The sequence below is a fragment of the Verrucomicrobiota bacterium genome (assembly GCA_016200005.1).
Classification (GTDB): Bacteria; Verrucomicrobiota; Verrucomicrobiia; order Limisphaerales; family PALSA-1396; genus PALSA-1396.
The window spans coordinates 1-57,671 of record JACQFP010000024.1; the positions used below are offsets into that span (position 1 = coordinate 1).

43 protein-coding genes and 1 pseudogene (1 of these 44 running past the window's edge) are annotated in these 57,671 nt (G+C 56.4%); 13 read left to right on the forward strand and 31 right to left on the reverse strand.

Features of this window, described 5'->3' with window-relative positions:
* The 4 genes from HY298_08870 to HY298_08885 form a co-directional block, all read left to right on the forward strand.
* The coding region (locus HY298_08870) for a discoidin domain-containing protein (protein MBI3850386.1) at positions 1-2,794 on the forward strand (2,794 nt) is incomplete at its 5' end.
* A 30-nt stretch (positions 2,795-2,824) separates the two neighbouring features.
* On the forward strand, positions 2,825-4,648 hold the full coding sequence (locus HY298_08875; protein ID MBI3850387.1) for a glycoside hydrolase family 127 protein: 1,824 nt from the start codon (positions 2,825-2,827) through the stop codon (positions 4,646-4,648).
* 94 nt (positions 4,649-4,742) lie between these two features.
* Complete coding sequence (locus HY298_08880) at positions 4,743-7,178, forward strand: hypothetical protein (GenBank protein ID MBI3850388.1); 2,436 nt, start codon at positions 4,743-4,745, stop codon at positions 7,176-7,178.
* Between the two features lie 431 nt (positions 7,179-7,609).
* Entirely contained in the window at positions 7,610-8,599 is a 990-nt protein-coding gene (locus tag HY298_08885) for an NAD(P)-dependent oxidoreductase (GenBank protein MBI3850389.1), read from the forward strand.
* Between the two features lie 71 nt (positions 8,600-8,670).
* Here the strand turns inward: HY298_08885 and HY298_08890 are convergent, their stop codons facing one another.
* From HY298_08890 to HY298_08955, 14 genes are all read right to left on the reverse strand, one after another.
* On the reverse strand, positions 8,671-8,850 hold the full coding sequence (locus HY298_08890) for a hypothetical protein (protein MBI3850390.1): 180 nt from the start codon (positions 8,848-8,850) through the stop codon (positions 8,671-8,673).
* A gap of 82 nt (positions 8,851-8,932) precedes the next feature.
* A complete protein-coding gene (locus HY298_08895; GenBank protein MBI3850391.1) occupies positions 8,933-9,280 on the reverse strand; it encodes a DEAD/DEAH box helicase family protein in 348 nt (115 codons plus the stop codon).
* Positions 9,281-9,678: 398 nt separating this feature from the next.
* A complete protein-coding gene (locus HY298_08900; protein MBI3850392.1) occupies positions 9,679-10,266 on the reverse strand; it encodes a hypothetical protein in 588 nt (195 codons plus the stop codon).
* Positions 10,199-11,089 (reverse strand): hypothetical protein, encoded by an 891-nt coding sequence (locus tag HY298_08905; protein MBI3850393.1) that lies wholly within the window; start codon positions 11,087-11,089, stop codon positions 10,199-10,201. The genes HY298_08900 and HY298_08905 overlap by 68 nt, the downstream gene beginning before the upstream one ends.
* A 322-nt stretch (positions 11,090-11,411) precedes the next feature.
* Positions 11,412-11,726, reverse strand: coding sequence for a transposase (locus HY298_08910; protein MBI3850394.1), 315 nt, complete (start codon positions 11,724-11,726; stop codon positions 11,412-11,414).
* Between the two features lie 333 nt (positions 11,727-12,059).
* Positions 12,060-12,695, reverse strand: a complete 636-nt coding sequence (locus HY298_08915) for a hypothetical protein (protein MBI3850395.1) — start codon at positions 12,693-12,695, stop codon at positions 12,060-12,062.
* Positions 12,692-13,627 (reverse strand): helix-turn-helix transcriptional regulator, encoded by a 936-nt coding sequence (locus HY298_08920; GenBank protein MBI3850396.1) that lies wholly within the window; start codon positions 13,625-13,627, stop codon positions 12,692-12,694. The genes HY298_08915 and HY298_08920 overlap by 4 nt, the downstream gene beginning before the upstream one ends.
* Before the next feature lie 74 nt (positions 13,628-13,701).
* Positions 13,702-14,505: an MBL fold metallo-hydrolase gene (locus tag HY298_08925; GenBank protein MBI3850397.1), complete on the reverse strand. Its 804-nt coding sequence runs from the start codon at positions 14,503-14,505 to the stop codon at positions 13,702-13,704.
* Between the two features lie 29 nt (positions 14,506-14,534).
* The gene (locus HY298_08930; GenBank protein MBI3850398.1) at positions 14,535-15,320 is read right to left on the reverse strand and encodes an SDR family oxidoreductase; all 786 of its coding nucleotides are present in this window, start codon (positions 15,318-15,320) and stop codon (positions 14,535-14,537) included.
* A gap of 144 nt (positions 15,321-15,464) precedes the next feature.
* On the reverse strand, positions 15,465-16,538 hold the full coding sequence (locus HY298_08935) for a hypothetical protein (protein MBI3850399.1): 1,074 nt from the start codon (positions 16,536-16,538) through the stop codon (positions 15,465-15,467).
* Positions 16,539-16,560: 22 nt separating this feature from the next.
* The gene (locus tag HY298_08940) at positions 16,561-18,108 is read right to left on the reverse strand and encodes a sugar ABC transporter ATP-binding protein (GenBank protein ID MBI3850400.1); all 1,548 of its coding nucleotides are present in this window, start codon (positions 18,106-18,108) and stop codon (positions 16,561-16,563) included.
* 56 nt (positions 18,109-18,164) lie between these two features.
* A complete protein-coding gene (locus HY298_08945) occupies positions 18,165-19,223 on the reverse strand; it encodes a sugar ABC transporter substrate-binding protein (protein ID MBI3850401.1) in 1,059 nt (352 codons plus the stop codon).
* The gene (locus HY298_08950) at positions 19,189-20,139 is read right to left on the reverse strand and encodes an ABC transporter permease (protein MBI3850402.1); all 951 of its coding nucleotides are present in this window, start codon (positions 20,137-20,139) and stop codon (positions 19,189-19,191) included. Before HY298_08950 ends, HY298_08945 begins: the two co-directional genes overlap by 35 nt.
* 9 nt (positions 20,140-20,148) lie before the next feature.
* Positions 20,149-20,985: a glucose 1-dehydrogenase gene (locus tag HY298_08955; GenBank protein ID MBI3850403.1), complete on the reverse strand. Its 837-nt coding sequence runs from the start codon at positions 20,983-20,985 to the stop codon at positions 20,149-20,151.
* Between the two features lie 278 nt (positions 20,986-21,263).
* Here HY298_08955 and HY298_08960 point away from each other — a divergent pair, with 278 nt between their 5' ends.
* From HY298_08960 to HY298_09000, 9 genes and pseudogenes are all read left to right on the forward strand, one after another.
* Positions 21,264-22,250 carry a C-terminal binding protein gene (locus tag HY298_08960; GenBank protein MBI3850404.1) on the forward strand — a complete coding sequence of 329 codons (987 nt, stop codon included), beginning with the start codon at positions 21,264-21,266 and terminating at the stop codon, positions 22,248-22,250.
* A 239-nt stretch (positions 22,251-22,489) separates the two neighbouring features.
* The gene (locus tag HY298_08965; GenBank protein ID MBI3850405.1) at positions 22,490-23,584 is read left to right on the forward strand and encodes an Ldh family oxidoreductase; all 1,095 of its coding nucleotides are present in this window, start codon (positions 22,490-22,492) and stop codon (positions 23,582-23,584) included.
* A 44-nt stretch (positions 23,585-23,628) separates the two neighbouring features.
* Positions 23,629-24,432 carry a C-terminal binding protein gene (locus HY298_08970; protein MBI3850406.1) on the forward strand — a complete coding sequence of 268 codons (804 nt, stop codon included), beginning with the start codon at positions 23,629-23,631 and terminating at the stop codon, positions 24,430-24,432.
* 14 nt (positions 24,433-24,446) lie between these two features.
* Positions 24,447-25,217, forward strand: coding sequence for a glucose 1-dehydrogenase (locus HY298_08975; GenBank protein MBI3850407.1), 771 nt, complete (start codon positions 24,447-24,449; stop codon positions 25,215-25,217).
* A 29-nt stretch (positions 25,218-25,246) separates the two neighbouring features.
* Positions 25,247-26,053: a fumarylacetoacetate hydrolase family protein gene (locus HY298_08980; GenBank protein MBI3850408.1), complete on the forward strand. Its 807-nt coding sequence runs from the start codon at positions 25,247-25,249 to the stop codon at positions 26,051-26,053.
* Position 26,054: 1 nt separating this feature from the next.
* On the forward strand, positions 26,055-27,005 hold the full coding sequence (locus HY298_08985) for an NAD-dependent epimerase/dehydratase family protein (protein MBI3850409.1): 951 nt from the start codon (positions 26,055-26,057) through the stop codon (positions 27,003-27,005).
* 57 nt (positions 27,006-27,062) lie between these two features.
* Positions 27,063-28,271 (forward strand): hypothetical protein, encoded by a 1,209-nt coding sequence (locus tag HY298_08990; GenBank protein ID MBI3850410.1) that lies wholly within the window; start codon positions 27,063-27,065, stop codon positions 28,269-28,271.
* Between the two features lie 460 nt (positions 28,272-28,731).
* A complete protein-coding gene (locus HY298_08995) occupies positions 28,732-29,766 on the forward strand; it encodes an FAD-dependent oxidoreductase (protein ID MBI3850411.1) in 1,035 nt (344 codons plus the stop codon).
* Between the two features lie 386 nt (positions 29,767-30,152).
* A pseudogene (locus tag HY298_09000) lies at positions 30,153-30,371 on the forward strand (transposase domain-containing protein).
* Positions 30,372-30,629: 258 nt separating this feature from the next.
* On the opposite strand, the gene HY298_09005 reads toward HY298_09000, so the two are convergent.
* The 17 genes from HY298_09005 to HY298_09085 all read right to left on the reverse strand — a co-directional run.
* The gene (locus HY298_09005; GenBank protein MBI3850412.1) at positions 30,630-31,052 is read right to left on the reverse strand and encodes a hypothetical protein; all 423 of its coding nucleotides are present in this window, start codon (positions 31,050-31,052) and stop codon (positions 30,630-30,632) included.
* Entirely contained in the window at positions 31,049-31,963 is a 915-nt protein-coding gene (locus HY298_09010; protein MBI3850413.1) for an alpha/beta hydrolase, read from the reverse strand. Before HY298_09010 ends, HY298_09005 begins: the two co-directional genes overlap by 4 nt.
* Before the next feature lie 288 nt (positions 31,964-32,251).
* Positions 32,252-32,401 carry a hypothetical protein gene (locus HY298_09015; GenBank protein MBI3850414.1) on the reverse strand — a complete coding sequence of 50 codons (150 nt, stop codon included), beginning with the start codon at positions 32,399-32,401 and terminating at the stop codon, positions 32,252-32,254.
* A 43-nt stretch (positions 32,402-32,444) separates the two neighbouring features.
* Positions 32,445-33,707 carry a 2-oxo acid dehydrogenase subunit E2 gene (locus HY298_09020; protein ID MBI3850415.1) on the reverse strand — a complete coding sequence of 421 codons (1,263 nt, stop codon included), beginning with the start codon at positions 33,705-33,707 and terminating at the stop codon, positions 32,445-32,447.
* A gap of 18 nt (positions 33,708-33,725) precedes the next feature.
* On the reverse strand, positions 33,726-35,747 hold the full coding sequence (locus HY298_09025) for a dehydrogenase E1 component subunit alpha/beta (GenBank protein ID MBI3850416.1): 2,022 nt from the start codon (positions 35,745-35,747) through the stop codon (positions 33,726-33,728).
* Between the two features lie 1,008 nt (positions 35,748-36,755).
* Positions 36,756-38,567, reverse strand: coding sequence for an IS1634 family transposase (locus tag HY298_09030; GenBank protein ID MBI3850417.1), 1,812 nt, complete (start codon positions 38,565-38,567; stop codon positions 36,756-36,758).
* 454 nt (positions 38,568-39,021) lie between these two features.
* Complete coding sequence (locus HY298_09035; GenBank protein MBI3850418.1) at positions 39,022-40,341, reverse strand: MFS transporter; 1,320 nt, start codon at positions 40,339-40,341, stop codon at positions 39,022-39,024.
* Between the two features lie 178 nt (positions 40,342-40,519).
* The gene (locus HY298_09040) at positions 40,520-40,957 is read right to left on the reverse strand and encodes a hypothetical protein (GenBank protein MBI3850419.1); all 438 of its coding nucleotides are present in this window, start codon (positions 40,955-40,957) and stop codon (positions 40,520-40,522) included.
* Positions 40,958-40,977: 20 nt separating this feature from the next.
* Entirely contained in the window at positions 40,978-43,968 is a 2,991-nt protein-coding gene (locus tag HY298_09045) for a glycoside hydrolase family 2 (GenBank protein ID MBI3850420.1), read from the reverse strand.
* On the reverse strand, positions 43,965-46,034 hold the full coding sequence (locus HY298_09050) for an alpha-galactosidase (GenBank protein MBI3850421.1): 2,070 nt from the start codon (positions 46,032-46,034) through the stop codon (positions 43,965-43,967). The genes HY298_09045 and HY298_09050 overlap by 4 nt, the downstream gene beginning before the upstream one ends.
* A gap of 13 nt (positions 46,035-46,047) precedes the next feature.
* A complete protein-coding gene (locus tag HY298_09055; GenBank protein ID MBI3850422.1) occupies positions 46,048-46,299 on the reverse strand; it encodes a GH36 C-terminal domain-containing protein in 252 nt (83 codons plus the stop codon).
* Positions 46,300-46,650, reverse strand: coding sequence for a hypothetical protein (locus HY298_09060; GenBank protein MBI3850423.1), 351 nt, complete (start codon positions 46,648-46,650; stop codon positions 46,300-46,302).
* A gap of 172 nt (positions 46,651-46,822) precedes the next feature.
* Positions 46,823-49,669, reverse strand: a complete 2,847-nt coding sequence (locus HY298_09065) for an alpha-galactosidase (protein ID MBI3850424.1) — start codon at positions 49,667-49,669, stop codon at positions 46,823-46,825.
* Positions 49,670-49,690: 21 nt separating this feature from the next.
* On the reverse strand, positions 49,691-52,537 hold the full coding sequence (locus HY298_09070) for an alpha-galactosidase (GenBank protein MBI3850425.1): 2,847 nt from the start codon (positions 52,535-52,537) through the stop codon (positions 49,691-49,693).
* A 14-nt stretch (positions 52,538-52,551) separates the two neighbouring features.
* On the reverse strand, positions 52,552-54,585 hold the full coding sequence (locus HY298_09075) for an alpha-galactosidase (protein ID MBI3850426.1): 2,034 nt from the start codon (positions 54,583-54,585) through the stop codon (positions 52,552-52,554).
* Positions 54,586-54,913: 328 nt separating this feature from the next.
* The gene (locus HY298_09080; protein MBI3850427.1) at positions 54,914-55,765 is read right to left on the reverse strand and encodes a type II secretion system protein; all 852 of its coding nucleotides are present in this window, start codon (positions 55,763-55,765) and stop codon (positions 54,914-54,916) included.
* 132 nt (positions 55,766-55,897) lie between these two features.
* Positions 55,898-57,671, reverse strand: partial view of a hypothetical protein gene (locus HY298_09085; protein MBI3850428.1) — the 3' portion only. It continues 530 nt past the right edge of the window; 1,774 of the gene's 2,304 nt are visible here — the last part of the coding sequence; its start codon lies off the right edge, out of view; the stop codon is at positions 55,898-55,900.

Sequence of the window (57,671 nt, forward strand, 5' to 3'; positions counted from 1 at the left end):
CACTCCTGCGTCGTGGGGAGAGGAAGAAACAGCGCCAAGGTTTTGCAACAGCCTCACGGGTCTGGCGTTTGGTGATCTGGGTCAGGACGGTCAAATAGAACTGGTGTTGCCGAGTGACATTTCTGGTGCAACTGGAAGCAAAATCGGTACTGCGAATGTGATAATGTTAAAGACTATGACTAAAATGATCGACCAAAGGCCTCTTTTTATCCTCGTGCTGTGCCAAATGCTCTGGCAGCCCACATCATGGGCAGCCGATCAACCTTCGATTGAGGATTATGCCACCGTTGAGGCTTATGTTGGGGATGTCCCTGTCTACGCCTTTGGCTACACCTATGTTTATGGTGTCAGCCCTGACTTAATGCCAGGGGCTGTGTTTCAGGAAGCCAACACGAACCTCGTCTTGAAAATGGCACCCAAGAAATCTTGGGAAATAAAGCACAGCCTGTTTGGAACTACTCCGGCGCGTGAACCAAAAACTATGTGGAATGATGATCAACCGCTGTTGCCGCTTCATTTAATCGATGGCGATCCAGAAACAGCGTGGTCGAGCAGAGGGGGTAACGCCGCCGATGCCAATCCGGAATGGATTCGGATTGACTTGCCGGCCGAGAGCACGGTGGCGTCAGTTGTGCTGGTATGCAGCCGGATTGGTCCTTCGGGGTTCGGGCGCGTGGGAAAGGTTCTACCCAAGAAGTTGACTATCCGGTTAAGCAGAGACGCCCAGCAGTGGAATACAGTCTATACGAATGAGAACTTTACCGGACCAGATACTGGTCCGTCAGTAATTAACTTTGATCCGCAGCGTGCGAAACAAATCTGGATCATAGCCGGCAACCTCCAGCAAGTTGGAAACTGGGGAAAGGGCCTTTCCATTGGAGAGGTGGAGGTGAGGGATCCGGCAGGCAACAATCTGGCGCTAGTCTCGCGTGGCTCAGGCGTGCAGGTCTCGTCCACTTACTATGGTTACGGCATGGACCGGTTCACGCAGGACATGTTGTGGCCGATCCAGTATGACCTGGGGGTCAAGTGGCTGCGGGTTGGTTACGATATGGGGATGTATTTATGGTCCTATGTGGAACGGGAGAAAGGCAAGCTGGAGATTGACCGGCGGGCGGACGAGGTGATCACGGAGGCGGTGCGCAACGGGGTCAACGTGATCATGTGTTTAGACAAAGGGAACTGGTTGTATCGGAATCCGCCCCGGAAGGTGGAATGGAAGAAAGCGCGTACTCGGGAGATGATGGAAACGTACTACGACCATCAGGGGTGGCCGACGGACAACCCGGAGATGATGGCGGGCTATTTGAGGTATGTGGATTACATGGTTCGGCATTTCAAGGGCAGGGTGGCCTATTTTGAGATCTGTAATGAATGGCAGGCCGGGCCGGCAATTGGTGGAATAACGAATTACGTTAAGCTAGTTAAGGCCACAATCCCGGTGATCAAGAAAGCTGACCCAAACGCCCGAATCATGTTGGGTTCCGTTGGAGGTTTCGATCAGGGAGCGATACTCGCGTGCCTGGGTGATGGGTCGGAGATCAAGAACGGAAACTTTGTAACCTTAGGTCGAACCATCGCGGTGGCAGAAGGCGCAAAAGAAAAAGACGTAACCGTGGGCGTAACCGCGCGAAGCAACGCAGAAGCAGGGATTATCCTTCGTTTCAAGGACGACAAGAACTTCCTCCTGGCCAACTATGCTCCCCAGAACAATGGCATGTATTTCCATGAAGTTATAGACGGCAATTACGGTCCGTTCCTCGCCCGCAAGGAGTTGGAAGGATTTGGTCCTAACATTCATTTGACTGCCGCAGTTGAGGGGGTTAAAGCCACCTTGTCAGTATCTGATGGGAATAAAACTTTGACCACGAGTTACTCGATTCAGCGCCTTCAGGATGCCGGTGGCGTAGGTCTTTTCCACAACTTGGGCGCACGCCAGACCTTTGCTAAATTCCATGTGGCCGCCCCAGACGGTCGCACAATTTTGTCAGAGCAGTTCAACAGCGCTGGTGGCAAGCTTTCCGGATGGAAACTCGTAGAGGGCTCTTGGAAGAACGCCTCAGAGAAAATCGTCGCGTCGCAGCTAGATGCGATTGGCTGGCATCCATTTTATCAAGCTGACCCAGGCGACCGAGGCAACTCCATTTTCTCCGACTACCGGAAAACGCTCGAACAGTTCAAACAGGAGTGTGATCTACTGGGCTTCAAGGGACAGTATGCGGCAACCGAATGGACGTGGGCAGCGCCCTATCCTCCTCCCACCTCCGGATTGGTTGTCTCCGAGATGCAGAAGGCTAAATACTCGGCTCAACTGATGACAGCTCATTCCGGAATGGACGTGATCTCGCTCTACAACGAGACTTTTCAGAGCGGCAAGTTAGACTGGGACTGTAACCTTCTTCGCAATGCCTTCCAGTCCGACCCGATCAGCTCTACCCAGCCTCAGCCAATTTATTATGTATTCAGAAACCTTTTTACTGCGTTGGATGATTTCCGGGCGGTTAACTTCCCTGTCAGATTCGGCACTCGAAAGGTATACGAATGCTACACTTTCAAGCGGGGAAGTGAGTCCCTTGTGGCGGCCTGGATTCCAGGACGGACCGGCGACGGCATAGTTGAGGAGAAAACGGAAGTCACTTTGCCAGGACTCGAATGCAAGCGTGCTTGGGGTATTGACCCTATGAACGGAACCGAGCAAGAACTTAATATCACTCATCGGGACAACGACACGGTGATCGAGGGGGTGCTGATCAAAGACTATCCGGTTTTCATTGAGGTCCAACCTAAAGATTAAATTCGAATCAAACCTGAAAGTAAACTGAGAATGACTACACTAAAATTAACTCGACGGGATTTGCTGAAGACAGCCGGAGTATCGGCGGCGGCGATTGCCTTTGGTGGCTTGCCGAATGTTGGCAGCCGTGTCTGTCTGGCCGCGGAATCGAGGAAATTGAAAGGGAATGGAATTAGAAGTGCGTTCTACCAGGCCACGGTACCTGACACGCTCGACCTTGCGCATAGGGCAAAGTGGGCAGAGAACGCGCTCACAGAGATGCTCGACCCGTCCGCGAACTGGGAGATTTATTTTGGCGGACATCTCGGCTCGCACGAATCGACCGGGTTACCGACCAACAACCCGAAGTATGCAGAGTCACTTCCGATGATGCGAGTGATCACGGGTGACGATTATAACCGAAATGTTGAACAAGGAATGACCGAGGCACTCGTTTCCTTGATCCAAAACGATGGGCTTTACTATGCGCCATACACCCCGAAGCGACCGTGGCATGGTGCAAACGAAGACTTCGCCAACGTTTACGGTCAGGCCAGATGCCTTCTGGCGATGATGGCCCGATACCAGGTGGACAAAGACAGACAGAAAGAATGGGACCAGCGGATCCGCAAAATGGTGGACCGGCTTGCCGAGATTGCTATCTACAAAGACGATTATGCCTACTTCCCAAAGTCAGGGTCGGATGGAATCGGGCTCGGAGAAGATTTCAGCTACCTCAAGAAATCAGGCTGGAGAAACACGGAAGAACCTCCAGCCGATATGTGGATGGCGATTTATACCGGAGGTGAAATCCGCGCTCTGTCCCGCTGGTACATTATGAGCGGTGACAAGAAGGCGCTCGATCTGGCCGGTAAGCTCACCAAGTTCATTATGCACAGGCCGAGCTTCTGGACAGCCGAGGCAGGCCCATCATTGATAGTCCAGAGCGATCATGGCTGGTGGAAAAGCCATTTCCACGGCTACACACTCACACTTCGCGGACTGCTGGAATACGCGACAGCCACGAGCAACATTCGGTTGAAGGAGTTCGTTCGCGACGGATATGAGTTTTCCCGCCTCTACGGCATTGCTAAGGTCGGGTATTTCCCGGAATTCAGCAACGTTAAGAAAAACGAGGCATGCGAACCCTGCTGCATAGCCAATATGATCGCTCTGGCGATCAAACTGAGCGACCTGGGGCTTGGAGACTACTGGGATCACGTGGATCAGATTGTCCGGAATCATTTCATCGAGGCCCAGACCTGGTCGGATCAGTGCAACAAGATGTCCCCGTCAAAATATCCGAGGGATTCTGCCAAGAAGCAGGAATGGATGACACTGGGAGGATGGGGTGCGGGCTGCTGCACCGGTAACTCGAGCCAGGCGCTTTACTATGCGTGGTCCAGCATCGTTCGTTACAGGGACGGGGTCGCACAGGCGAATCTGCTTCTCAATCGAGCGTCAGAATGGCTGGACGTAAACAGCTATCTGCCGTACGAGGGCAAGGTCGAGATTCAGAATAAGAAGGCAGACAGAATCCAGGTTCGGATCCCGGCCTGGGTGGACAGGAAGATGGTCAAGTGCTCTGTACAAGGGAAACCCGTCTCTGCGGAATGGGCGGGCAACTACCTCATCTTCTCCAAAGTGGGCAGGGATCAGAGAATCACGGTAGAGTTCCCGATGTCGGAATCCGTTGAAACTCTAAAGTATACGAATGCGGAATACACGTGTCGGTTCCGAGGCAACACTCTGATATCGGCGACTAAGAAAGGTGAAGGCGCGTGGAACCCGCCCGACCGGAGTTCATACATGGGCGACAAGGCGCCGTTGAAGATGGTGACCAGATACGTTGCGCCGGTGCTAATCGAATGGTAGGTGGATTAACGTGCAAGTTAAGAGATGGATAATGTGTTTTTTTAATAACCAAAGTAAAGATTAGATTCGAATCAAACCTGAAATTAAATTGATAATGACTAAACTAAAATTAACTCGACGGGATTTGCTGAAGATCGCCGGAGTATCGGTGATTGCGATTGCCCTCGGGCCTGCCGCGCTGGGCGTTGAACTCGGAGCATGGAAAGCCGAGATTGCCAAGAAGGAGCAGGCAATAGCCAAGCGACTCGTGCAGCCACCGGAGGGCAAGTTCTACGAGGCGGCCGTGCCGGACACGCTGGACCTGGCGGATCGCGCGGCGCTGGCCGCCAACTGCCTGACCGGGGCGCTTGATCCGGATTATGGCTACGAGTTATACTTCTCGGTCGATTTCGCCAAGAACCCGCCCTACATGAACCACGATGCGACCGGCCTGCCGACCAACAATCCCAAGTTCGCCGAATCGCTGGCAATGATGCGCCTGATGAGCGGGAGCAAGCAAAGCCTCGATATCCAGCGCGGAATGATGGTCAGAACGCTGGCCCTGATCGCGGATGATGGCCTGTACTACGCCCCGCTTCTTGGCCGACCCTGGCACCAGACCTGGGCTCGTGCCGATGATGACTTTGCCAACGTGTATGGAAATGGTCGACTGGTGCTCGCACTCCTGGCTTGGCACCAATACGACGGCAACCCTCTCTGGATGGAGTATGCGAAGAAGGTGGTGGCGGGGCTCCGCGGGATCGTCCGGGCGAAAGGCGACATAGCCTACTTCCCGGACCCCGGGATAGGCGAGTCGTTCAGCTATCCGAAGTCCGGTTACCCGGCGAACCTCCCGGAGCCGACCGAAGCCGGGTTTGGCATTCATATGTACCATTCCGGAGTGATCCGGGCCTTGGCGAAATATGCGGCGATGACCGGCGATAAGGATGCTTTGGAACTGACGCGGAAGCTCGTCAATTTCGTGCGCCAGCCAAAGATGTGGGGCGCAAGCGCTGAGCCTAGCGGCGTGACCGGAGCCGAAAAGGCGCATTTCGGGGGTCATTTCCACGCGCACGTGGCGTCCCTGCGCGGTTTGCTCGAATACGCGATCGTGGCCAACGACGCCGATCTGAAGGAGTTCGTGAGAAATGGCTACGAGTTCGCTCGAAACTTCGGTATCGCTCAGGTCGGCTGGTTCCCGGAAAACGCCGGAACCGGCCAGTATTGCGAGTCCTGCGCCATCGCGGATATGGTCGCGTTGGCCGTAAAACTGACGGATGCCGGGGTTGGCGACTATTGGGACGACGTCGATCGCTACGTCCGCAATCAACTGGTCGAACAGCAGCTCACGAGCAGGGATCTCCTTGAGAAGCTCGCCGCCGCCTCGCCGCCGCACAAAGCCGTTCCACCTGCCGAGACTGACGACCGGGTGATCGAGCGGAACATCGGAGGTTGGGTCGGCCATGGAGCCATGCACACGCTGCCCAACACCTGGATCATGCACTGCTGCACCGGCAACGGGTCACAGGCCCTCTACTACGCCTGGGAGGGGATCGTCAGGGAGACGAGCGATGGAGTCGTGCAGGTCAATCTGTTGCTTAACCGGGCTTCGAAATGGCTGGACGTCGATTCATACCTGCCACACGAGGGCAGAGTAGTCATTAAGAACAAGACAGCAAAGAGGATATCGGTCCGTATGCCGGCGTGGGTAACTCGCCGGGATGTCCGATGTGCGGTCGCGTCCAAATCAGTCAGTGCTTCCTGGGTCGGCAGCTACCTTGTCTTCGACGGCCTAAAGCGAGGCTCCGATATCGAGATCGACTTTCCGGTGGTCGAGACGACTACCAAGGCCTCCCTGGATGGCGTAACTTACACGCTGAACTTCTGCGGCAACACTCTCGTTGGCTTCCCCTCACCGGATCAGCCGGCAGGAAAAATAGGAATCCAGGACGGCAGGTTGGGTCTCGCTGACAATGGCAGAGTTGTTGCCAAGGGTGTGCAGGCTGCGGACGTCAGAGTAAGCGCAGACGCGAACAGCAACACGGAAGCCGGCATCATGCTCCGATACCAGAATCCCGGCACTTTCCTCCTCGCCATATATGCTAACAAAGGTGTTTATTTCCACGAGGTCGTTAACGGCAGCTATGGCCCGCTGCTCGACTTTGTACCCGCCGACGGGTTTGGGTCGAGGATCAGTGTCGTTGCGGAGGTCACTGGATCTGACGCGACCCTGACGGTTACTGACGGGCAGAAGACGATAGCGACCAAACACAAGATCACCCGCAGTAACAATGCGGGGGCAGTCGGGCTTTTCAACAACCGGACGCCTGCCCAGATGTTCGACAACTTCCGCGTGTCCGATCCGAGCGGAAAGCTGGTATTCGAGGACATGTTCGACGATCCAAACGCCTCGTCGTCCCGCTGGGAAATCGCGATTCGCCGCGCGGGCAGCACGAATGACTATCCCATCTATCGGCGGAGCTATTTGCGCGGCAAAGCGCCGCTGGTGAAGAAGACGCGTTACGTGCTGGAACGCCACATTGATGGATAGGCGGAACGGAAGAGTTGCGACACGTCGGACCGCGGCTTCCCCACGGCGAATAACTGTATCATGGAGCAAGTTCGATTTACAAATAGCGGTGGCGCTTTAAAAGCACAGACGGAGGCACTTACTAATCGTGTGGAACATAATTATTTGTGACACAATGTTACAAGCAAAAGCCGGACAGTCTTTATTGGAGTGGTAAACGGCCCTTTAAGTCCTTACACGCTCTCACCCTCGGCGGCCCGTGCGTTACGCAGCCTAGCCCGATGAGCTTGAGGAACTCCGCGCCGGCCGAGTCACCACACAAAAGCGACCGGGAAGAACTTCCCGGTCGCCTTCTGGAGTTCGAGATCGAGAGATCGCGCCGCGCAAAGAAAAGAGTTCGAATCCGCCTGGCAAGAATCACTTTAATTTAACACAGACGGTGAAAGCAAAATATGGCACAAAAAACACTCGTAATCGGTGGTTCAGGTTATGTTGGTTTGGAACTCTGTCGGCAACTGAAGGAAAGAGGCGATCAGGTGGCTACGCTGAATCGGTCCCGCGGTTCAGAGCGGCTCCCGGTTGAGACTATCCAGGCTGACATAACCGATCGAGACGAACTGAACCACGCGTTGAAAGACCGTCGTTTTGATGTGATTTATCACGTTGCGTCCTTGCCCGGCGACACTGGCGATCCCGTTCAGATGATGAGTGTCAACATCATGGGTCTCACGCATGTGCTTGATTATGCAAGGCTGACCGGCATCAAACATTTCGTTCTCTCCAGCAGCATCTCCGCCTACGAATGGTATCCGGCGACCAAGTTTAACGCACCGGATCTTATGCCCGTGAATGAAGAGCACCCCTGCCGCCCGAAAGACCTGTACTCGTCCAGTAAGCGGATGCAGGAGATTTTGGCCCTGACGTTTTATCACCAGTATCAAGTGCCGGTTGTCGTGTTGCGCCTAACGGCTGTAGTCGGACCGGGTGGCCGAGGTGGGGGACGCGGCTGGCGCGAGTTTGCGCAGCAGCTCCACGAGGGCAAGTCGGTGCAGATTCCGCATTTCTCCCTCGATGAAGTTTGTCATTATGTTGACCTGCGCGATGTGGGCAGGATGCACATTATCGCCTCGGAACATCCGAATGCCGTTGGCCAGATTTTTAACTGTTGCGGCTCCAAGTCCACTTTGGGTCACGCGTTTGCCTCCATTTTGAAGCGTCATTTTCCCGGCATTCAAATTAAGACCGGATTTCCATGGAGCATGGCACAAGGACACAAGATCGAGTTTGACATGTCGAAGGCCAAGCGACTTCTGAATTTCATACCAAGATACTCAATTGAAGATTCGATTTTAGCAATCAAGCTATGGATCGAAAGCGGTGGGCTGGAAGAGGAAGCTACAGCCTTAGACAACACATTTGGCGCCGGTGTGCAAGCCGCTTGAAAATTTTTATGACGAGAAAAACACAAATCCACAGATTCGTTGTATGCACGACCGCGGTCTTTCTTTTGCCGTTAATTGACCCGGTTGATTTGTCGGCTGCGCAAATCAACCGCTCCGTAGCGGGTTGTTGTGAAATCCACGTTGTCCCTATTGTGGACAATGAGCGTATCCTGCCCGAGAAAACCTGCGTGCAGGGGCTTGGTCTTGAACCCCACCCCGTAGCCGCTGAAGAGAATGCGGCTGCCAATCATATCCACGGTTCCAACGATGACCGCTGGTCGGCACGGGTCAGCCGACCATTCGCGGTTATCTGCAAATTAACCACGAAGCGTGCTAACTGCCAGGACAACCGCACTCGATGGCGCACAGATTCCTCAGTGTGGCATCCAACCCGGCGGCGGCAAAATTACGCCGGAGTTTCTCCACCTCCTCGGTTGTTTGATCGACGACGGTTCGTCGATTCACGACATAAACCAAGCGTCGCGGAACTTTGCCTGGATGCTTGGCTACAGCAATAAACCAGAGGGCGACAACGGAAGTTTTTCCCAAACCAGTTGGAAGATCGCAGCACAGTGGAATATCACCTTTCTCAAACCGCAAAAAGAGCTCCCTCTGCCAAGGGAATGGCTCCTCAACACCTGTGAGAGTTGTGAAGAGGTGTTGAAATTCCTTGGAGTTCATATTCAAAGCAGGCGCGCTGTTCAGCGACAATGCGGGCGAACGGAAGTCGGCTCACGATTCACCGCCTTCTCGACGTGTTGGTGCAAGGTGCCTGGTCATTGACTGCCTTTGTTAATTTGGCGTCGCACAAAGGCCAAATCCGCACTGCATCTTCCCCGGCGGGTTTCATGTTTGTATCAAACCCCGCTCCCTACGGCGAGCATGAAAAGTGCGCTGCGCCATGATTGTTCAGGTGCTTCGGTTGGGATGTTGGCTGCCAGAGAACGGCGCGTTTCCTCCATGAAGCGTCTAGCGGAATGGTGGAAGAGGCGGAGAGACCGGAGCCAAGCTCCCAACGGAAGCGTCGCGCGACTGCGCGCCAACCAAACCGTGACGAGCGCGCGTTGGTCACGGCGGTTTCAGATGTGAACGCGGTTTTTTCGCTTTGAAGCTCGCTCCGGTTTCTCCCGTTGGATATTCGACTCCTCTTGAACCTCGTTCGCTTCGGCGGCAGTCGCTTCAAGTTGGTTGGATGCTTGGTTCTTATTGAGGTCGAGCTTGCCAAGGATTTCCTGTTGCCGCTTCTGCAACGACGTGAGTTGGCTGGCATATTCAAAGGGAGCGCCGATTTTCGGTTCGAGGTCGCGCAGACGTTTTTCCGAATCTTTGATATTGGCGGACACGTTGTTGGCGGTTTCCTCGAAGGTTTGAACCGTGTGTTCCAACGAACGAATCGTGCCGTGCGGCGAATCGGTCACGCTCGCCTGATGAGTCGCCGCTCCCTTCACAAGCAGTGCTGGGAGTTGCAATCCCCAAGCGATCCACAAATCAAAACCCGCGAAGCGCCCGACGCGCTCGTCCACGCCAGTCCGTCGAACACGTTCGCCGTGTCGAATGAGCAATTCACCGGCGATGCCACGGTCGCGGATTTCCTGGCCGTCAATTTCGATGACAAAGGCATCGCCCTGTGTTCTGTCGCGTGGCGATGTCGGTTTGAACGGCGGCAAGACGTTTTTGATAAACGGGGATTTCCTCCGTCGTCCGCCGCAGCGTCGAACGCAGCCGATACTGCGTGTCGTTGTGTTGGGATTGCAGCCGCGTGAGACGTAAAACCTCCGTATCCACTTTGGCCTTCTCCATGACGAGTGGGTTGCCAGAAGCAATCGCTTTCACCTCGGCGTAGGTCAGCGCGGCGGAATCAACGTCCTCGATGCGCCGGACGCTGGTGTCGCCGGACATGACTTGATGAATGAACTTCGCCTTCGTCTCCAGCGTTTGCCACATGTAGGCGTCGAAGCTGCCTTCGGTGACGTAGCGGAAGATTTGCACGCTCGCGTTGGTGTTGCCTTGACGAAGGATGCGGCCTTCGCGTTGCTCCACGTCGGCGGGCCGCCAAGGGGCGTCAAGATGATGCAACGCGACGAGCCGCTCTTGCACGTTTGTGCCCGAACCCATTTTCTGCGTGCTGCCAAAGAGAACGCGCACTTTTCCCGCGCGCACGTCTTTGAAAAGAGCAAGTTTCGCGGCGTCGCTGTCGTAATCCTGGATGAACGCGATTTCGTGATCGGGAATTCCTTTCACTACGAGCTTCTCGCGCATTTCATTGTAAACGGAGAACCCTCGTTCCTTGGGTGTCGAGAGGTCGCAGAAGACCAGTTGCGCCGAACGCTTTTCCGCTGTGTCGAGCCAGATTTCGTAAATCTGCGACACGGCCATGTTGCCCTTGCTGTCGGGATGGTCGCGCGCAGTTAGGTCAATCAACCGCAAATCGAGCGCGGCCTTGCGACCCTCCGACGTGATCTTGGGGGCGATGATTTTCAACCAGCGCATCCCCAGGCCATGTAGCGCGCACACATGGCTCTGGCTTTTTTTCCTGTGGGCGTAGTAGTAAATTCGCGCCCAGTCGCAGTAATGACGGCTCAGATCAACCCACAGGTGGATGGTGTGTCACAGGAAGGGGTTGAATTGGGGGCGCAGACATGCGACGGATACTTTGCCCGATCGATAGCTTACTGGCGCCACGCCGGGGCTTGCGGTTGGTGCGCCAGCGATTGCGGGGCGACGAGTTCGCCCATAGAAGGGGAAGCCAGTTTCGGGCCGGCGCCGGGCAGTGATTGAAAAAGCGTGCGCGCGATGCGCGCGGAAACACTCATCAATCAAAACGCGATACCTGACTGGGCAGTTTGAGGGTGCGATACGACTTGGAACTGCAGGGATGTACTGCATAAACGCGATAGCCCAGCATCACCAACAGCTTGATGCCCGCGTTGTGGCCGGATTCAATCGCGACGGCCAACTGCGGAAACCCCACCAGCTTTTGGCGGCATAACGCCCAGCCTTTCGAGGTGTGTTCAAACCGAAACTCGGTGGCGACTTTTCCAGTGCCGTTCAAAACGAGCACATCGTGATGATCTTTGGCCCAATCGAATCCAGCGAAATGAGTGACTTCAGCCCAGGTTGTCTGCATACGGAATGTCGGCTGTTGGAAGTTTTGCAGACAATGTCCGTCGATAATATTCAATAACCTCACTTCATGCGTTTGCAGCGAAATACCGCATCTGGTGGTCTTGAAGGGGATGCATGTTGAACCAATACATGTCAGCGAGAATATCGCATCTGTGCAATGTCGAACCGTCGCTTTTCGACATAATTTCTTTCACTTTTCCAAAAGGCTCCCCTGAGAAAGTGAGTATTACTCTTGGTCGTTGTGTTATGGACATCGCCCTTGAAAGAGCGGCGATCCAGCACGGAAACTTTTTGCTTTTTGCCCGGAAAAACCGCGGCGCATGGGTATCCGGAATCACGTAGCGCGTAGCGCTGGGGCTGTCGTTCGTAGAAAAGCCGAGTATTGTTGGCCGGCCTCTTCCGAGGACAAGTACGGGATGGTCATCGGCCCTTGTGGCAATACGGCAACGCGGGCGTCCGGCCCCAACCTGATCAGACATTCATCAACGAGCGCAGCAATCTCAGCACAAGGAGTCAAATGCACAGCACAAACAACTTCATCAGGAAGTCTGCTATGAATCAAAACATTCGCCCGGCGTTGAACGAGCGCAAGAATTTGGGCCTGCCACTGTTCCGGACGACGAAATCCTGGTGACGCCAGCATGGCTAGTAATTCGGCAGGCGAGGAAACCTCACGCAAGAGCTTATCCAGATGACTATTGGTCGGCACTCCTTCGCGACATTCAGCGGCAAGAATAATGGTTCCGCCCGGTTTAGGAATGCGAGCGCCGGCACTTAATCCTTTCACGCCTTGGTAGAGGTCTTGGTCCAGTGGATAGCCACTGTTGGTGGTAACCACGACGTCGAATAAGTGCGGCACAGGTTGCATCGCCGCCCTGCGAACAAACTCGATCCCTGTCTTGTGCGCACCAACCAGATCACCGGCGAACACGCCGGTAATCTGCCGTCGCTCGTTCAGGGCAACGTTCATTTCACAACCTGCGAGTCTTTCGCCCGCCCGTAATCCTTCGGGGAAACCCCCATGAAGGAACGGAACGTGACGTAGAAATGGCTTGGGCTGTCGAACCCAACCATCAGCGCAGCTTCGGTAACGTTGTGTCCTCCCTCATTGAGCAACGCTGCCGCCCGGTGGATGCGATAGCCCTGAAGGTATTTCACCCATGAAATCCCGAGTGCCTGTTGGAAGACGTACTTCAATCGCGATTCACTCAACCCAACTGCGCGAGCCATCTTTTGAGCGTAAACCGGTTCGGCGTAATTCTCTCGCAGATACTTGAGAGTCTTGAGGATCGGCTGCCAGTTAATTTCCAGTTCACCGCCGCCGATATTGCGGCCCAGCGCTTGTTCCCAGCGCAGCAACCGCACCAGCATCTCCATGAGCACGGTGCGCAACCTCACCTCCCGCCCGAACCCCGGTTGTGAGAACTCGTGGTGGATTTCCTCGAAGCGATGGCGGAATTCATCACGGTATCTTGGTGGAAAACGGACCACGCGCTGGGCCGCAGGTTGCTGTGCTGTGAAGCGCCGGAGGATTCGAACTCCGTCGCTTTCCGGCCCCATCTCCACCAGCACCCACGGTAGAAAATAGACCGTGATGAAGCGCAACGGAAATTTCTCAATCACGCCCCAGTGCGGCAGTCCCGGCCCCAGCAGCAGCAACTCTCCAACCCCGCGACGAACCTGCTCTTTTTCTATCATGGAAAAGCCACTCCCGCCCTGCAACAAGATGCTGATTTCGCAGTACGGGTGGCGCTCAGGATGAGGAGTGGGTGGCCCCTCAGTCACGGTTGCGCTGCGGACCCAAACCGGACTGGATTCGCTCAAAGGCTGTCGCGATTCAGTCACGTCCAGCAACCAGGCGAGGTCTTGAAAGCGACCTTTCTCATTCTTCTTCTGGCTCATGGTCGGCGATATTTTAGATCCATCGTGAGGAAACATTAATTCATGACGGGCAGTCTTCAGAGGTTGAACACGCTTCAAGTTCGCGCGAATTTGAATGGGACGCCCTGCTCAAGCAGTCGGTACGAGCCGCCCATACCCTGCAACTTGAGATTCGTATGCAACATTTGGGGTGGCTGGCAGTTGTCGAGAAAGAGATCGTGGTGGCAGGGAATGACAACTTTAACTTTCAATCGCTTGGCCAGCGCCGCCGCCTCGGCGGAACCGAGATTGCGAAACGCACCGTTGATCACGGCCGCGAGCAAGTCCGGCTTGTGCGGCGCGACGGCATCTGCAAGCAAGTCATGGTAGGCCGTGTCCCCTGTGAAATAGAGAGTCGGCCCGCTCTTAACGAACACCAGGTAGCCCACATGGGTGAGATCGTCGCCGCCGAATGGAATGGCAAACGTCGCGCGCACCGTGAGGTCGCCAACGGTCACGCTCTTGTTCGGCCAAACCATCGTCATTTCCCCTTCCGGAACTCCGATCGAATGAAGACGTTCAATTGCTTCGGCGGGCGCGACGAACTGGCCATGTCCACCGGCTTGGCGATAGGGCCCGATGGTTTCCGGATCGAGATGATCCTGGTGACTGTGGGTCATCAGGTAGAGATCAATGCCGACCAGGTCTTTGGCCGCCAGCGGCGGAGGCACCTGGCGATCCATGCGAAAGCCGTGCTGTTCGCCGATCGCTTTGCAGGAGTTGGAGAGGTACGGGTCAAGCGCGGCAATTTTGCCGCCCGGGGTCTTAATAATGAAACCCGCCTGGCCCAACCACCAAATCGCCACCGATCCGCGCGGCACCCGGTGGGCCTTGATCTGCTTCATCGTCATTCGTTTCATAGGAAGATTTCGTGGCTCAGGGTTCTTGGTCAAAAGTCCCGGAAAAATCCGCCCGCCGTCCAGCCGCCGTCAACGCAAAGGATTTGGCCGGTGACGTAGCTGCTCTCCGGCGCGGCAAAGAAGAGCACCGTGTGAGCGATCTCCTCCGGGGTGCCGACCCGGCCCAGCGGGACGTGACTTAGCATCCGCTGCGCCCGATCTTTCATGAGCGCATCGTCGCCGTAAAATAACGACTTCGTTCCATCGGTGAGGGTCGATCCGGGGGCGACGCAGTTGACGAGAATGCCGCTGGGCGCAAGCTCGATGGCCATCGCGCGCGTGAGTTGCACCACGCCGGCCTTGGCCGCCGCAAACGCGCATTGCAACCGCGCGGGCACGACGCCAATGGCCGAAGCAATGTTGACGATGCGGCCGCTCTGCCTCGGAATCATCGCCCGGCTGGCCGCGCGACTGACGAGGAACAGCCCGGTCAGGTCCACATCGAGGATGCGCTGCCACTCGGCCAGCGGGAATTGGTCAATGTTCACCCGGTGCTTCGCCGTGTTGATGCCCGCATTGTTCACGAGGATGTCGAGGCGGCCGTGCTGCTGGAGCACTTGCGCGACGCCGGCGTCCACCTGTGCCTCGTTGCTCACGTCCATCGCCAGGGCCGTGCCGGACGGGGACCGGGCGGCGGAAATTTTCGCCGTCTCGAAATCAATGTCCGCATACACCACTCGCGCGCCATTCTGCGTCAGCAGGTCGGCGATTGCCTGGCCGATGCCACGGGCGGCGCCCGTGACGAGCGCCACCTGACCGTTAAGATCAACTCTCATGGTGTTCTCAGACTGACACTGTTGGCATCCATGACTCAAACTGTTTTCTGAAGATTTTCAGCGATTTGACGAAGGAAACGAAACTGATTCTCGCCCCGCAATCAAAACGCTGTTGGCCCTTTCTCTCCGCCAGACACACGATTTTCATTCCTCCTCTTCTACCCACGGCGTCGGCGTGAGCAAGGTTTTGGCGATCAGTTCGATTTCCGCCTTCCGTCCGCGAAAGGCCCAGACCTGCGCCTCGTCATCGCGGCGCGTGCAACCCGTGCCATGGCCGATGGCGGGGCTGTGGTATTCCAATTCACTGAACGCGCCGAGTTGACTGTTGATGTTGCACGCCTGCACCGCGAAGCCGAAGTCGTCCGTTTCCGTCCACGGCACGTCCACGTATTCGCCCGAAGGATTCACGACAAAGTTGCGGATGATCAGAGCCCACTGGTCGCCGGCTCGATGGAGATAGCCGATGCGGTTGCAAACCGAGACCGCGCGGATGCCGATCTTGTGCTCGCCTTTCTGCCTCATGCGATAACGGATCAGGTGGTCCGTCGTAATCAAATCCTGCGGCGGGATGGTGCCCACGGTGCTAAAGAGTTGGCGCGGTTTGGAGCGGCTGAAAGTCGGGATCAAAAGGTCGCCGCCGTGCGGCATCTGGATGAGATTCCAAAGCCCGACCTGGTCACGCGTTCGCCGACTCGCCCCGACGAGTTCCAGCGACGTGGATTGGGTGTAGCCGGCATACGCGATGCCTTGGAGCTTCAACCCGCGCTCGTGGCGCAACGGATTTGCCGCCGGACCAAAGCTTTTTGTGATCTTGAGACGCAAGTCCTTCTTCGACCGCGAAAGATTTACGGTCAACCGGTTCACTAGCTGGAAACCGTTCTTCGTTGCCACCGCCTGATAGCGACCTGGATCAAGCGAGCGTTGCTGAAAGTATGGGTCGAGCTTCGGAAAGTTCGGGAAGAACAGGTCCACTTCCGACGCGAGCCAGGTGCGGTCACCGCCCGAGTTGTGCCACTGATCGCTGGCATAGAAATCCCTGGCCGACTTCACGGACTCCAGCGCCGGGTGCGTCCAATAGAAGTTTTCATCGCTCTTCGCTGGGAACAAGCCGAGCGCGCGGCCGCCGTAGGGCAGCACCAACAGGCGCGCGCCATCCGAAGTCGTGTAAACCTTCGTCGGCTTGCCGACTGTCCTCAGAACATGGTTCAGCTTCTTCATCAAGTCTGGCCGGCGCCGCGGTTCACGAGGCCGAAGGGCTCGTCAAGTCTTGGCTGGTGGGGAAATTTTGGCGGCCCTGGGTCAGTCCCGTCGCGGCCAGCATGAGGCGGTGTTCGCTCGCCTCGGCTTTGGTGAATTGGTCGGCGAGTTTTCCCCGGGTCAGAACGATAAACCGATCACAGAGCGCCAGCAGTTCGGGCAGTTCCGAGGAGATCACCACCAGAGCGATCCCCTGGCGCACGAGGTCCATCATCAGTTTGTAAATCTCGTTCTTCGCGCCCACATCCACGCCCTTGGTTGGTTCGTCGAGCAGGAGCACCTTCGGATTCGGCAGCAGGACCTTGGCGAGCACGACCTTCTGCTGGTTGCCGCCGCTCAGCGTCGCAACGGACGTGGCGACAGATGGCGCGCGAATGGCCAGCCGATCTTTGTAGTCGTTGGCCAACTGGGTTTCGCGCTTCCGGTCCAGCACCTGAAACCGCGAAACCGCCGCCAGACTGTGCAGGGTCACGTTCTCCCGGATGGCGAAGTTGAACAACAACCCGTCTTGTTTGCGCTCCTCGGTCAGCAGGCCGATGCCGTGGTTCTTGGCATCACGCGGATTGCGGATCCTGACCTCACGGCCCTCGATGAAAATCCGCCCGCTACACGGGAGGCGGCCATACAAGGCGTTCACAATTTCGCTCCGACCGGAACCAACCAGCCCGCCGATGCCGAGAATTTCCCCACGCCGCACGGCGAAGCTGACGGCCTCAACGACGTTCTTGTTGGCGATGTGGGGATGAGGCACGGTGAGGTTCTCGACGCGCAGCACTTCGTCCCGGCCGACGGCGGAGTCGCGGGCGGGATAGAAGTTTTCGATTTTGCGTCCGATCATCGCCGACACGATGTCGTTTTCGTTGAGCTGGCTCCGGTCAAAATGCGCCACGACGGCGCCGTCACGCATCACCGTCGCCCGGTCGGCCAGTTCAAAGACCTCGCTCAGCTTGTGAGTGCTGAACAGCGAGGTGACACCTTGTTGTTGCAGGAGGCGCAGGATGCGAAACAAATTCGCCGCTTCATCCTGCGTCAGGCAGGCCGTGGATTCGTCAAGAATCAGCACGGAGGGGTTCGTGGACATGGCCCGGGCGATCATCACCAACTGCCGCTGACTGGCGTTGAGCGAAGACACCAACCGATGGGGATCGAGATTGATGTTGATCTGTTTTAGGAATTGCGCCGCGCGCGCAAAAAGATTCCGGAAACTGACGAGGATTCCCCGAGCCGCCCAGTGGCCGACGAAGATATTCTCCGCCACCGTGAGACCTTCGATGACGGTGATCTCCTGCGGGACGTAACCGATCCCCTTGCGCTGGGCGTCATGCGGCGAGTGGAGTTGGATGGGCGCGCCCGCCAGAATGATCTCGCCCTGAAAAGTGCCGGCGGGATAAACGCCATCGAGAATCTTCATCAGCGTGGACTTGCCGGCGCCATTCTCGCCCAGCAACGCATGGATGTGCCCGCGCCGGACTTGCAGCGTCACGTCATCGAGCGCCCGCACTCCCGGGAACTCCTTGGTGATGCCGCGCATCGTCAGGATGTCCCCAGCCATCTGGTCCGAGCCATTGGTCACGCGGCTGTCCACGGTCAACGATGGATGGCCGCCTCAACCTTGTCGAGGAGGGTGTAGTAGGGCTCAAGTTTGTCTTTAGTGATGAACGCGGATGGTAGCTTCGTCCACCAGGGAATCTTCTCGCCGCGCACAACTTTGTCGAGCAGTTCCGCCGCGCCGAAAGACTCTTCCCACAACTGCTGACTGACCACCGCATACACGGCACCGTCTTTCACCAGATCCAAATTGACCCGCATGTAATCCATGCCCACGGCAATGATCTTGCGTCCGGCCTCCTTTTGCGCCCCCGCGCAAGTTGTCGGGCCGCCGCCCGTGGTCGAGAGAGCCGCCACTACGTCCGGATGGGCCTGCAGCATTGAAACCGCTTTCGAGATCGCCTTGGCGGCATCGAATCCTTCTTCCTCGGGTGCCAGCACCTTCACTGCGGGATACAAATCGTTCATGGCTTTGGTGAAGTTCTCGGATACCGAATTCTCGGTCGTGTTAAAGGAACCTTGTGTAATGGCGACAGTGCCTTTGCCGCCGATGGCCTTGCCAATTTCCCGCGCCGCTTCCTTTGCATACGCCGCCGGATCACAACTGATAATACCGGTCGCGCCCGGCACCGAGCCTTCGGGTATTGGGAAGTGCGGAAGAATAATTGGCAGTCCGGTCTTACCAACCTTCTCAATGAGAGGATTCCAAGCAGGACTTCCGGTCCAGATGGCGATGCCCGCCGCGTCGCCCTTGGCCAACGCCTGTTCAGCCAGCGCAATCGTGCCGGCAACATCCGGGCTGTCTGTACCGATGATTTCCACTTGGTAGCCAAGCTTCTTGCATCCCTCGCTAAAGCCGATCTGTGTCAACTGATGGGTCGGATGACCCTTCATCGGCTGCACCCAGTAGAACTTCTTTCCGATCGCTTTTGGTGCTGAGGACTCTGGTGATGGTTTGTCGCAGCCACTCAGCAGCGCGACCAATCCAACCACCCCAAACCACTTCATGCTTCGTATCATCTTCATATTGCTTCCTTCCATTAAGTTACCGACCACGTCACCTTCACGATATCTTGGTGCGCCGCCGCAGGAGATCAACGCCCACCGCGAGGATCATGATCACGCCCACCGCCACGGTTTGCCAGTGGGTGTTGACGCCCGTGACCACCAAGCCGCTGCGGACGACCTGCATGATCATCAAACCCAGAAACGTCCCGGTGACCGTCCCGATTCCGCCGAAGAGGCTGACGCCTCCAATCACCACCGCGGCGATGACATCCAGTTCCCAGCCCACGCCGATCTCCGGCTGGCCGACATTGAGTTGGGCCATCAGGAGCATGCCCCCGATCCCAGCCAGCGCGCCGGTCAGCATGTAACAGTTCAGCTTCACCCAATCGGTGTTGATCCCGGCGATGCGCGCCACTTCCTTGTTGCCGCCGGTCGCGTAAACCATCCGGCCGAATACCGTCTTGCGCAGACAGAAATCACCGATCAACACTGCGCCGATAAAAATGACAAACGCCCAGGACAAACCCAGCGGTTCGGCCCGGCCAAACGCTTTCAACGAATCAGGAATGGGATAGATCGGATAACCTTTGCACAGGAGATAATTGAAGCCGCGCGCGATGTAGAGCATGCCCAGGGTGGCAATGAAGGCGGGGATGCCAAATCGAACCGCAACGATTCCGTTGATCAATCCGGCCACGCATCCGAGCAGGATTCCAGCCGCCAAACCGGCTTCGACCGGCCAACCCGCATGTTTCATGAGCCACGACGACACGACCGCGCACAAACCCGCCACCGAGCCGACCGAAAGATCAATCTCGCCCGCGATCATCAGCCACGTTTGCCCCACCGCGATGATGCCGACAAAAGCCATGGCCCGCAGCATCGAAGCCACACTGTTGTGGCTTAGAAATGAGTGGCTCATGCCATAGAACACCAACGTGCAAACCACGAGCGGGACGAGCACGCCCAGTTCGGGAACCGCCCATAATTTACGCAGGGTTTTCAATCGGGTAATTCACACTCCCGGCACGTAACCGGCGCCGAATTTAGCGGTGGAAGGATTCCGAAAATCCGAAATCAGCGACATCAACGCCGTCGTGCCCCCGTCGGCAATGATCGTCTGCCCGATGATGTAGCCCGCCGCATCGGAGCAGAGAAACACGGCCAGTTTCGCGATCTCGACTTTTTCGCCGGAGCGGCCCAACGGGACTTTTTCGTAGGCGACCTTGCGCGCGTCCTCTTCGTTGAAGCCAGGAATCGCCATGGCATAATTTTCCACCGTCACCCACCCAGGCGCGATGGCGTTGACGCGAATGCCCTTGTGCGCCAGTTCGACCGCCAGGGAGCGGGTGTAGGCGATGATCGCCCCCTTGGTGCCGGCATAGACTGAATGTTCGGGTGCGCCGGAGACGCCGTGGATGGAGGTGATGTTGCAAATCGCTCCGCCGCCATGCTTCAACATGTCTTCCGCCACGACTTGGGTGAGGAAGAACTGCCCGCGGATGTTCACATGGTAAACCGCGTCGAACTGCTTCGGGGTCACGGTGAGAAAGGGCCGGTTGAAAGTGATGCCGGCGTTGTTCACGAGGCAATCCACGCTCCCGAGAAAGTTAATGGCCTGTTGGCCCAGGGATTGGGTCTGCGTCACGTCGTTGAAGTCGGCCCGGAACGCCTCCGCGCGCCGGCCCAAGGCTCGAATTTCCTGGATTGCCGAACGCGCACCCTCGTCGTTGCGCGAGTAATGGAGCGCCACATCCGCGCCTTGGCGGGCAAACTCCAGCGCGATTTCCCGGCCGATACCCGTACCGGAGCCGGTTACCAACACCCGTTTGGAGATCTTTGTTTGATTCATGCTCTTCTTGGAGTTCTCCCTTGAATAATATGATTTCCCCAGCGCCCGGACAAAGCTGGACCATATCCCGATTCTTGATTCAACTGAGTCATCTTCTGTTAGTTAAACAGCGGTCAGCGCCAATCGCCTGCTTTTTTCGGCTGTATTTCTCTTTTTTCCCCTGCCTTTCGACAGCACCTTTCGAAGCGGGAAAAACGTCGAAAAAATCGGTTAAAATAACAGGCGGCCCGTTGCGAAAGAGTTAACATCAACTTCAATCGAAACAACCAAATTAAATTATGAGCGTCGCCAAACCCGAAGTCGTCATCACCGACTGGACCTTTACAGACCTCAACATCGAGAATCAACTTCTCCAATCGAAGGACATCGAACTGGTCAGCAAACAATGCAAAACCGAGGCCGAACTGATCTGGTTAGTCTCCGACGCCGATGCTGTCATCACGCAATTCGCCAAAATCAATGCGAATGTCATTGGCGCGATGAAGAAGGCACGGGCCATCGTCCGCTACGGGATCGGCGTGGATAATGTGGACCTCGAAGCGGCGCGTAGCCGCAATATCCCGGTCTGCAATATTCCGGACTACTGCATGGATGAAGTCGCCGATCACACGCTGGCTTTCGTTCTTGCCACCACGCGACAGGTTGTTCCGAACACGCTCCATCTGCACGAGGGGAAATGGGGGCTGCCCGTTCCATTGACAGCCATGCAAACTCTCAAGACCCTGACCGTGGGTGTGATTGGATTCGGCCGCATCGGTCGGGAGGTCGTGCGCCGGTTGCTGGCGTTCAAGTGCCGCGTGCTTCTGTTTGACCCGGTCGTTCCGGCAACGGAAATTGCCAAAGCCGGCGCGGAAGCCGCCGCTTCGCTGGACACACTCCTCGCGCAAAGCGACATTGTCACCCCCCATTGCCCCTCCACACCAAAAACCCGACACATGTTCAACACAGAAACGTTCGTGCAGATGAAATCCGGCGCCATTTTCATCAACGTTGGCCGTGGTGACCTCGTGGACAGCAACGCACTCGTGACGGCCTTGCAGAGTGGTAAGTTAAGCGGTGCGGCGCTGGATGTGTTCGACCCGGAGCCCATTCCAGCGAACAATCCGATTCTCAAGATGCCAAACGTGATTCTCGCAGCGCACATCGCCTCGGCCAGCCCGGCGGCAGTGAAGCGGCTGCGCGAAACTGCGGCCAGCATTGCTGCACTCGCTGTTCAGGGGCAGCCGCTGCCCAATATTGTAAATGGAGTAAAATCGCGGGCTTGACCATAACGGACGGCGCGACCGCAAATCCCATTGCTCGCGTCACAATGTTGGCATGCTGGCATTCTGGCATTCTGACCAATAAAATAATCACGATTGCGTGAGTCAACTGCAAAAAGAGTTGAAAAACAGACGAAAAGCAAAGGCACAGCAGACCCCCCGCTTTACAATCGGAGCATGTGTCATGCGCTTGAAACAAGTTTACGCCGCATCGGCGAGCATCTTTGCACGGCAACTCTTTTATGATCAGCAGCACGCCAAAAGCACCAAGCTCGAGCTCTATTGTCTCCTACGAGGCGTTGCATCGCTTCACCACGAAGGCATTTCAGCGAGCTGGCTTGTCCGAGCCCGATGCCAGGACCGGCGCGGATGTGCTCGCGCTCACCGACGCTTGGGGAACATTCACCCACGGAACGAAATGTCTCCGCGGTTATTTGCGCCGGCTCAAAGCAGGTGGCTTGCGCGCCAGTGCCCGACCTGCGATCTCTGCCGAAGGCCCGGCATGGGCCATCGTCAACGGTCACTCCGCTCTCGCAATGGTCACGTCAGTCTTCGCGATGCGCACCGCGATTGCAAAGGCGAAAACCTGCGGCATTGCTTATGTCGGCGTTCGGAACAGTTGCCACTACGGTGCGGCCGGCTACTACGCATCATTGGCGGCAGATGAGGGACTCATCGGTCTGAGCATGGCCAACGACATTCCGTCAGTGGCCGCCCCCGGCTCGCGCGGCGCAATTACCGGCAGCAACCCCATTTCTTATGCGGTGCCAGCGGGTAAACATCGTTCCATTCTGCTCGACATGTCCGTGGCCACTGTGGCGGGAGGGAAGGTTTACGCCGCCCGCACGCGCAGTGAAAGCATTCCGAACACCTGGCTCATTGGCAAAGACGGCAAACCCACGACTGATCCGAGCGGTTACCCTGAAGTGGGTGCGCTTCAACCGGCCGCTGGCCACAAAGGTTACGGCATTGCGTTGCTCATCGAGACCTTGACGGGAATCCTGAGCGGAGCATCGGTGACTTGGAAAGTGGGCAGTTGGTTGTGGGATGACGGCACGAAGCCCACTGATCACGGGGCGGCCTTCATCGCAATTGACGTCAACACCATCATGCCTGCCTCAGAATTCACACGACGCGTCGAAGCGCTCGTGGATGAGATTCACCGAGCCCCTCGAGCTGACAGCGTCGAACGTCTCTACGTGCCGGGTGAAATGGAATGGGAACGACATTCCCGCGCCGTGCGGGAAGGCATTGTGCTGCCATCGGATGTCGTAGATAGCTTGAGGGACTCGGCGGCGATGGTTGGGCTCAAGCTCGAAGAGTATTTGAAAATCTGACGCGACGTCTTGACAGTTTAGCAAGAAGCGGGACAAGAAACCATATGCATACAATCAAGCCCCGTGTTGCCATCATTCGAAACTGCGTTGGGCTCGAATCGGTCGATATCGATGCAGCAGAGAAGCGCCGAATTGCGGTCTGCAATTTGCCCGCTTCCGGGACTCAAGAGGTCGCCGACCACGCAATCATCTTGGCGCTGGCATTTTGCCGTCGACTTTGCCCGAGTGAAGCCGAGTCGAAGAAGGTGGGCGGGCTCATCAAGGATGAATCACAAATGCTGCGGTTGCGCGGGTTGACTTTTGGAATCATTGGCTTGGGCCGCATCGGCACCGCCACAGCACTGCTGACCAAAACCTTTGGCTTTAAGGTTTGCTTTTACGATCCTTATCTGCCGACCGGAGAGGATAAGGCGGCGGAAATCGTCCGTTCTCGCACACTTGAGGAACTCCTCCGTCACGCTGACGTAGTATCCCTGCATTGCCCTTTGACCCGGGAAACCCAACACATGATTGGCGAGCGCGAGATGGCATGGATGAAGCCAACTGCTTTCATTGTCAACACGGCGCGCGTGGCGATCATCAAGAAGGCTGCAATCCTGGCTGCCTTACGAGAGGGCCAGTTGGGCGGCGCTGGTTTTGGCGTGACTGAAGATGAAGCGTTTGAAGCATTCAGTTCCCCGGAAGAGGCGACCACACCAAATCTGATCGTGATCTGTCACGCGGCGTTCTCCTGCGTTGAGGCAAAAAAGGAAATGAGAACCACTTCGGCTCGCATTGCGCATGCGACGGTTTGGGGCGAGAGCCTTGAGAACGTCGTGCATGCAAAGCAGATGCAATCCAGAAAATAGCTAATTTAAAACTTATGTTCTCACTCCAAGAGAAAGTCACCATCGTCACCGGTGCCGGGTCGGGCATCGGAGCGGCCATTGCAGAATGCTTTGCCAAAGCCGACGCGCTGGTTTATGTCGCCGATTACGATGAAGCCGGTGGCGGGAAAATTGTGTCCAGAATCGAAAAAGAGGGCGGCAAGGCGAAGCTCGCGGTTGTGGATGTCACGAAGGAAGCCGAGTGCCAAACGCTCGTGAAACGTGTGCTGGCGGAAAATTCCAGTCGGTGCGATGTGCTGGTAAATAACGCGGGCGTCGGTCACGTGGGCACAATCCTCACCACCGAACCCACAGATCTCGACCGACTCTGGAAAGTCAATGTTCTGGGCACCTATTTTCTCAGCCGCACTGTACTGCCATCAATGATCGAGCGCCGCGCCGGCTCGATCATCAATCTTGGTTCCGTCGCAGCCGTCATCGGCATGGAATCCCGCCTCGCTTACACGGTTACCAAACATGCGGTCCTAGGCATGACTCGTGCAATGGCCATGGATCATGGCGCGACGGGCGTGCGGATCAATTGCATCTGCCCCGGGCGCACGCAGACCCCGTTTGTGGAGAAGCGTTTGCGGGAATACGCCGACCCGCAGGAGTACATGAAACAAATGGTCGCGCCCCACGCGCTTAAGCGGCTTGCGCAACCCGCGGAGATCGCAGCCGCGGCACTCTTCCTCGCGAGTGATGAATCCGCCTTCGTCACTGGTAGCGCCTTCGCTGTGGATGGAGGTTACACGGCAGGCAAGTAACGATTTCTAATCAACTCATACTCAAATAAATGAAAATCATCCGTTATCAAACCACACAGAACGAAATAAATTACGCATCCCTGCAACCCGACGGCAGCACGCGAGAAATCAACGGAGACATCTTCGGACAGTTTGAAGTCACGGGAAAAACCGTGAAGCCCCATAAGCTGCTTGCCCCGGTCGCGCCAGTGAATCTTTTATGCATCGGGTTGAATTACCGCCGGCACGCCGAGGAGGGAAAAGCACCCATTCCGGAGCGTCCAGTATTGTTCATGAAGGCCACGTCTGCGGTGCAAAACCCAGGCGACCCCATCGTCCTGCCCAGGCATCTCCGCAGCGACGAGGTGGATTACGAGTGCGAACTGGCCGTCGTGATTGGCAAACGTTGCAAGAATGTATCGCGCGAAAACGCCCTAGACTATGTGTTCGGCTACACTTGCGCCAACGACGTCAGCGCCCGCGACTGGCAGATCAAGTGGGGCGGCAGCCAGTGGTGTCGCGGCAAGACCTTCGATACTTTTGCGCCTCTCGGCCCCTGCCTTGTATTAAAGGATGAGATTCCCGATCCGGCTGCATTAAAGATCCGCACTGTGCTCAATGGCCAAGTGATGCAGGACTGGCGCTGCGACGACTTCATTTTCGACGTACCCTCGGTCATTGCCTTCCTGAGCGGCAGCACAACGCTGCTGCCCGGCACGGTGATTCTCACGGGCACCCCGCACGGCGTCGGATTCGCCAGAAAACCTCCGGTGTTCCTCAAGCCCGGCGACAAAGTGACCATCGAGATTGACCGAATCGGCGCTTTGAACAACCCGGTTATCGCGGAGGATGCATAACATGTCCACATGCCTGATCACAGGCGGAGCAGGCAACCTGGCGTGCCAGTTGTCCTGGACGCTGTCGCAGCAATTCGAGCGCATCGTTCTGTTGGATGTTGCCCCAGCGCCGATTGGCAGCGTGGCACCGAACGCGGAATTCGAGCGCGGTGATCTGCTCGATTCGAAACAACTCGATGGGGTATTCGACCGCCTTCAGCCAGCCACGGTGATTCATCTGGCCTCATTGCTTTCCGGAAACTGCGAGCAAAACCGCGTGCGCGGCTGGCAAGTAAACATGGACGGCACCTTTGCGCTGTTCGAGACTGCACTACGTCATAAACGCCCGACCGTGCTATTTGCAAGCACCATTGCCGCTTTTGGTGGCCAGCTGCCAGAAGTTCTGACCGACGACACACCGCAATGGCCGGACGGTCTGTATGGGGTCACGAAAATGGCTGCCGAAAGGCTTGGGGTGTATTACCACCGGTGCCACGGACTGGACTTCCGCTGCCTGCGTCTGCCAATCACCGTGTCGCGGCACGCGCCCCCCGGTGCTGCCAGCGCACTGGCGTCGCTCGCTTTCATCGAGGCGGCGCGGAACGCGCAATTTACTTTCCGATCGCGTCCGGACTCGAAGCTCGCACTCATCTACATTCGCGATGTGCTTTGCGGCTTTGCCGATCTGCTAGCCACTCCCGCTTCCCACCTTACGCAACGCGTATACAACATTGGTGCCATGACCGTCACGCCGCGCGAGATCGCCAACGCAATCCTTCGCCGCCTTCCAGAGGCCGTGCTACGCTTTGAACCGGAGGAAACAGTCGCCGCGTTGCTCGCAAGCTGGCCCGGGGTGATCGATGACAGCGCCGCGCGTCGCGACTGGAACTGGCATTTTGAGTTTGACCTCGAACGCACGGCAGATGATTTTCTCTCCCAGCTTCGACAGGAGTTCACACCCAAGACTGCCTGACATACGAGGCCTAGCACCAGACCAATGAACGACGTTTGCAAAATCAGCCGACTTCGGATGCATCCGAATTATGAGCGACTCGCCGACCTGACCTGCGACAGCCATGTTCGCGGGCGCGCTCCTTCGGGGATTAATGACCGTGACATCGCCTTGGCGCGGCTTTACAGCCACGCCTTTCGCGGCCAAGTCATAGGCGCATTTCACGCCACTCGCCGTGCTCTGGAGAGGATTCCACCCAATGATCGCTTGGCGGCAGCCCACTTGTTGCGCGCCGATGAGTTGCTGGCTGATCTTGCCAACCGTTCCATGGACACGGTGGGGAATGACGTGCGTGCGCTTATCTCCACTTTCCATCATTATTGCACACACGTCGCCCGTACCGTGGACGCGCTGGACACGGCCTGCGAACTGGAACGCAATGCCGGGTTGCGGCGCATCCGCGATCTTTTCGTGGGACACATGGAAGCGATCACCGCCGGTAACAGCCTGCGTCTCACGCGCGATACCGAGGCTCCAGAACAAGGCAGCTTCGTGGTTCCGAACCTTGGCATCACGATTGTGCCGCTCGTTTATGGCGACCACCACTCGTGGAATCTCGCGTGGCTTGACGGCGCACGTTCAGATGTTCCCTACCACCTCCACCGGGAAGGTGTGGAAATCCATCTCGGCTACTCGCCCATACATGGCTACACTGTTCTCGGCGACTACAAGGCTGAACTCACGGAGGGTTATGCGATGCCAATTCCGCCCAACACGCGACACGGCTACACCAACATCGGCAGCCAAACGCATCACGTTCCATTCATCTTCGGTTCGCTCACCTGCGGTGGTTGGGGCGTATTCCTCGACGTCGAGCCGCAGCCCTGCGAACTTGACCAGCTTGAAATAGCCCCTCTGCTCAGCCACAAGCTCAATGGGACCGTCCATTTGGAGCGCGAAATCGCCAAAGTCGTTGACCGTTACTCCAGCGTCCGTTACCCGATCATTCCTGCGGAAAGGACAGACCGCGATGGCGTGGGCGGACTCGAACTTTCCATCGCCCGGGTGACCGCGCGAGGGATTGAACTGCGCCCGGATCGATTCTGCGCCGTTTCCGTGGTCCGCGGTCGCGGCATACTCGTGATGGCCAATGAGCAAATCGAGATCGCCGCCCATGCCCATTTTGGCATCCCCGCCGGCCTCACGGCCACTATTACTGAGGTTGGGACTGAACCTCTGGTGCTCCTCGACGCCATCCTTAGGCCCGCCGACCGACGGTCTCGATGATGCGCGGACTATTGCCGACTCGAGTGCATGACATGAAGCCAAAAGCGAGGAGTTGTCGGAGAGCTCGTGACGTTGAACCCAAGATAGGAGAAGATTATGGAAAACTATGACATCGTTGTGATTGGAGCAGGTCCGGGCGGTTACCCGGCTGCGATTCGCGCCGCCCAACTCGGCGTATCGGTAGCCATCGTCGCGCGGGAGGAATTGGGCGGCACCTGCCTGAACTGGGGTTGTATCCCCACAAAACTTTTCATCGACTCGGCGAAACTCTGCCACTCGGTTTGCAAAGCGGAGTCAATCGGCATCAGGGCTGGGAGCCTCACACTTGATTACCCGGCGCTGGCGAGCCACAAGGACAGAACAGCAGCCAAGTTACATGGCGGTGTTGGACAGCTTCTCAAAGCCAACGGCGTTAAGGCATTCAGGGGAACGGCCTCATTTCAAAGTAGTGATCGCATCGGTGTTACTTCGCCAGGAGTGCCGCCAATCGAACTCGGCGCCGGAAAGTTCATCATCGCGACCGGCTCCACTTCCTCTCTGCCCACTACACTTCCGAAGCACGAGAGTATTCTGGAGAGCCGCGCTTTTCCTGGCGCTGACGCAACTTCCTGGAAAACTGCTTGTGTTGGGTGGTGGTTACATCGGATGTGAACTGGCCTGCATGGCGGCACAGCTTGGGGTACAAGTGACGATTGTTGAGCTGCTGGAGGACATTTTGCCAGGCTCGGACTCCGACATGCGCCGCGAAGTTCGCAGGTCAATGGAGGCGCTTCATGGTATTCGGATTCTCACCGGCAAACCGCTGGGCAATATCCAGACGACAACGAACGGTGTTTCGGGGCAGTTCGGCGACCAGAAACTCGAAGCGGATCTATTGCTCGTAGCAGTCGGACGCAAACCCGTGACGGAAGAACTCACGCTTGAAAAGGCGGGTTTGCGGCCGAACGATCGTGGTTTCATTGAGGTCAATGAGTTTGGCCAGACCCGCGTTCCAAGAATTTACGCCATTGGCGACGTAAATGGCGGGACGCAACTGGCCCATGCCGCCACCTCCCAAGGCATCATCGCCGCGCACGACGCCTGCGGCAGGCGATCCGGCCGAAATGAAACCGTGATTCCCGGCGTGATCTTTACGTCCCCGGAAGTCGGTGTTGTCGGCTTGAGCGAACTGGACGCGCAGAAACGCAGCATCCCGGTAAAGGTCGGCAGGTTCCCGTTCGGTGCGTTGGGTCGCTCAATTGCCAGTGGCAATGTGGTTGGCTTTGCCAAATGGATTGTCTGCGACCGCACCGATGCTCTGCTCGGCGCGGCAGTGGTCGGCCCCCATGCAACGGAGTTGATTGCCGAAGCGGCCATCGCGATCCGTGCAAAGCTCAAGGCCAGCGAACTCGGCGCGACCATTCACGCGCACCCAACATTCGGTGAGGCTTGGATGGAAGCCGCGCACTCGGTTTGCGGGGAGGTCATTCATGCACCCCCGGTCAAGAAAGCATGAACAGCTAATAGGCGGCCGACGTGCTAAGTATCGTACAAAAGAACTAACAATCCAAATCCTGATTCTGGCCCGTTTCTCCCGGCTCGAAGTGTTGAACCGTCTTGTGCATCTTGGTCTCGTACCTGTGTTCTGTAAGCCTCCGGTGAGCTACAGGCTACAGCCTTGGCGACCGAAGTCAGGCAGGTTTCCAGTGGGCGGGCAGGAGCGTGGACAGCTCGGACTGTTTCATCGCCGGCAGACGCTGCAACACGTCGGCAGATACTCCCACGGTTCTATCCCGCGCCGGCGACAACTGACGATGAGCGTGTAGATCACCGCCGCACGCCAAGCGGCTTCGGGATGCCCGATGAACAACCAGTTCTTTTTTTATCGAAAGCTTTCGATAAAAAAACTGGCTCTTCGTCGGCGAGGCTGAGGCCGGAGCACGCAGCGCCATCATTTACACCGTCATTGAAAGTTGCCGCCGTCGTGGCCTGGATCCCTATGCTTATCTGCGTGAAGTGTTCACCCGCCTGCCACACATGACCAACCGGCAAATCCCGGAAGTCACCCCAGAAGCCTGGAGTAAGACACGGCATTCGCTGCAACGGCAGGCAACATCATAAACGTCAGAGCATAGATCTCCCGCCTCTATGACTCCGCTGCTCTGACTCGTCAAGACGGTCCTCCGCGTGACGCTTACAGGACATTTGCGTTGCGGGCTCAAGCGGTGGCACACCGGCGGACATTGCCGAGACCCTACGACTAACTTCGAGCGAAGCAATCGAGGTCAGCCGGCACATGACCATGGTGGGCAGCCTGGACCAGTTCCCACGCGCACTGGAGCTGATCAAGAACACCGAAACAGATGGCAAAATTGTGCTTTATCCACAGATTCGTTCGACCTCGCTTCGCCCTGCGAAGAACTGGACCAAGGCGGATGAAGAATCATTTCTCGCTGAGCGTACTCGGTGATTCCTTGGTTGGATGGTCTGCACGAACACGGTAAGCACCAAAATGAAACCCCACGCGATGAGGATGCGCGCAAACCATTTCCACGCGCTACACCGTTCGACGAGCAGCACACCGGGGATTTCCAAAATGAGATAGCCGATGAAGAAGATACCGATGCCCACGTCGAAGACTTCCTCGCAAAACTTCAGGTCGTCGGCCATGCGCAGCTTGGCCAAGCCGACCTTGGCGCGGTCAAAACACGTTGCAATGTAGAGGAGAAACACCAAGGGCCGCACGGACCATGGAAACTTGCGGCGTAGCGCATTGACCTCTCGCGGTGTGATGAGTGTCATGTGCCCCGATTTTGCAAATACCTGTCAAACCAATCGACAAATGCATTAATGTCTTCGGTAGACTTCCAAAATTCTCCCCAACCATGTCCCTTCCCGGGCCGCGCAAGTAATTCGACATGCACTGCACCCGCTGCCCTGGCACACTGCGCAAAACTTTCTGACTGCTGGATTGGAACCCCCGGGTCCGCGTCGCCATGGATGATCAACGTCGGTGGCAGATTCGAACTGAGAAAGTTGATAGGAGAAATTTCTCGGCCCAGTTCTTGCCGTCCGGCCGGCGTGGAGGCGCGGGGGCCAAAGGCGGCCCGCATCGATGCTATTGTGCCAAGTCCGACGGCATCGATTCCAAGGCCGCCCCAATTCAGGAAATCAGTCGGCGGAAAGAAGCAGGCTACCGCTTGCACGGCACTGCTCTCGCGCTCAATAGGGTCTGGTGAATCTTTAATTCCTGCTCTGCCTTGGGCCGCGATCATGAGCGATAAATGTCCTCCGGAACTGGATCCCGTGATACTCAAACGATCGGGTCGGATGTCAAACTTTCCGCTATTATGCCTTACGAAGCGGACGGCCCGATTCACATCTTCGATTATCTCGGTGATTGTGAATTTCGGCTGCGAACTAGTCACAACGGCAAAAACGGTGTACCCGCGGTCGAGGAACGGACGATAGTAATCCGGTTGGATCGTGACCATGTTCGGATTGGCCTTGCTGGACATCCAACCACCGTTGACTAAAAAGATAATGCCACAGGCATTCGCGTTGGTTGGCTGGAATACATCCATCGTGAGAACTGTCCCAAACTTGCGGCCATAGATCACATCCTCCGTGCGGTGGACCGCCGGGCCGCACCACGCGGTACTCCACGAACACGCCAACAGCATACTGATCCAGCCTCGAGTGGATTTTTTCATAAAGTTATGATTTCAACACCATACCGCCACTCCTCGCGACCATTCGCGAGAAGTGCGAAGTATGGCGGGCGTTGGAAACCGTAAGCAACCAGACGAGAATCGTAAGCGCCCGCCCTTCGAAAGCATATTCATATCTGATTTACCAAGATTACCAAATTGGAATAAAATGAACTCGACCTCCAGCCCGGCGGCGCGGGCCAGCGTCACGGCGTGATCGCGCAGCGCGTCACGCAGAGGTTCGGCGAAAACGCCCAGGTCGAAGCAGCGGATGCCGGCTTGGTGGAGCTGTCACTCCAAAGCGGCGGTATGACAAACGTCCAGCAGGCTGCCGGTGATGACCACGCGATCAAAACAGCCGAGTTGACCAGCGATCTGCGAGGCGTAACGGGAAACCAGCGCACTGGGTTCGGAAATGGCAGTGGCAGCGGTCGTTTCCATATCGCCCAATTTGCCCCAGCCTCTTGGTTCCGGCTACGCCGCGTTAGTGTCTCGCTCCGTCGTCAACCAGCGCTTTCGGGGCTTCCAGCAACTCTACGATCCGCCCCAGGAACTCGGCGGCTGGCCCCCCGTCCAAGACACGATGATCCACCGACAGGCAGAGCCAGATGGTGGTGCGGATTTCGAGACGACCTTCCACGACATAGGGCCGCGGTATGGCACGCCCCACCGCCAGCATGCTACTTTGGTGCGGCGCGATGACGGCCGCAAATTCGTCGGTGCGTGTGGTGCCAAGATTTGAAATACTGGTCGCACCCCCTGCAAGCATCTCGGCGTTGAAGCGGCCTGTCCGCACAGCTTCGACCAATCGCGCCCGCTCTTTGGCGAGTTGCACGAGGGATAGTTTCTGGGCGGTGCGAATGACTGGTATCAACAATCCATCAGGCAACCCCACGACCACGCCGACGTCGGCGTCGGCATAGTGCTCGATGCCGTTTTCCTGCCAAACTGCGTTGGCCGCCGGGAAATCGCGCAGTGCGAGTGCCTGTGCACGCAAAAGAAAATCCGTCACCGTAACTCTGACACCGCATTCTCTTTCCACAACTTCGAGCAGGTGCTCCCGCATTTTGACGAGTTCAGTCGCGTCCACTTCTGCGCGGAGGTAGAAGTGGGGAATCGTCGAGAAACTCAGCGCCGTGCGCTCGGCGATGCTACGGCGCATGATCGAAACCTGGCCAACGCTGGTGGGAGCAGCTTTACGGGCCGGTGATGCAATCGCAGCCGTGCCCTGACTAGCGGCTGCCTTCAACACATCGGACTCGATGATCCTCCCTGTGCGTCCGCTGCCCTGCAGGCGGGTTGGGTCCACCCCAAGCTCCGCTGCCCGGCGACGCGCGCGCGGACTGATAACGGGCGCTACCGCCATTTCCGGATGCTCGATCGTGGCTGGGAGTGAAACGACGAGAGGAATGACCGAATCAACTTCTGGCGAATCGTTGCGTGGTTTTTCTTTCTGCGCAGGCGATCCTTGGGCTGGTGTTGCGCCACTCTCAACGGTCTCATTTTCCGCAACGAGATAGCCGATGCACTGCCCCACTTTTACCACGGCACCGGGTTGCGGGGCATCCTTCGGAATACGCAACACTCCGCTGTCCGTGGCTTCAACATCTTGGGCGGTTTTTTCACTCTCCAAGGTAAACAGCGGCTCACCGCTTTTGACTTGCTCGCCATCTTGCTTGAGCCAGCCCACGAAATTGCCTTCATCCATGGACCAGCCGAGCCGCGGAATTATGATTTCGATGGGCATAACAGTTTCGGTCCCCGGTTATTCGCTGCACAGATCACGGATGGCCTTCGCGATCGCGTCAACGTCGGGCACCACCGCGCTTTCGAGCGAAGGACTGTACGGCGTGGGGGTGTGCGCGCCGTTAAGACGGCGGATGGGAGCATCCAACTCATCAAAGCCACGATCGGCGAGTTGCGCCGCGATCTCCGCGCCGATGCCGCAGGGCCCAAACGATTCATCCACGATCAATAGCCGTCCGGTCTTGGCCACGGAGTTCAAAATGGTTTCGACATCCAACGGCGCAACGGTGCGCGGATCAAGCAACTCAACCGAGATGCCCTCCCTGGCCAGAACTTCACACGCCTGAAGCGTCTTATGCACCATCAACGCCAGCGCGACCACCGTCACATCCGTTCCCTCGCGAACCACCGCTGCCCTTCCGAATTCGATGAAGTATTCCCCGGTTGGAACCGGGCCTTTCACGCTCAGGAGTTCGCGATGTTCGAGGAAGAGAACCGGGTCGTCGCAATTGAGCGCCGTCTTCAGCAAACCTTTGGCGTCCTGCGGGGTCGCGGGCACCACAACTCTGAGTCCGGGAAAGTGCGCATACATGGAGTAATAGCTGCCCGAGTGGTGCGTGGCCGCCGAGTGGCCGATGCCAATGCAACCCCGCAATAAGATCGGCATCTTCAACCGACCGCTGCTCATGTATTGCATCTTGGCGATTTGGTTGATGATTTCGCCCGCCGCATCCAGAATGAAATCCGCGAACATGAAATCCACGACGGGCCGGGTCCCGCTCATCGCAGCGCCGCAAGCCAGTCCCATGAAGCCGCGCTCGCAGATCGGCGTGTCGCGTAGGCGCTCGGGTCCATAAATATCAAACAGCCCGGCCGTCGTGGCAAAATTGCCGCCGCGGTGACCGATGCCCTCACCCAGCACAAAGATTTTCGGATTTTTTGAGAATTCTTCGGTTAACGCCTCCAAGGTGGCTTTCATGTACGTCAGCACCCGATCCGATTTCGAGGGCTTGGGCAAACCCTCATCGCCGTTACGAGAAATTGGCCTTGGAGAGGAAACTGAAAAAATATGCTGGGTGGCTGATTCGGCGGCAGGTACCGGGCTGTTTTCGGCAAACTTGTGCGCTTCGTCCACGAACGCATTGATCTCCTTATCAATGCAGGCAAGTTCAGCCGCTTCCGCCAGTTGGTTTTGCAGCAAATAATCCTTGAAAAAGGCGATGGGGCATCGCGTCTTCCACTGGTTGACTTCTTCGCGTGTCCGATAGCCAAACTCGCCCATTCCTTCGGCGTGGGCGCGAGTCCGATAAGTCTTGCACTCGATCAAGGTTGGACCGCCGCCGCTCCGCGCGCGATTTACCGCCTCTTGCGTGGCTTCCTGCACTGCCAGCACGTTGTTTCCGTCCACTGCCACGGCGGGCAGGCCATAGGCTATCCCATGCTCGGCTACGTGTGGGTTGCCGGCCGAATAAGCAAATGGGACCTCCGTTGCGTAATGATTATTCTCACATACGAATAGCAACGCCAGCTTCCAAATGCTGGCCATGTTTAGTCCCTCATGAAAGGCCCCGTTGTTGACGGCACCATCGCCAAAAAATGCCACGGCAACATGATTGCTCTTCAGCAGTTTGAAGCTGTAAGCCGCACCTGCCGCTTGCAGAATACACGGTCCGACGATGCCGCTGGTGCCCATCATTCCGACTTCGGGCGCGAACAAATGCATGCTACCTCCCCGTCCCCGAGAGCACCCCGTTGCCCGGCCATACAGTTCCGCAAAGAGTTGTTGCGGTTCAAGGCCCTTGACCAGCGCGTGCCCGTGTCCGCGATGAGTGCTGAAGACCATGTCGCCCTTGTTCAGTTCGGCGCTGACCCCAGTAGCAATCGCCTCCTGGCCAACATAGGTATGGCAAGCCCCGTGGATTAAACCGCGCTGATGCGATTTGGCGAGCCGTTCTTCACAAAGCCGGATCAAAACCATCTGACGATAAAGTTTGACCAAACCCGATTTCCTAACTGGTGGTTCAAGTATGGTTGCTGACATAAATTAAATAGGATTCTCCAGCAGCGCCTTGGCTGCCGGGCGAATGGTGGAAGGTGAATGACGAAAAGTCCAAACTTGGCTGGTGTCTTCGCAAAAGCCTTCGCCGTAATGCGACCGAGGCGTCATGCCGCTTGTAAGGACTGGCGAGAGGCAATTCAACTCGTTGAAGTCGCCCGAAGCGCGGCTCTTGCTGTGTGGTAGACACCTTGATCCATTTTATGCTCCAACATGTCATATTGGTTCCAGTGTAAGTTCTGCATATATAAACCGCCTATGTTTTTAGGCGATTTCCATATCATTTTTCACCGAAGACCCATGTCGCAAACCGTGTCTTACCGGGTTCATTTTTCTGGGTCACCTCGTATGTGACCCGATATCGAGTGTTCGATGCCGTCTCGCACTTTGGGACGGGTTGGATCAAATCCTACCGCTCCGCACGCTGCCGCAGACAGACCCAACCGGTTCGAACGCCATCCATTGGCGACTGGTGGATGAATGATGTCTCATGTCATATGTTGGACCCCATGCACTCTGACGGTCTTACCGAATGGCATCGCGGATTCCCGCGAATGGAGAAGCGTGGGAAGAATATTACGAACCTTTGCCGCTACACAGTCGCTGGTCAGCTTATAACGCCTGACTGGGAAGCGGACGTCTTCAGGGGGAGGGGTTCGGACGGAACAAAAACCCCTTCCGCGGAGATACTGCGGAAGGGGTGAACCCAGACCCATGAACCCAGACCTAGTTACAAATCATCTCAACTGCGGTTTCCTTCTCTTGGCCAGAGTACACATTTTTCATAAGATTGCTCCTGATTACTGATGTGGTCGTTTCTGGTCGTTTCACTGTGGTAGCACCACAACACAACGACCGTTGGTCGTCTCCCGTTTTTCGTTCATTTTTCGTTCTTTTTTCAACGTGTAAGAGTACTAACCCAAATTTCATGGATGAGGTGGGGGTGGAGGCGTAAGGCGTTAATTTGCAGGTCAACCTTCAAAAAGGTCTCCACTACATTTTTGACTTCGTCTCGCGGCGTTTTCTCCCCGGACCAGTCGGCGCCGAGCGAATGCGCGGCGGGGGTTGCGGCGGTAAGTCCCAGCCGATTTTCTCCAGCACCAACCGTTGCGCCGGCTCGGGTTGGGTGTAGCGCGGCAGCACCAGTTCCCGTCCGTCGGCCAGCGGCAGATGCACGTCCAACATCAAGATCGCCGAGAGCGTCGCCAGCACTTCCCGCGGGGTCAGGCCCGGCGCGTGGGCTTCCAGGCGCTTGCGCAACGTGACCTGCAGGCAGTAGGCCAGAAAGCACACTAGGATGTGCGCCTCGATCCGCGGCTCGATGTGGTGACGGACCGGGCGCAGGTGCAGGTCGCTCTTCAAGGTCTTGAAGACGCCTTCGATCTCGCCCAGTTGCAGGTAGCGTTCCCAGAGCGGTGCGGCTTGGTCGCCGGCGCCAAAGGCGCGCAACAAGGTGTAGCCGTCGCGTTCTTGGGCTTGCTTCAACTTGTCTTTCAACAACTCAAACTGGAAGGTGTCGGGGTTGACCGGCTGGCGCGCCTTGGGCAGGGTGATCTTCACGAAGCGCCACGCGCCGCCGGCTGCTTGGTGCGCGGCGCCCAGTTTGTGCAGCAGGGTGTCGCGTTTCCAGGGGCGCTGGCGCACACGACGCAACGCGCGCAGGGTGCGCAAGAGCCGCGCGAGTTTGCGTCGGCGCATCGCCACTTCTTTGGCGCGGCGGTCCTGGCTTTGGACCAGCACATACATTTCTTCGCCGTGGGCCAGGAGTTTGACTTCGATCCCGTCGCGCAGTTTTTGCCAGGGAACTTTTTCGAACTCGGCGGCAAATTGTTTCCAGCGGGCGCGCGGCGCGCCGACCAGATAGGAGACGGGCGGATCGCTGGCGCGCATTTCGGCCAACACTTCTTCGGTGGGAATGCCCCGGTCCATGACCCAGATGCGGTGGGCCTTGCCGTATTGGGCTTCGATCTTTTGGAGGAACAGGCGCAGCGTGGTTTTGTCGCTGGTGTGGCCGGGCATGATTTCGTAGGCCAGCGGAAAGCCTTCGGCGCTCAGGACCACGGCGATGACCACCTGCCGACAGTCGGGACGCCGGTCGCGGCTGTGACCGTGTTTGGCCTTGGGCGCTTGCTCCATCTGGCCTTCGAAATAAGTGCTGGTCAGATCGTAAAGCAGCAGATCGTAGGTGGCGCCGAAGAGGTCCTTCCAGCGGGCTTGCAAGTGCGTGAACAGCGCGGCGCGGTGCGCGTCCAGGCGGTCCAGACATTCGTAGAGGCGGTTCTTGGCGGCGAGGGCGAAGTCCTCATCCAGCAACTGGTCCATGGCGCTGGAGAGAAACCAGCGACGATGCAAATGCCACTTGCTGCCGGGAGACACCAGTTGGCGCAGGGCCAGCAGTTCGAGGACTTTGAACCACGGCACCTGGGCTTTGCCGTCGGGCAGGCGCTCGCGCCAGAAGGGAGTCAGTTGAAGTTCATCCCACAAACGGCAGGCCAGCCAGCAATCGCCGAAGGCGCGCGGCTGTTCGAGGGTCAGTTCGGAGAGTTTGACCTGGAGGCCGTTGAGGATGTCGGGCGGGATGGTGCGGTCTTCGGGGAAGAGACAGATTTGTTCGGTGAGCTGGGTGGCTTCGTTGAGCGCGTCCAGACTCTTGCGCCAGCCGGCCTGCTGGGTGTCATTGATCTCGCCGAGATACAGGACCGTGCGTTGCGTGGTGTGACCGGCGCGCAGGCGGCGGTTCTCGACGACGCTCCAGTAGCGATGCGTCTTGCCGTCCTTTTTGCGGGTGTTGAAACGCAGGAACATCTTTTGGCGGGCAGCGTATCATGGCGGCGGCCCGCGATGGAAGGGGCTGGGTCTCCACTTGGGGGTTTTGGAAAAGGCGGGGCTTGTCGTGCAAGCCGTTGCGTCGCGCGAAAGGCGAAAAAAACTGAAAACCGCCTCGCATCCATGAAATTTGGGCTAACCCGCTTCACGTCGAGTCAACCAATGCGAAAGTAAGAGGCGGTTAGAGCAAAGGATTTCTGATTTATTGGCAACAGTTTGCGGTTCGAGTCGGGTGCATGAATACCAGAAGGGCCGTGCTTATGGCAGGTGCTTCAAGCGGATTCTGTCGGGCGACTCCTCCAAGTCGGAATTCATCTCGTCTCCGCACCATGATCCATTGCTCTTTCCAAAAGCTCTATCGGGCGCGGTGCTTTTCAGAACCACAATGACGCGAGCTGTGTGAATTCAACCAGCACGACAGGGCCTGAGGTCATCACCCGCTCTTTCGATCAAGCGGACGGAAATCGCCAGGTCTGTCTCGCATCTCCTGGACAAATGACACGAGAACGCCGCCCAACAGGTAGCAGCCCGCGAGTAGTACAAGACACGCACGTTCACTGAAGCCGTGCGTTCTGAGCCAGCCAATGTTGTAGTTGCCGAGGTAGCCGGCGAGGTTGGCAGCCATGTTGATGAACCCAATACTGACTGCCGCGGCCGATGCTGTCAGCGTGACAGTCGGCAAGGTCCAGAAAGGTGAAGGCCAGGAGAACGCGGCGAATCCAGTAAGGCATAACCAGCCCATCACGAGCCAGAATGGCTGGCTGGGGATCGTGCTTCCGATCAGGAACAACGCCGTTAACTCCTGCCCCGCGACGCAATGCCATTTGCGGTCGCCCGTCCGGTCGGAGGATTGGCCGGCGAGGAACACACTCAAGAGGCCACAGGTGTAGAAGAGGCCGCTGTAAAGCAGCGCGTCAGAAGTGGAACCGCGGGATAGACTCTTCACGGTCGTTGGCAGCCAGAAAGTCAGCCCGTAGCCGCCCACGTTCGTCGCGAAGATGCCGAGTGAAAGTAGCCACACGTTCCGCAAACGCAGTGCGTGCCAGACACTCACACGGCCCTTTGCCTCCTTGACCCGGGCTTCGGCTTCGAGTTCGGCGGTGAGATGATTTCGCTCCTCAGTCGTCAGCCACATCGCGTCGCGTGGACGGTCCGTCAGGTGGAACAGCGTCATCACACCGAGCAACACCGCGGGCAGACCTTCTAGAATGAACATCCATTTCCAGCCAGCCAGTCCCAGCCAGTTCACTTTGAGCAACAGCGCCGACACCGGCGCGCCCAGTGCAAGGCTGAATGGCACCGCCATGACCAAGCCCGACAGCGCACGCCCCCGGTCACGGTTGGCGAACCAATGTGTGAAGTAGACGATGATGCCGGGAAAGAAGCCGGCCTCCGCCACGCCGAGCAGGAAACGCGCGATGTAGAATTGCATGGGCGTCTCCACAAAGGCCGTCAACGACGAGATGAAACCCCACGAGATAAGAATCCGTGCAAACCACTTGCGCGCGCTCCAGCGTTCGACGAGTAAAGCTCCGGGGATTTCCAGGATAAGATAGCCGATGAAGAAGATCCCGAAGCCGAAGCCGAACACAGCCTCGGAAAACTTTAGGTCGTCCGCCATTGCGAGCTTGGCAAAGCCCACGTTTGCGCGGTCGAGGTAGGCGACAATGTAGAGCAGGAAAACGAACGGCATAACGCGCCACGCCACTTTGCGGCGGAGCGCGGCAGGATTGATGAGGGGAGATGAAGTCACGAGGGGTCAACCACCGGAGACCTGGAACAAAGCGTCAATTGACGACTGGAACACGTGGGGTGGGCGATAGTTGCCGGTGAGGCTGGCTGATTGCCCATTTTTGTGCGATTCGTGGTAAGTTCTCACTACATGAGCTGCCGCCCATCACACGTGGGCCAACGCAGAGAGCGGCGCAGTGTCATGGAGTTTTCTGATAGTTAATGATTCCTGCCTCAGCCGGTTCATTCTTGAATTCTTCACCGAGCACCGCATGCAAAAGAGCCAACCCACCCACGGCCCGCATGTTGTTGTCCGGCCCATCCACACCGTGTTGCTTTATGCTCGGCCAAGGAAAAGCCCGGCATTCGTGGCTCAATCGAAGTGTGGGTTGAAGTTCAGGCGTCATGCCCCATGGAATGCCCCGCTTGCTGACCCACCCTTTCCATGACTCGCGCGCCAGATCCATCGGATCGAGTGTCTTCGCGGCCGTGACGAACAAAGGCGGATACGAAAGAGGCTCCTTGACCGTGATACTCCGCAGCGCCGCAGAGTGCACCGGTGCGTCGTTGCCCTCCGCCACATGGCTCCACATGCAGCAATGGATCAAGAGTAGAAAGGCAACAGTCTCCTTATTCATGACGGTCTGAACTGTATTGTTTAACGCTTGAATCGGGCTTCAAAATCATCCGGCACTGGCTCGAGTCCTTTTGTCGTATCCGGCTCTGCAAAACGGAGCATGTTGGCCAATAGCCTGTCCGCAGCGGGATGTTTCCCGAGATTCTCGCGGATGCGCAGCGTGTTCAGCACCACCCGGCCGGCTCCCAGTTCATCCACGGAAACCAGCACTCCTGAAGCATACCCGGTGAACGCAAAAACGGCGCCTGCCACCGTCTCGGTCGGCGCATCAGGCCGCGACCAGCCGACATTCGAGATCAACTCGCGATAAAACGTGTAGTCCATAAGCCCGCCCGACGGCAAATCCGCAAAGATCGGATGACGCTTCGCCCAGTCATCCTTGTGATAAACATTGTTCTGCAGGTTGATAAGCGTCCCCTTCTGCCCGATCAATGCCAGATTCGCCAGCTGGCCTGCCGCAGCAAATACATTCGGATCCAGAAACACCGCCGACGAACCTCGCGTAATCCGCCCCGCCAGTTCCTTGAACGCCGGCGCGCCACCAGGCTGTGACACACCGCTGCCGACAAGAATAAGCTCGCGCCCGCTCTGCTGAGCAGCATCGAATTCACGGACCTCAACGTGTCGCTCGGCCAGCCATTTCTGCAACACATCATCTTTGCCCCAAAGCACCACAGGCGTTTTCAACTCGCACTTCTCCACAGGCTCAGAGATGTGGAATACTGCTTCTCCACCGGCCGCAGCCCCGCCTCTTTCAAACGTCGCAACGAAGCGGTACTTTCCAGCCGGCCAGTTGGCGCTGACTTCTTCCGTAAAAGCGGGGGTCGCGAACGGCGCTTCTCCACCTGCGATCCGCACGTTCATCGCCTTGCTGAAAACTTTTTCGGCGTTGGGCCCGAACACTTCAAAACGAACCGGATACTCCCCGGCAGCCAATACGTCTTCATTTGCCAGCACAGCCTCCAATTTCACTTTCGCATTCCGGTAAACGTTCACCTGCTCCGCAAACAGGCACCAACGCAACGGCGCCAGCGCGTCGAACAACGCATCCACCGTCCCGGGCTTCAACTCGCGGAAGGATGTCACCAGCCCTTCGCCCGTGTAGCCCTGGTCCACCGTGCCTGTCATGCTGAACCCCGGAAGCTGCGGATTGGCACGAAGGGCATTGAGGCCCAGCAACCGCTCCCCAGCCATCGCCTTCAAAGATTGCGCAAAATAATCTTCCGGACGGCCAAAACACTCCGCCATCTTCCACCGGTCCCAATCAACCATGAATTTGTCCAGCGCCTGCCGGTAGAACCGCCCCTCCCCGGATGCCGCCGCGCCGCGCTGTTCGTAATGCCGTGTCACGCGCACCAAATCCACCGCGCTCGCGATCCCATACTCGGAAACGAACACCGGCTGGGTGTCATGGCCAAGTTCGCGCAAAAATTTTATTTCTGGCGCGGTATGTGGGACCCACGGATACACGTGCGCATCACCCACCCCTTCAAAGTAAGCAGGCATGGGCGTCGGCTTCGTCTTGGGCGCGCCGGGACGTTCGGCTCCCAGCAGAAGCTCCCACTCCGGCGACCCCGGATTGGAAAGCGAGCCGATCGAAAGTTCGCCATCAAACCGTCCGCTGCTCAAGAGCACCATCCTGCTGTCATCCAAAGACCGGACAAGTGACAAGGTTTTCACCGCATGGCGGAACTGGGGGCTGTCGCCCGTCTCGTTCAGCAGTCCCCAGATCGCGACGCTCGCATGGTTCCGGTCCCGCAGGATCATTTCAGATGTGGACTGGTCGAAACGCGCGGCCATCTGCGGCGAATCCGTATAAAGCTGGCTGGAAAAAGGCTCCTCGTAAACCAGCAGGCCGAGTACATCACACAGATTCAACTGATGCCGCGTCGGCAAGCCGTAAAATCTGATCGCGTTGAATCCCATCGTCTTCACATTGATCAGATCGCGTCGAAGCCAGTCAGGGTCGTAAGCGACATGGATACCAATGGGTGACATGTTCCCGGAAACGGAACTGCGCAACAGGATGCGCCGGCCATTGAGCCGGAAATGGCCGTTCTTAAAACGGAAATCCCGAAAACCGCAACGAGCCGATTGTTCATCAAACCCGTCCATCCCCCGCCACTGCACTTTCACCGTCACACGATAAAGATAGGGATTGTTCAATTCCCACAAACGGGGGTTTTCCACCTTCAATTGTTCCTTGACCAGGGTATCTCCTGATTTGATGGCCGTGACCACCCGTTTCGTCACGACCGTCTGGCCGCCCGCCGCCGGGGACATTGTGAATTCCACGGTTCCTTTATTGGACGAGGGCAACGCGTTTCGGATGTTGGCTTCCACCGAAATGATCCCCGTCGCCGGATTGGCGCGAACGTACATGTCCTGCACGCGCACAGCCGGAGCCGTGAACAATTCCACGGAATCCTCGATGCCACCGTGGTTGTAATCAGCTCCGCTGGAAAATGCGCTCGTCTTGTTCCGATGCGGCGTCTCCTGCAATGTAATGCCGTCGATGCGCTCATCCCCCGGGTTAAGGACGCGCACTGCGATGAGGTTGCTCGTGCCAGGTTTGATGGCCGTGGTCACATCCAACACGAACGGCGTCTCGCCGCCTTCGTGCCCACCCACGGAGACTCCGTTCACCCAAACGTCAGCCTTGTAATCCACAGCCCAAAAACGAAGCAGGTAACGCCCTTTCTTGTGCGGATTGACGGGCGCGACGAACGAACGCCAATACCACGCCACGCCATGATAATCCGGAAAAACATCCTGAATCACCCACGGCACTCGGGTCGACCTGGCATCCACCGGCGGCGTGTTCGCCCATCCTTGATCACGTCCGACGTTTTTCGGGTCGATGCCGAGAAACCACTGCTTTCCATCAAGTGATAACAGTGTTCCGGTGCATGGAACTTCCTGTGACTTGCCTTCTGCGGACGTGGACATGCCAAAGGCAAGCCACACGACTAATAGAAAACTTTCCAGATAGATGAATTTACCCAATTTCATTTATGATTCGATTTGTTATAAGTGATGAGGGCAGAGCCGGGTTGCCTTGAAATGCGGACTGCCAACCCTTTTTTCGATAGCTCGTAACCAGTCATTACTTGAGCAGATGCTTCATCAAGATTCCGCACTAGATAGTGAGTCTTGGAATCGAGACCCCGTAGTTTAAATATGTTTTCGCTATCGCCGTTCTCCGCACGCCTGAACACCTGGACCATTCCTTTGCCGGCTTCAGGCCGATCAAACTGCCAGGCCATCCAGACATCGTTGCTCAAGCTGTAGCTGGTTAACGGGTAGTAGTCGCCGTAGTAATCCGGCGCAACCTGCCGCCACTGGGACACCAACCGACGCACCAAATCAATATTCCGTGGAGGAGTAATTGCCAACTTGAAGGCGACGGGGTCCCCTTCGCGGCGCAAGTCCCAGCAGGGGGTCAGGTGGATGGCCATGCTGCTTCGGAAAATGTAACGTTCTGTTTCTTGACCTGCCGCTGAACGCACCCCCGTGCCGTTGTACGGCATCCAGAGTGAAATCCCATACATGTGACACTGCTGCCCGACAGGTTCGAAGAGGTAGTCGCTACGAATAAAAGGCACAGCCCGACGAAGCGTTTCCAGATCATTCCGCCTGCCACCCTGAGCACACGAATCTATGATCATATCCGGATGTCTCCGGCGCAATTCGTCCCAGAAAGCCAGATATCCGACCACATGCTGGATTTCAGTCACTCCCTTGCGATCCGCAGCGTCATTGGCACGCCAAGAAGGCGTAGGATCCATGTTAAAATCCTGTCGATACAAATCCAGCCCTTGCCCAACAAGCAGCTTATCGAAATGCTCGATCACCCACCGGCGAGCTTCGAGGTTGCCAAGATTCAGCAGTCCGCCGTTGGTGCCTCCCAATATCCATTCCGGATGGTTTTGGGCCAGCCAGGTACCGCCGGAGACTCTCTCGGGCTCGAACCAGGCCAGGGTCTTTACGCCTCTTGAATGTGCGTGATCGGAGATGGCTCGCAGCCCGTGCGGGAACCTATTGGTGTCCACTTCCCAAGTACCCGTATTGGCCCAGTGCCCGACGTTCACGTACCAACCTGCATCCATCCACCAGTAGTCAGGTTTGAGTCCATTTTCAATATAACGGTCGATAAACATCTTTTGATTTTCTTCGGTGGCGCCCTGCATCTCCCAGTATTGATGCGAACTACAGGGCGTGGAGAGAGGAGGCGGCAGTTCTCCGCCCGGCCGCGGTAGGTTGTGAGTGATCATCCAGCGTCGCCAAACATTCTGAGAGTGAATCCAGTCACCCTTCCAAAATTGCAGGGCAATCAGTGGAGCGCGGAGTTCTTCGCCGGGGTATAACGTGAAATGAGTCAAGTCCTGGCCGCCAGAAACACGAAGGGTACTATTACCAGTACGCGTGAACTTGGCAGACCATTGGCCGGGCCAGCCAATGACAACAATGACCCCCGCACCTTGCCACTCGATGTTAAAATACGGGAGGTAGGCGCTTGAGGGTCGCCCTCCTTCCGCAATAAATTGTTTTTCGGTGCCTGGCCCTAATCTCGTCTCGAGCGGTTGATACTCGGATGCGATCATCTGACTTCCAGGTTGGTGATGAAGAACAAATTCGCCTTTGGACCCTCGCTCCAACTGAATATCCAGGGCTTTGATGTTTTCCAAAATCGGCGTATTCACATTGCCGGTGTTCTTGAAATAGAGCGTCCATTCGACGGTGGGGAAATCGGAATAAGTAACGGCTTCCAATCGTACAGACAAACCAGTCTCTGTGTCATTGTACGTTATGGTGTGCCCGGTCCGTAATTTATCCAGTTTTCTGGTCTCCCTTTTGACTTTCCATTTCCCGAGCAAATCCGCTGATGATTTGCCTCCGTAAACGAACGAGAACGGCGGCGGCTCCGCCCGCGCACTTAAGTTTCTCTTGACCCATTTTTCAGCGGTCGCCATTTCCTGGGCTGTTGACCAGGCAGCCGGTGACTGGCCAGCGTAAGTCGTAAAGGCACTTCCAAAAACGACCACTATTAACGGCAAAAGGAGAATTGTGTGTTTCATAATTGTGTGTGTATCATTGCTGCTTTTTATAAGTGATAAGAGCTGAATCGGACTGCCTTACAACATGGATTTTCAGACCCTTTTCCATCAGTTCACGACCATTTATTTTCCGTGACTTGCCGGTATCGATATCCGTTACCGTGTATAGCGATTGTTCATCCAGTCCACGAAGTTTGAAGACCATGGTATGTTGCGCGCTTTCCATACGCCGAAAGGCTTGTACCATGCCACTGCCCGTTTCAGGACGGTCAAACTGCCACGCCATTCACACATCGTTTTCAAGGCTGTAAGGTGTCAGCGGACAAAAATCCCCGAGGTAATTCGTAGCGGCTTGCTCCCGTTCGTGGACCAGACGACGGGCCAGCGGATAATCCAGGTCCTTCCGACGCAAGTCCCAGCCAGCAACAATCGCCGGACACATCTTGCTTCGAAAGGCATACGGCTCAATGGCTCGGATACAGAGGCCATGCCACGGAATCCATGAAGTCAATCTGTAATTGTGGCATTGGTCGCCAATCGGCTCAAAATCCATTCCAAGAATCAACGGAGCCGCCCATCGAAGCGTCTCTAGGTCGATCCTGAAATAATCCAACCGCAGTTGCGGGTTGCGACGCATAAGATCGCGTTTCCGAACCTTCTGAAGCTCAAGCGAATGTTGGGATCCGGCTTTCCTATTCCAGACTTCAACAGCGTGCAGCCCGACCCGACGTGTCTGCCTTGATGGTTCCATGCTATTCGCTTCCGAATGGCTCTATAGTCAATTGGCCTTTGGTTCACCTTAGGGCCTGCTAATCGCGCTTTAACAAAAGAATTTCCGACATGCCAGCTTTGGCAAAGGAAGTTTTGACACCCTCGGACATCAACTGCGCGCCGCCTGCTTTTTCTGACCTGCCGGTATTCAGGCTCGTCAGGGTATAGTGTGCATCTGCCTTCAGCCCCCGAAGCATGATGGTCCTCTCCAGTGCGGGCCGCGCGCTGCCGGCGGAGGACTTGGCCGCCGCCATCTTCTCCACCGCCATGATTGCCGTTTCAGTGTTGAGGTAAAAGCGGACCTCGGACAGACCGCAATCGCCAGCACCCCAAGTGCCGCTGGTCGCCATATCGCCGGTCAACGGATGAACGGTGATCACCACGTACTTTGCAGAGGCGCCTGCAAAATCCGGCCCGGCAAATCCCGCATACTTGGGTGCACCGGTCGCCTTCTTGAACTGGAAGTCGTCCAGTTTCTTCCATTTTCCGGGGTCGGCACCGCCCGTCTCGGAATACTCAATGGTAACGTGATTGAGGCCAGTAGCATTACCGGCGCCTTCATTATTCCAGTTCCACACCCACGTCTTTCCCAAGGGATACGGCTTGTCAAAGGCATAGGCGATCCAGTTCGCCCCTTTAGCTGTGCCCGGATGCGGGGCCGCACCTCCCCCAGCTGAACCCAGCCACATATCTTTCAAACCTGTCCCATGTCTCAGGCCAGTCCCGAAGTCGAGTCCTGCTCCGTTGCAGGTTCCTTGCGCGACGAAACCCCACTGCGAATCGCCAGATGTGCCAGTAATGTTCTTACTGTGCACCACATCAGCAAGAGAGCTGTCGTCGAATGGTGTTGGATTGGGGGCATCATAGGCATTTCCATTCTGGAATACCATCACGACAGATTCCGAACCATCCCGTTTGCAGAACTGGATCGCATCACCCAGATTAGCGTCATCTGAAGCCGGCGGGAAGTGATATACATCCTCGAACAGCAGATGACGGTATTTCTTGTAGTCGGCGATGTTTCTTCTGACCGCTTTGATTGTTTCGGGGGGGTAAAGCGACAAGCGTTCGACCCCCTGAGGACTATTAATCAGGCAACCGAACCCGAAAGCACCAATCATGCGACTACGGATGGTAGTGTTGAGGATATCAGGGTCCTTCTCTTTGTCAGTTTCGGGACCCTTGTACACCCAGGTTTCCAGATAGGGACTGGGATAAACATAGGTGCCGTTGATGATTCTCCGGCGGACAGGCATTGCATCTCCGCTCGAGTCGTCGAGCCAGTTCGCCCGCATGTAGCGTGCTAAACCATAGTCTAAACGACTGCCATAACCGCACTGTTCGATGACGACGTCGGGGAATTTCTGATGGAGATATTGATAAACTTCGTACTCCCCTTGAATGGCGGCTAATGCTCCATCGCCTTCCTGGTGGCCATGATCTTTGCGGTTACAAACAATCCCAGGAAGCCCGGAACCGTCCATCTTGACCCAGTTAAGATCATACCTTTTAACCGCCGATTCAATGGAATCCTTCAAGAACTGCACAACTTTCGGGTCGCCTAGGCAGATTTGTGAGATGGTGCCTGTTACCAGGTTCTTGCCGTCGCGTTTCGCAACCCAACTGTCAGGTATTCGTCCGCCTATTAATGTGGAATCGACCATCTGCGGGGCGAACCAGAGTCCAAACTTCATCCCTGCCTGATGCACCTTCTCCGAGATATTGCCCAGCCCGTGCGGATACTTCCTGAAATCCTCGCGATGCCAGTTTCCCAGACCAGGGAACCAGTCGCCAGAGCCGTTGGTGCACGAACCTTCATACCAACTTGCGTCCACGTAGAAGAGTTCGATCCCCAGACCCGCTGTCAATGGAATCTCGTCGAGAATCGCTTTCTCGTTGCTCCCATCACCGGCCGTGCCCCAGATGTTATAAGTGACCCACGGGTAATTCGGCAACTTCGCCGGTATCACGTTCTGGCGAAGGTGGTCGTGCATATCCCGCAGCGAATCATCTATATCCCCGTGTGACAAACCAAGAAAAACGCGTGGGGACAGCATTTCCTTGCCCGGCATCAGGTCGCGATCAAACCTTTCCAGCGTACATTCAAGTAATACTTGCGCCCCCTGCCGCCGGAGAGTCACCCGCCAGTAACTCTCCCATTTCACGCCCAGAAATAGGATTTCTTTTGTATCCACGTTTTCTATAGCCACCCAACCTGAGGATTCCGGCGCATTCCACGATCCGCCACTCACTGTAAAAGAATCCTTCAGAATCACTTCATGTCGCTTGTAAGTGTCTCGCCTCACCCAATGAACCTTGAGTTTGCCGGCATCACCACGCAGGCACAGGCGCAGCGGTCCGAATTCATGGACTTTGTTGATCGGTTGGTTGCCGTCGTTTCGCAGACGTGCTTGAAACTCCAGAACACTTGTCTCGGGAAAGCTCCCCACCGTCCAGTTGAGTTTTGGGCCTTCGGAAATCGCCCATTCCGCCTTCCATTCCTCTCGGCCTTGCGCCGTCAGTCCGCGGGACTTATTCACTATCCGCAAATGGTCGGGCCAAGCAGTATCATTTCCAGAAAGACACCAAGGACCAACTGGACTGTCCGGGGCGAGCCAATTGAACCCCGTTGTGAGGTTGACCAGTTTTTGCCCCACCAGTTCTCCCTCTCGGACCTCAAAACGGGCAGCAACCCGCCCGCTTTTCACTGTGGTTTGGTTCCGGGCTGAGTCATGCTCGCCGGACGATTGGCACCCTGCATTGCACAGGATAAGGATCAGGCTGAGAGCAAAAGGAATGAACGGCAGCGAAGAGGAAGGCTGGATGATTTTCATAGCATTGAGTTTGGACGGCATTAGCTTTTTAGTTGTTTTTTGAGATTTCATGGTAGTGAGGTATCCTTTCTATTAGTTGTTCCTTGAGATTTTATGGTAACTAAGGACGACCGCTCCCGGTTTGGCCGCAATGGTGATGGGAAGTCCTTGCTCCATCAGTTGGCGGCCCTTCAGCACCTGCGGTCTCTTCCCGTCGAGGTTCGACACGGTGTAACACGTTTCGGGATCAAGGCCACGCAACTTGAATAACGCGGATTTTTGCACACTCTCCAAACGCCGAAAGGCCTGCACCATGCCGCTGCCTGCTTCAGGACGGTCAAATTGCCACGCCATCCACACATCATTTTCAAGGCTGTAAGGTGTTAGCGGATAAAAATCTCCCAGGTAATTCGTAGCCACTTGCTCCCATTCGTGAACCAGACGACGGGCCAGAGGATAATCCAAGTCCTTCCGACGCAAATCCCACCCTGTCACAATAGCCGGACACATCATGCTCCGAAAGGCATACGGCTCGATGGCTCGGATACAGAGGCCATGCCACGGAATCCATGAAGCCAGTCTGTAGTTGTGGCATTGATCGGCCACCGGCTCAAAACCTACTTCAAGTATTAACGGAGCTGTCCGTCGAAGCGTCTCCAGATCAATCCTGAAATGGTCCAGACGCAATCGCGGATTGCGGCGCATCAGTTCATCCAGATACGAGAGATACCCCATTACGTGATAGATCTCGGTTATGCCCTGACGATCCTTTGCATCATTCGCCCGCCAGAATCCGACCGGACCGATGTTCATGTCCTGCCGGTAGATGTCTATCCCCTCGTCCACCATCAATTTGCTGAAATGATCCACCGCCCATCGCCAGGCCTCGTGGTTGCCGAAATTCAGCAACTTATCGGCACCGTTATCGCCTAGAAGCCATTCAGGGTGGTTCTCATAAAGCCATGTCCCGGACGATGCCCTCTCGGGCTGACACCATAAAATACTCTTGATCCCTTTCTGGTGTGCATGATCGGTGATGGCTCGAAGTCCGTTTGGGAACCGTTTTTTGTCAGCTTCCCACGTTCCCGTGATCCCCCATAACGCAACGCTGTTCTTGCTGATGTTGGGTGGGTACCAGCCGGCGTCCATCCACCAGAAGTCCGGCCGCAACCCTTCCTCCACATAACGATCGATGAAGTGCTTCTGGTTTTCCTCGGTCGCATTGACCATGTTGCCAAATTGATACGCACTCGACGCCGCGCGTTGCGGCCCCAACGCTTTGCCTCCGGGCCGGGGCATGTTGTGGGCGATCATCCAACGCCGCCAAACATTCTGCGCGTGGATGCGGTCGCCCGACCAGAATTGCAGCACGATCATCGGGCTTCGGACTTCTTCGCCGGGATGCAATTTGAAGTGAGTCAACTCCTGCCCTGCCCGTACTCTCAGCCCGTTGCCTTCATCGCGCGTGAATTCGATCACAGGCTGTCCCGACCAGCTTAACGCAACGATGACACCGCCACCGGGCAACTCGATGTTGAAATAGGGAAACGGGTCCACCAGCCGACTCGAAAATTTCGGACCGAGTTTCGTTTCGAACAGACGATTTTCCAGCATGCGATTTAAGACGAATTCCGCACCCGATCCACGTCCGATTTGCAGGTCCAACGCCTGGATGTTTTCAAGGATCGGCGTGTCCGCAGAACCGGTGTTCTTGAAATAGATGGTCCATTCAATGGTCGGAAAATCCCGATATTCAACACCGACACAACGCACGACGAGGCCGCTCCGGGGGTCAGTGAATTCAACGGTACGCTCGACACGCTGATCGTCCAGCGTTCGGCTTCGATGCTCAGATTTCCATGTCTTTAAGAGTTCGGCGAAGGGCTTGCCGTCGTAGATAAACGAAAAAGGCGGCTCATTGGAATGAGACCCGAAATCCGCGACCGCAATTTTCGGCGCGGCCTTTTCCGGATCGTCTTCAAATTTGGCGCCAATCCAGCGGCGTGCCGTGACCGCTTCATCCGGGAGCACAGCGACAATTGCCACCAGCCCCACACCTGGCAGCACCTGCTTGCTCTGCACTCCGAACTGGCGGTAGTTGAAATTCGTGCCGGTCCCCACCGTGAGGTCGATCGTATCCCCCTGTTTCACGGAAAGTATCGCCGACCACTCCTGTTCAGGGAACTTTCCGATAAAATCATCGTTGTTGAGCACCGCCCGGCCCGCGAAACCGTCTATGTATCCATCAAACCGTGATGTGGAATTATGAAGCGCATGCACATCGGCGCGCACGCCGGAATCTCCCTGTATCCGCTGCCCGGTGAATCGCGCTTTGACGATCACTTTCCCGGTCACAGGCGAAGTCCACCGCACCACCGCCTTCGCATTTTTGCCATGCCCGCCCGGCGGCATCAAAAGAACCGCGCCCGGCTCCCAATAATAGCCCCATGAACCGAAACCTCCCGGCGAAGTGTTCTGGCTGACAAATCCCGATGGGTCCGGATACGAAGGCAACCCCGCCGCCTGCCGCTTCACTTCTTCACCGGCAAAATTGGCCTCCACCCAATGGTCGGGATACGGAAATTCGCCCGGTGGAGGCAGTCGCGTCAGCATTTCATTCGTGTCCGAACGGGTGGCACACCAGGCACGCACAGGACCAAACCAGCCGGGAGCCCAAAAACCCTTTATCTGAACATCCTTCTGCGTTCCCCAAAGCAGGTCATAAGGGTTGACCTTTGCACCGGGCTTCTCCTGCCAGCCAAACGTCCACACGCCATTCGGGTTTTTATCAACGGAAAAATCGGTCGCAAGCTCCCAGACCTGCGCCTTGCCAAAAGAAACAAAAAGGAAAAGCAAACTCAGCAAAATCACGACCAGGGAAACTCCTCGCCCTTCTGGATTCACCCCAATCACCGAACCATTGGTTGTTTTTGAGATCATAGGATGCATGGGATTCAACGGTCGGTGTTCTTGGTTTCAACTTTCGTGTAAGTCAGAAGGACGGCGTTCGGCTTGTCAGGGATTTGCACCACCAGCCCCTCTTGCATCAATTCACGCCCCGTGAATTGCCGGCTCTTGCCGCCATCAACGTTGGAGAATTTGTACTTCGCCTTCGGATCAAGCCCTCGCAAGTAAAAACGGGACGTCTCGTAAGGACTGTTATGACGTCGAAACGCCTGCACCATTCCGTCTCCAGTTTCGGGCCTATTAAACTGCCACGCCATCCAGACATCCGTGCCTGTGCTATATGGCGAGAGTGGATAGTAATCTGCTAGGTAATAAGGTGACAACTGTTTCCATTGCGCAAACAGCCGCCGTAGTAACACATAATCAAGATCGTTCCTTCTGACATCCATACAACACGTCATGGACGGACACATGGCGCTCCGAAATGGATACCGGTCGTCCAGGCCGAACGCTTTTTCCCCGAAACGGTCCCTGCCAGACGTCATGATGGATTGCCCTTCCACGAACGGCGTCATGGACTCGGTCTGGCTCAAGATGTTCCACAGATTCTCAAAATCCTTGCGCCGGTCTTTCGCACTGGTCACATCCATGAAACCCGTGCCGTAATAGGGAAGCCATAAAGCGATCCCGTAGGTATGGCATTGCTCGCCAATGGGCTCGATGAGGTAGTCGCTGCGTGTCCGCGAAACGGCGCGGCGCATGGTTTCAAGGTCGTTACGCCGGCCGCCGCTCGCGCAGGCATCAATCGGCATGTCCGGATGTCGTCGCACAAGTTCGTCCCAATAAGTCAGGTGACCGGTGACATGCCTGATCTCGGTCATCCCTTGACGGTCAGGTGTATCACGGCTGCGCCAGAATCGGAGCGGGTCGATGTTGCTGTCCTCACGATAAAGATTGATCTGCTGTTCCGTGATGAGTTTGTCCACATGGTTGATTATCCACCGCTCTGCTTCGGGATTACCGAAGTCCAACAGGTTGTGAGTCGCTCCTCCGCTCGTGGGTGTTGGGATGACCCAATCGCCGTGGTTCTTTATCAGCCACGTGTCCTGCGCAACCCGCTCGGGCTCGAACCAGACAAGTGTCTTCACACCGCGTGAACACGCGTGATCGTTGATCGCCTTCAATCCACGCGGGAACCGTTGCAGATCGACCTCCCACGTCCCGACTTTCGCCCAGTTCGATGAGCATTGATACCAGCCGGTATCCATCCACCAATAATCAATCTTCAAACCTTCATCGAGATAACGATCGATGAACTGCATCTGGTTCGCTTCATTGGCATTGATCATCTCGTTGAATTGATGCGAACTGCAGGCGAACATGGCGGGAGCCAGTTCCTTTCCGCCGGGTCGCGGCACGTTGTGTTTGATCATCCAGCGACGCCAGATGTTCTGAGCATCAATCCAATCTCTGCCGCCCCAGAACTGCAACACGATGAGAGGCGAACGCATCTCTTCACCGGGATGCAGTTTCAGGTTCAAAATCTCCTGCCCGCCCCGCAAACGAAGGCCGTTGGTCACATCCCGCGAAAACTCCGCCACCCATTGCCCCGGCCACGCCACTACGGCGATCATCCCCTGCTGGTCCCACTCAAGATTGAAGTAGGACCAATCGGCGCTCGTAGGCCGTCCACCCTCGCCTTGGAACCGTTTGACTGCATTTCGCGGCAGCAACGTCTGATGCGGAGCGAAGTCGGTCAGGTTCGCCGGTGAACCTGTGGCGTGATGCAGCAGAAACTCCGTTGCGCTCTCACGCTGCAACCGGATGTCGAGCGCTTGGACATTCGACAGGATCGGCGTGTCCTGCGTGCCCGTGTTCTTGAAGTAAAGCGTCCATTCTACCGTAGGGAAATCGTTGTATTCGACGGCCACACACCGGATCTCCAAACCCGTCTTGGGATCGGTGAAAGTTACGGTCTGCTCACTGCGATTTTCATCGGTGGCCCTGGAACTTTGAGCGCGTTTCCAATCAGCCAACAGATTGCTGGAAGATTGCCCGCCATAAACGAAAGAGAATGGCAAAGCGCTTATACCTTGAGCGAACGCGCCGGCACGCCAGCGTTGGGCAACGGTCAACTCGCCGACCGAGGGCGCGACCGGACGCGCTGTCTGAACCAGACCCGTCAGCAAGAAACTGACGATACAAAAGCGAACAGAAGCAACACGGATCAACCTGCTCCCAAAGGTACGGATCGAAGTCGCCTTATTGAATCCGGTCCTGATGGTCTGGAAAATCATAAGGACAGTGTTGATTTGCAATTTGATTGTGTCACCGGTCACTTGGAAACCAGCCAGCCGGGGTCGAATCAAAACCGGTAGCGTAACCCTTTTGCGATGAGCATGCGCCGGGTTATTTCTGCGCGCTGCAACGTTCCTGGATCCAAGCAATATCGGGATTATTGGGTGAGTTGCCGTAGGTTGGTATCCACGCCCCTTTTACAATCGGTGGCTTGGTGCGAGGATCGATCCACTTTTTAATCTCCGCGTGGCCATCCGCGAAGGACAAACCACCGGCTCCATTATGATAGCTAGCAGGATAATTTGCGATTTTGATGCTGCTCCCAACATCAACCATATCCACGCCAAAGTATCCATCATCAATGCTGTCCTCGCGCTCATCGATAAAGACGAACGCCTTGGATGGCGGAGGATTCATGATCTCTGTTAGCTTTCGGGGATTGTTGAATAGCTCAATTGGCGCATAGCCAAAATCAGAGCCATTTATCCTGCAGTTCATTGAGACGCTACGAACTCGGGGGTAGGTCGCATTTTTGATCACGGCAACGCTGTTGTCACCCGGACATTTGTAGATGCCGACAGATGTGTTATAGGGCCAGAGCTTTCCCTTAGGAGGCATGAGGTTAGTCACATTAGTGTTATCGGGATTGTTTACGTAGGGAGCCAACCACCCAGCGCACCAACCTTCACCATAACCATAGATGTTGTTGGCTACGAGTTGGTCGTTGTTGTCGCCCGAGTACATGAACCACGCCAACTGCAACTGCTTCAGGTTACTCATGCAGCTAATGCCCTGGGCCTTTTGTTTAGCCTTGCCCAGCACCGGCAACAACAGACCGGCCAGGATCGCGATGATGGCGATAACGACCAGGAGTTCGATCAACGTGAAGGCTATTGATTCGAAAAACGCAAGGGCGCCGGGTTGACCTGGTTGAATCGGTTTTCTTTGCAATTTCACTTTCATTTCTCTCTCTAGCTCCACAGTTTAGACATTCAATGTGCCCCGCTTCTGCTTCTGAATATTTTTGACCACCCGAGCGCGCTAGACGCGCCCGGCCCGATCGTGCTTCGATCCGAAAAACATCACGACCAATCGCTATTGAGCAATTCGAAAAAACTGAGCCGTACCTGATGGCGCATTTGTGTACGGGCTGGTCGAGCCAGGGATGTCGGTGAACGGACCGGTGACCGCCGGTGCTGACTGTAAGACACCGCCACCCCACCAAGTCAGTACCACGTTGCCACCCGAGCGCGCGATGGCAAGCGTGGGGGCGCCCGCAAAATACTTCTGATACAGGTAGTTCTCAACACTGGCCCGTTGGGCGTCATCGACCTTTGAATAAACCAGAATCTCGGCAATGTCCCCCACGAGGAATTGTGCGCCACCGAAGAAAAGCATTCCGACAACAGTGAATGTACTGCTATATGAGACTGTCAAGTTAGTCTCACTTCCCACCAGAGTCCCATTAACATAAAGCTTCTTGTTGCCATCAAAGGTGCCGGTGAGCTGAGTCGGAACGTGATTTCCAAGACTGGCGCCCACCGGTTCCATGCTGTGAACAGTAGTGCCGTCGAAGGTGACAAATTTAACACGCCCGGGGACTCCGTCACTGATGCCGAAGGCCAAACCGGCCCAGTTCGCGATGAACTCTGAGGAGGCGACGCCGTTATTGACACTGCCGACTACGTAAACGCTGAATTGATTCAAATTGAAATCGGCGGGATTATCCAAGATAAAGCCGGAGGTACCGTCGAATCTAACTACCGGATTCGGGCCGGTGTTGAAGTTGGCCACCGCCAATTGGGGCGATCCCTGGGTATCGGCACCGGAGTGCTCTAGGGGCGCACCAGATAGATCGGTCCAATTGGTCGCGCTGTGCCCGTCCGGTTTGGTGGAAACCCCCTTATCGGCTGCCAGCCACAACACCAGATCACTATTGACGGGCGGCAGGGCCGAGGAGGCAGGCACTGACACTATCACCTGCGAGTTGTTGGCAATCGAATTGCCTAGCAAGTCTGTAACATGGTTGACCGTGAGGGTAGGAGCTGACATCGCCGCAATTCCGGCATTGAACCTCAGGACCACATTGCTCGCGTTCAGCCCCATCGTGGCTTGCAGAACCGTCAGGCCATTGTTGATGGAATAATTGGTAGCTACCGTAGCCGTAGCCGGCGAGACTGCCTCATCAAAAGAGACGCTTACTTGGGTGGGCTCCAAGTAAGCTCTCCGGGCCGAAACTAAAGTGGGCGGGGTGTTGTCCACAATGACCGTTAAAACCGCATTACTGCTAATCGCGCTACTTGGCACGGAGTTGCTTAAGCGAGCCTGGAATAGACTACCTTGGTCCGCACGCGCCACGCTGGGAATAGTGTAAGCGGTGTTGGTGGCATTTGGGATCGGTTGGAAAGTGTTGGTGCCACCCAGATTTTTATACCACTGGATGCTCACTGGCGGAGCTCCATTGAAGCCCACCTCGAAAGTAACCGGCTGAATAATTTCGTTGACACTTTGACTCACTGGCTGGTGGTTGATAACGACCGGGCCTGAGCCCATCCCGAAGTATTTCTCATTCAGGTAGGCCCACACCTGAGCGTCCTGCGAGTCTGAAACGCCGGAGTAAATTAATAACTCGGCGATGCTGCCGTTCATACGTTGACCGCCAGCGTCAGTAAGCTGACCCACATTTGCATGAGTGTCCGAGCCATACGCAAGTACTACTCCCGTCTTGGATCCCACGACATTAGTTCCCACAAACAGTTGCTTAACGCCGCCAGCGCTCGCATAGGTGGCGGTCAGCAGGTAGGGCGTGCCGTCTGGGTTAAATACCGAGGCTCCGCCCGGCTCCATACTGTCATCCGGCGGTGCGGTA

Coding starts and splice junctions, on each gene's coding strand:
- HY298_08875 (MBI3850387.1), top strand. CDS start 2,825: ATGACTACACTAAAATTAACTCGACGGGATTTGCTGAAGACAGCCGGA.
- HY298_08880 (MBI3850388.1), top strand. CDS start 4,743: ATGACTAAACTAAAATTAACTCGACGGGATTTGCTGAAGATCGCCGGA.
- HY298_08885 (MBI3850389.1), top strand. CDS start 7,610: ATGGCACAAAAAACACTCGTAATCGGTGGTTCAGGTTATGTTGGTTTG.
- HY298_08890 (MBI3850390.1), bottom strand. CDS start 8,850: ATGATTGGCAGCCGCATTCTCTTCAGCGGCTACGGGGTGGGGTTCAAG.
- HY298_08895 (MBI3850391.1), bottom strand. CDS start 9,280: ATGAACTCCAAGGAATTTCAACACCTCTTCACAACTCTCACAGGTGTT.
- HY298_08905 (MBI3850393.1), bottom strand. CDS start 11,089: ATGCGCTGGTTGAAAATCATCGCCCCCAAGATCACGTCGGAGGGTCGC.
- HY298_08910 (MBI3850394.1), bottom strand. CDS start 11,726: ATGCAGACAACCTGGGCTGAAGTCACTCATTTCGCTGGATTCGATTGG.
- HY298_08915 (MBI3850395.1), bottom strand. CDS start 12,695: ATGAACGTTGCCCTGAACGAGCGACGGCAGATTACCGGCGTGTTCGCC.
- HY298_08920 (MBI3850396.1), bottom strand. CDS start 13,627: ATGAGCCAGAAGAAGAATGAGAAAGGTCGCTTTCAAGACCTCGCCTGG.
- HY298_08925 (MBI3850397.1), bottom strand. CDS start 14,505: ATGAAACGAATGACGATGAAGCAGATCAAGGCCCACCGGGTGCCGCGC.
- HY298_08930 (MBI3850398.1), bottom strand. CDS start 15,320: ATGAGAGTTGATCTTAACGGTCAGGTGGCGCTCGTCACGGGCGCCGCC.
- HY298_08935 (MBI3850399.1), bottom strand. CDS start 16,538: ATGAAGAAGCTGAACCATGTTCTGAGGACAGTCGGCAAGCCGACGAAG.
- HY298_08940 (MBI3850400.1), bottom strand. CDS start 18,108: ATGCGCGGCATCACCAAGGAGTTCCCGGGAGTGCGGGCGCTCGATGAC.
- HY298_08955 (MBI3850403.1), bottom strand. CDS start 20,985: ATGAATCAAACAAAGATCTCCAAACGGGTGTTGGTAACCGGCTCCGGT.
- HY298_08960 (MBI3850404.1), top strand. CDS start 21,264: ATGAGCGTCGCCAAACCCGAAGTCGTCATCACCGACTGGACCTTTACA.
- HY298_08965 (MBI3850405.1), top strand. CDS start 22,490: ATGATCAGCAGCACGCCAAAAGCACCAAGCTCGAGCTCTATTGTCTCC.
- HY298_08970 (MBI3850406.1), top strand. CDS start 23,629: ATGCATACAATCAAGCCCCGTGTTGCCATCATTCGAAACTGCGTTGGG.
- HY298_08975 (MBI3850407.1), top strand. CDS start 24,447: ATGTTCTCACTCCAAGAGAAAGTCACCATCGTCACCGGTGCCGGGTCG.
- HY298_08980 (MBI3850408.1), top strand. CDS start 25,247: ATGAAAATCATCCGTTATCAAACCACACAGAACGAAATAAATTACGCA.
- HY298_08985 (MBI3850409.1), top strand. CDS start 26,055: ATGTCCACATGCCTGATCACAGGCGGAGCAGGCAACCTGGCGTGCCAG.
- HY298_08990 (MBI3850410.1), top strand. CDS start 27,063: ATGCATCCGAATTATGAGCGACTCGCCGACCTGACCTGCGACAGCCAT.
- HY298_09005 (MBI3850412.1), bottom strand. CDS start 31,052: ATGACACTCATCACACCGCGAGAGGTCAATGCGCTACGCCGCAAGTTT.
- HY298_09010 (MBI3850413.1), bottom strand. CDS start 31,963: ATGAAAAAATCCACTCGAGGCTGGATCAGTATGCTGTTGGCGTGTTCG.
- HY298_09015 (MBI3850414.1), bottom strand. CDS start 32,401: ATGGAAACGACCGCTGCCACTGCCATTTCCGAACCCAGTGCGCTGGTT.
- HY298_09020 (MBI3850415.1), bottom strand. CDS start 33,707: ATGCCCATCGAAATCATAATTCCGCGGCTCGGCTGGTCCATGGATGAA.
- HY298_09025 (MBI3850416.1), bottom strand. CDS start 35,747: ATGTCAGCAACCATACTTGAACCACCAGTTAGGAAATCGGGTTTGGTC.
- HY298_09030 (MBI3850417.1), bottom strand. CDS start 38,567: ATGTTCCTGCGTTTCAACACCCGCAAAAAGGACGGCAAGACGCATCGC.
- HY298_09040 (MBI3850419.1), bottom strand. CDS start 40,957: ATGAATAAGGAGACTGTTGCCTTTCTACTCTTGATCCATTGCTGCATG.
- HY298_09045 (MBI3850420.1), bottom strand. CDS start 43,968: ATGAAATTGGGTAAATTCATCTATCTGGAAAGTTTTCTATTAGTCGTG.
- HY298_09050 (MBI3850421.1), bottom strand. CDS start 46,034: ATGAAACACACAATTCTCCTTTTGCCGTTAATAGTGGTCGTTTTTGGA.
- HY298_09055 (MBI3850422.1), bottom strand. CDS start 46,299: ATGGCGTGGCAGTTTGACCGTCCTGAAACGGGCAGTGGCATGGTACAA.
- HY298_09060 (MBI3850423.1), bottom strand. CDS start 46,650: ATGCGTCGCAACCCGCAACTGCGGTTGGATTATTTCAGGATCGACCTA.
- HY298_09065 (MBI3850424.1), bottom strand. CDS start 49,669: ATGAAATCTCAAAAAACAACTAAAAAGCTAATGCCGTCCAAACTCAAT.
- HY298_09070 (MBI3850425.1), bottom strand. CDS start 52,537: ATGATCTCAAAAACAACCAATGGTTCGGTGATTGGGGTGAATCCAGAA.
- HY298_09080 (MBI3850427.1), bottom strand. CDS start 55,765: ATGAAAGTGAAATTGCAAAGAAAACCGATTCAACCAGGTCAACCCGGC.